The organism is Streptomyces sp. NPDC028711 (genome assembly GCF_055565415.1).
In genome coordinates this window covers 790,630-848,300 of record NZ_JBVHUJ010000002.1, presented here as the reverse complement: position 1 = coordinate 848,300, position 57,671 = coordinate 790,630, and the positions used below count along the sequence as shown (strand labels likewise).

Genomic DNA, 57,671 nt, shown 5'->3' with positions numbered 1-57,671 from the left:
GCGCCGGAGCCGGCCGGGGCGCGGACGATGTCGGCGACGCACTCGCCGATCACCAGGAAGGACATGGGTCAGAAGCTCCTTGGCGTAGGTGGGGGACCTCGACGCGGGTGCCCCGGTGCACGATCCGCAGATGGTACGTGGCGCCGTGCCCCACCAGGGCGGACGCCGGTCTCGGGGTGGGTGTCGGTGCGGTGCCATATCGTGGTCGGGTCAGGGTGCCACCGGGGTCACGGGTGGTGCCGCCGGCAGGGGTGAGGGGGTTTCCGGTGGAGACGGTCGAGGGGCTCGCGGTCATGGCGTTCGCCGACGGCAAGGAGCTGGAGGCCTGGCTGGAGCAGCACCACGGGGACACTCCCGGGATCTGGCTGCTGCTCGCCCGCAAGGGCTCGGACCTCGCCTCGCCGAACGCGGACGAGATCCTCGACGGCACGCTGATCTACGGCTGGATCACCGGCAAGCGCAAGGCACTCGACGAACGGTCCTACCTCCAGAAGATCACGCCACGGCGGCCGCGCAGCCTCTGGTCCCAGGTCAACGTGCGTCAGGTCGAGGCGCTCACCGCCGCCGGCCGGATGCGCGAGCCGGGCCTCGCCGAGGTGCGGGCGGCGCGGGCGGACGGGCGGTGGGAGGCCGCGTACCCCTCGCAGAAGGACGCGACGGTGCCGGACGACCTCGCGGCGGCCCTGGCGGCGGAGCCCCGGGCGGCCGAGGCCTTCGAGGCGCTGGGGAAGACCGACCGCTACCTGGTGATCCTGGGCCTGGTCCAGGCCCGCACGGCGAAGACCAGGGCGGCACGGCTCGAACGGGCGGTGGCGGCCCTCGCGGCGGGCGGACCGCCGCGCTGACATCGGGACGTTCCCGGCTGAGGGCGGGGAGTGGGCGCGGGCGAGAAGTCAGGTCCGGTGGCCTCGGTACAGGACCTGATGGGCGTCCCACTCCACGAAGGACTCGGCGTACTCCAGGCCGACGGCCTCCAGAAGCCGGCGGGACCGGTGGTTCTCCTCCTGGGTGACGGCGACGACGCTCGGCGTGTCCTCCAGGGTCCTCGCGAGGACGGCGCGGACCGCCTCCCGCGCGTAACCCCTCCCCCAGTGCTCGGGCAGGAACTGGTACGACAGCTCCGCCTCCCCGTCCCGCGCGCCGGGTTCCACCGAGACCAGGCCGAGCACGGCACCGTCTGCGGCCCGGACCACGGTGTGAAAGCCGGGCGCCCCCACGATCCGGCGCCGCCGGAGGCGGATGACGGACTCGATGACGGGCCCGCCGAGGTGGCGGCGTACCTCGGGGTCGGTCCACAGACGGGTCACGGCGTCCAGGTCCGAGTCCTGGACGGGCCGCAGGAGCAGACGCCCGGTGGTGAGCGGCCCGGCGGGACCGGACGGCACCGGGACACGGGCGGAGCGCGGGGGGATGGCCACGCCCCGATCATCTCAGGGTCCTGGCTCCGGGAGTTCGGTGGCCCGCCGCCGTCCGGGGAGTGGGGTGTCGCGCCACCGGCGCCGTCCCGGCCCGCGGGTTCAGACGAGGGCGGCGACCAGCAGGGTGAAGGCGGCGATGATGACGGCGACGCGGACGTAGTGCCAGCGGTCCCAGCGGTTCATCTGCTCCTTCCAGTCCTCGGGCCGGTTCTCGGGGGTCCACGTCTTGCCCCGGTTGTTGATCGGGACGAGCAGCAGGAGCGACATGACCACGCTGAGGACCAGCAGTCCGGCGGCGGTGACGACGAGGCCGGTGCCGGAGCTGTCCCACCCGGCGACGGCCCAGAGCGCGACGAGGACGAGCGAGCCGATGTACCAGACCGGCATGACGGCGCCGAGCATCCGGCCCCCATGGGCGCGGCCGAGTTGGGCGCTGTCCTCGGGGAGTGCGTTGAAGATCGGGTTGATGACGAAGGCCACGGAGAACTCCACCCCCACCATCAGGCCGACGATCACGGTGGTGACGACCTCGAGTGCGTCGAGCATGGTGACCCCTCCAGGGATCTAGCGCTGCTAGCTGATGAGGCAACGCTAGTACTACTGCCGCTCGATTGTCTAGCAGTGCTAGAATCGCATTATGTCGGTACAGGAACGCAAGGAGCGCGAACGGGCGGGCCGCGAGCGCCTCATCGTGGCCACGGCCCGTGAACTCGCCGAGCAGCAGGGCTGGGACGCGGTCACCACCCGCCGGCTCGCCGAGCGCATCGAATACAGCCAGCCCGTCCTCTACAGCCATTTCCGCGGCAAGCGCGAGATCATCGGCGCGGTCGCCCTGGAGGGTGCCGCCGAGATGGCCGTGGCGCTACGGGCCGCGACCTCCGCCGCGGACGGCCCCCGCGGCAGGGTCACCGCCCTCGCCCGCGCCTACCTCGACTTCGCCGAGCGGAACCCGGCGGTCTACGACGCCATGTTCCAGCTCGACGGCGGCCTGGCGTTCGCGCACGAGGACACTCCCGAGCCGCTGAAGGACGCCTTCGCCGCCCTCCTTGAGAACCTCGGCGAGGTCGCGGGGGACGGCGTCCACCCGGCACTGTTCACCGAGCTGTTCTGGGCGGCCCTGCACGGACTGGCCACCCTGACCCGGGCTCGACGACTCCCGCCGGAGTACACCGCACGGCGGGTGGAGCTCCTGGTGGACCGGCTCGCCAGGCTCTGACACACCGCGCGCCGGCCGGACTTTCCGGACAGGTCCTAGACCCATAGGCCGACGGAGGTCGGGCTCCGGGGCCGAGGCGCGAGCATGCCCCGTACGGCCAGGATGAGCGTCATGCGAATCGGAATTCTCGGAACTGGACATGTGGGCAAGGCACTTGCGGCGGCGTGGGCGCGGGCGGGCCATGACGTGGTCGTGGGATCACGGCGACCCGACGACCGGGAGCTGCTGACGGAACTCGGTGAACTCACGGCGGCGGGCGTACGGATCGACGGCTCCGCAGCCGCCGCCGCGCACGCCGACGTCCTGGTGAACGCCACTCCGGGCACGGCCTCCGTGGCCCTGCTCACCGCGATCGGGGCGCCCGCGCTCGCCGGGAAGGTCATCCTCGACGTCGGGGTCGGCTTCCTGGAGGACGGGACGCTCTCTCATCCGCTCGTCAGCCTCGGCGAGGAGATCCAGCAGGCCTTTCCCGAGGCGCACGTGGTCAAGACGCTCTGCACGATCGACCGGAAGGTGATGGTCGCGCCGGACTCCCTGGAGGGACCCGCCACCGTGTTCCTCTCGGGGGAGGACGCCGGGGCGAAGAAGACGGTGCGCGGCCTGGTCAACGATCTCGGCTGGTCCGACGACGCGGTGCTCGACCTGGGCGGCATCGCCACGGCGCGGGGCCAGGAGCACTTCGCCCTGCTCTTCATCGGTATCGCGGAGGCGACCGGCACCTACGAGTTCGGCATCCGTGTGGTCCTCCCCACCGGGGGCGGGAGCGGACTCGACCACTAGGAGAAGCGGGGATCGGGGCGGACGGGCGCGGCGGGTCGCGGGCCCGTCCGCCCCGTCCGCCGTTCACGGGGGCGGAACTCCCCAGGAGGGTGGGCCCTACTCCGCCTCGGCGGCCGTCAGCGCGGACACGATCGACGGCCAGTCCGGTGCCGTCGGCGCGTACGCCTGCTTCGCCGTGGCGATGTCCTTGTAGCCGCTGGAGGTGACCACGCACACCACCGGGCCGTCGTCCTCGCGCGGCCCGTGCGCGCGGAGGCCGGCGAGCCCGGCGGCCGACGAGGTCTCGCACCAGAGCCCCTGCGCGGCCAACTCGCCCCGCGCCTCCTCCATCTGAGCGTCCGTCACCGTGCGGGCCGCGCCGCCCGTGTCACGGACGGCCAGGACCCCCCGGTAGCCGTTCACCTCGCAGTCGATGGCGTACGCGGCGGTCGGCCCCACGGGCACCCGGGCGACGGGCCTGCCCGTGCGGAGCGCCTCGGTGAGGGCACCGGCGGCGGCCGGCTCGGCGGCGTACATACGGGGGACGGAATCGGTGATCCCGAGCCGTACGAGCTCCTGGAACCCCTTGGCCACGCCGAAGAGCAACTCCCCGTATCCGGTCGGGAGATGGACCGCCGCCGGGGCGCGGCCGAGGTCGAGGGCGATCTCGTACGCGAGGGTCTTGTACCCCTCCGGCCCGAAGGGGTGACCGGTGTGGGCGGTGTCCGTCACGCTGCTGACGCTCTGGAAGCCGAGCTCGTCGACGATGCGCCGCATGAGCGGACGCACCGACTCGTACGGGACGGTCAGCACCGTCGCCCCGTAGGCGCGGAGGTGGGAGGCGACGGCGGGCGGCGCGTAGGGCGAGGTGAACACGGCGCAGGGCAGTCCGGCGCGGGCCGCGTACGCGGCGGCCGCGGCGCCGTGGTTGCCGGACGAGGAGACGACGACGCCCCGGGCGCCGGAGGCGACGGCGGCGCTGACGGCGACCCGGTTGAGCCGGTCCTTGTGGCTCCACGTCGGGTTCCGTGACTCGTCCTTGACCCAGACGCCGTCGGGGAGTTCGACGAGGGGCGTGTTGCCCTCGCCGAGGCCGGGGGCGGCGAGCGGCGGAAGCAGCGGGGCCCACCGTTCGAGGCCGTGGGCGGCGGGGCGGCTGAACAGGTCGGCGGGGACCTGGTCGTAGGCGTAGTCGATGTCGAGCGGGTACGCGACCTCGTCGGTGGAGGTCACGGGGCAGCCCTGGGTGAGCGGCGGCCAGAGCGGGTGGCGCACGGAGGGGTCGGCGAGCGAGCGCTGGGCGATGGCGAGCGAGGTCACGTCGGCCTTTCGGAACTCGTGGTACGGGTGGGGGGTCAGCCGGCCATGCGTCGCGTCAGCGCCGCGAGGGCGCCGGGCTGGCGGCCGGGGACCCGTTGCCGCAGGGATACGAGGGCCGGGCCGAGGGCTCGGGCCCGCGCCGGGTCGCCGATCTGCTCCCACTGGTGGTGGGCCCGGTCCACGGCCCCCTCGACATCGGGGTCGTCCGTCCGCTGTCGCAGACCGAGCCGGGCCTCGGCGGCGGCGAGCCACAGTTCGCAGCTGCGGGCGGGTTCCCCGGCGAGGCGGGCGAGGTCGGCCCGTACCTCCATCCAGTGGACGGCCTCCCCGGACCGCGGCCCGTGGTGGCGGAGGGCCTCGCGCTCCCAGGCCGCGGCCACCGCCGCCGCCTCCCCGTGCCGTCCGGCCAGGGCGGCGGCCAGGATCGCGGGGTGCGGGTCCTGCGCGGCGACGGTGACGGGAGCGGGGGCCGGCGCCAGGAGGCGCCCCTCCGGAACGGCCGCGGCGGCGTGGGCGGCGGACTCCGCGTGGAGGGTGGCGTGCGGGAGCCGGGCACCCGAACGCCAGAGCTCCGCCCAGGAGCGCAGATAGGCGGGGACCAGGGGCTCGCCCCTGGGCGGGGCGGGGGCGACCCGCCCGTAGAGGAGGGGGCCCGGCCCGAGGTGCAGCAGGTCGGGTGTGGCGGCGAGGCGTTCCCACACGGCGGGGTCCGCCGCGAGGTCCGCGACGACGGTCGTGGTGCCGGGGGCGCGTACGGCGAGTTCGGCGGCGAGCCAGTGCCAGGGCAGCGCCGTGTAGCGGAGGGTCGCGGGGGTGGTGCGGGCGAGCGCCAGATGGGGCAGTCGTTGCCGGCGGTCGAGATGGAGCTGCCCCGCGAGGCAGACGACCAGCGGGCCGGGGCTCGCCGCGGCGGCGCGCAGTCGGGTGAGGACGGTCTGCGGGTCGAGCGGGTCGGCGAGTTCGACGACGGTGGCGGTGGCGGTGCCGGTGAAGACCCCGGGCGGTACGGCGGCGAGGGCCGGCAGCACGGACGTGGCATCCATGACGCGCCCCCGCCCGGCGGGCGCGGCCGCGAGCAGCACGGCGGTACCGGTGACGGCGACGGCTCCCGCGCTCGCACCCCTGCGGGGTGCGCCCGCAGCCGCCGCGCGCTCCACCGGCCCCACGTTCGCGCCCGCTCGCGCCTCAGGCACCCCACCCGTACCCGCTGTAACAGCTGTTCCCGTCGTGCCCGTTCCCGTTCTCGTGCCCGCCCCGCCCGTGGCCGCCGTTCGCGTGCCCACCGTGCCGATTCCGTCGTCGTTCACCACCCCAGCACCGTAACGCGTCGCGCCCCGGCTCTCCCCCGCCGGGCCTTTGGCATATGTCAGAAGCACCACCGGATCGAGTGTTGCCAAACCTCTTACGAGCTCCCCCGCGCTGTGCAACAGTCGTATCCGGGCCTGCCTTTCACATGGGCCTGGCCGTGCCGCGCCTGTATCGGAGTACGACATGCCGTCCCCTCTGTTCGCGGACCGTCCCGCCCAGCAGCCGGAGCCGGGCGCGGTGGACGCGCTGATCTCACAGACCGCCCGCCTTCGCGGCGAGCTGGTCGCCGTGCGCCAGGACGCCGTGGTGAACGACGACGACCCCCAGCAGCGCTGGCAGCGCGCCCTCTGTGACCTCGCGGTCCACCAACTGGACGACCTCGGCGCCCACTTGGGGCAGCTGCGCGCGGGCGTCCCCGAGCAGATCATCTCCGAGCCGAGCGCCGCCGAGCCCGTCATCGACACGGCTCTCCCCACCGCCCCCGGCACGGCGTACGGCGAGAGCGCCCCCGCCCGCACCGGCTCCCTGCTCTCCCGCGTCGGCAGCGCGGAGTGGAACCTGCTCACCGACGAGGCCAGCTGGTCCGAAGAGCTGTTCCATATCTTCGGGCGTGCGCGCGAGAGCGGCGCGATGTCGCTCGACGAGATGCCCACGATGGTCTTCGCCGACGATCAGCCCGTCCTCCAGGGCATGGTGACGGACTGTCTGATCGACGGGAAGCCGATCGACGGCGAGTTCCGGATCGTGCGGACCGACGGACGCGTACGCACGGTGCACATGACGGGCGAGCCCGTCCTGGACGCCGACGGCTGCACCGCCTCGATGTGGGCCGTCATCCGCGATGTCAGCGAACTGCGGCGCAGCGAGCGGGCGGTCAGGGAGAGCCGGGACAGTCTGGAGCGCAGCCGCCACATCGAGCAGACCGAGCGCCGGGTCGCCGTCGAGCTCCAGGAGGCGGTGCTCCCGCCGTGGCGCGGCTCGCTCCGCTTCGCCCACGACGGTCCCGCCCCGCTCGATGTGGCCGCCCACTATCTGCCGGCCGCGAGTACCGGGCTCATCGGCGGCGACTGGTACGACGCGCTGGCCCTGCCCGACGGGGACGCGCTGCTGACGGTCGGTGACCTGACGGGGCACGGGGTCGCCGCGACCTCCTCGATGGCCATGCTCCTCGGCGCGCTGCGGGGCATGGCGGTCGCGGGGATCCGCCCCGCCGCCCTCATGGGTCACCTCAACCAGCTTCTTGAGACCTCCGTCCAGCCCGCGCTCGGCAGTGCGATGTGCTGCCGTTACGACCCGGTCGCCCAGACGCTGACCTGGGCGCAGGCCGGACACCCCGCCCCGCTGCTGTTCCGCGACGGGACGGGGCACGTCCTCCGCCGGCCCGAGGGTGTGCTCCTCGGCGCGACGACCCGGGCCGTGTACGGGGAGGCCGAGACCCGGCTGCTCCCCGGCGACCTGCTCGTCCTGCACACCGACGGGCTGACGAGGGGCAGCGGTACGGGCGACGACACGGGCGCTCGGCGGCTGCTCGGTCTCGGCCCCCGGCTCTCCGGTGCACGGGACGCCCACGACGCCGTGCGTGCGGTGGTCGAGGAGTTCGGCGAGGAGCGGCGTGAGGACGACGCCTGTGTGATGGTGGTCCGGGTCGGCCGCTGAGCCGCCAGGGCCCTGCCCGCCGAATTCCGTGGCCTGCCCCGGTGTCTCACGGGGCCCTTCGCCCCTTCCCGGGGGGTCAGGCCTGTGAGGACCTCGGCCGGTTGACCGGGGACTGCGGCAGGGCCTCCGCGAGTTCCTCGCGCAGGTGCTCGATCCTCGTGTAGCCGGCGTACTGCCCGGTGAGCCGGTACATCTCCCGCAGCCGGTCCCAGGTGCGGTGGGACGAGGTCTCGCCCATGGACATCAGGGCGAGCCGGGCGTACCGGTCGGCCTGTTCCGGGTCGTCGGCGATGAAGCAGGCCGAGGCGAGCGAGATGTGGTCGAAGAGCTTCGAGCGGTCGTGGCCGTCGCGCCGCAGTTCGATCGCCAGCCTGGCGTGGCGCTGGGCGGGGACGGCGGCGGTCGGGTCGTGATCGGCGAGGGTCCGGTAGGCGAGGGCCTGCATGCCGTGCATGTCGGCCTCGTCGAAGTTCTGCATCCAGCTCGGCGTCTTCTCGTCGCGCCGGTCGGAGACGAACAGCTCCTCCGCCTCGCCGAGGGTGCGGCGCATGGCCTGGCCGCGGCCCATCGAGGCCTGCGCCCAGGCCTCGATCGTGTGGAACATGGCCCGGGTCCTGGGCAGCAGCCGCTCGCCGGAGCCGTCCTTGGCCAGCTTCATGAGGTCGAGGGCGTCGTCGGGCCTGCCCAGGTGCACCATCTGGCGGGCGGCGCGGGAGAGCGCCTCGCCGGCCCTGGGCCGGTCGCCGCCCTCTCGGGCCGCGTGGGCGGCGATCACGAAGTACTTCTGGGCCGTGGGTTCGAGGCCCACGTCGTGCGACATCCAGCCGGCGAGGACGGCCAGATTGGCGGCGACGCCCCAGAGGCGCCGCTGGAGGTGGTCGGCGTGGCGGTAGGCGAGCATGCCGCCCACCTCGTTGAGCTGGCCGACCACCGCCTTGCGCTGGAGACCGCCGCCCCGTGAGGCGTCCCAGCGGCGGAACACCTCCACCGAGGCCTCCAGGGCCTCGATCTCCTGCGAGCCGATGGGGGCGGCCTCGTAGCGGTCGAATCCTGCGGGGTCGGCGTGGAGGGGATCGGTGGCCCGCTGGGGGGCGGACTGGCGTGCGGGGTCGGTCTGCAGCCAGTCGTGCATGGCGTTGCTGAGTACGGAACCGGCGGCAAGCGCGGCACCCGCGCCCACCAGGCCGCGTCGGTTGAGCATGAGGTCCATTCCCGTGAATTCGGTGAGGACCGCCGCCGTACGATCGGGTGCCCAGGGCAGCCCGTCAGGGTTCTCCGTCTTCCTGACGTCCTGCCGCTTTCCGGCGCGCCCGTGTCGTACGAACCCGAGGTCCTCGATGGTCACGACACGGCCGAGTCGCTCGGTGAACAGTGCTGCCAGCACCCGGGGGACGGGATCGCGCGGGGTCTCACCGCGGTCGATCCAGCGCCGGACCCGCGAGGTGTCGGTCGCCAGCTGGGGGTGGCCCATGGCCGCCGCCTGCCGGTTGACGAGTCTCGCGAGTTCGCCCTTGGACCAGCCGGCCAGGCCGAACAGGTCTGCCAGGCGGGTGTTGGTTTCTCCGGTCACGTCTAAGCCCCCAGGTTCTCGGCTGAGTTGACAGTAACCCCCTGTCATAGGGCTGGCGACTATTCGCCAGGGTTCGCCAGGGTGCGCCCGATGTTCCGCCACCCGCGCCCGGGTGTCAGGTAGGAACGCGCCACCCCGCCCCGCCGACCGGCCCTCATTCCCCAGGGTGCGGACCCGGGGGCGGGCGGGGCGACGCACGCAACTCGTCGGCACACGAAGGGATCTGTCACCTCCATGTACACAGCATCGTCCTCCGTGTCCGCCCCGCCCCGGCCGCAGCACCGCATCGTCCCGGCCGGCGCCGGTCCGTACCTCGCTCCCGCCCCGCAGGCCGTCCGGCCGCGGCGCTGGACGGGAGGCACCGGCACCCAGCCGATCAGCGGAAGAATCGACCTGTCCGGCCCTCAGGGGGCGCAGCTGAAGCGGGCGATCTCCTCCGTCCACCGCATCTGCCCGGAGTTCAACCCCGTGCAGGTGCTGCGGCGCAGCGGTCGCTCCGTACTGATCGTGGGGACGACCGGGCGGACCACGGCGGTCGCGAAGTGTTTACTGGACCACTCCCCCGCGTGGGTCGAGCGGTTCCAGCACGAGATAGCGTCCTACCGGTCCTTCGTCCGTCACCGTCCGCCGGTGCGGGCGCCGCGGCTCATCGCCGCGGACCCGGAGAACTGCACGCTGGTGATCGAGCGGATGCCCGGACGGGCGGCGGCGCTGTCGCGCCACCCCGTCGAGGCGCCGCCCCGGGCCGACGTGCGGGCCGCGCTCGGCGCGATCGCCCGGCTCAACGCCTGGCGGCCGCCGGTCGGCACCTTCGACGCCCCGCTGGACTACGGCACCCGGATCGCGCGCTACCACGAGCTCGGGCTCTTCACCGACCGGGACCGGGACGACCTGCAGAAGCTGCTGCACGGTCTGGCGCACGCGGGCGGCCGTCAGGGCATGGGCCAGTTCTGTCACGGTGACGCCCTGCTCTCCAACATCCTCCTCTCCCCCGCCGGGCCCGTCCTCGTCGACTGGGAGCACGCGGGCTGGTACCTCCCCGGCTACGACCTGGCGACGCTGTGGGCGGTGCTCGCCGACGCACCGCTGGCCAGGAGGCAGATCAGTCAGCTCGCCCAGCAGGCGGGTCCGGCCTCCCGGGACGCCTTCCTGGTGAACCTGATGATCGTCCTGACGCGGGAGATCCGTACCTACGAGACGGCGGTGCAGCGCACGATGAAGGAGGCCCCGCCGGCCGGTTCCGTACCGGTGCCCTCGGGGGCGCTCGCCCCCGGTGAGGAACAGCGGCTGCTCCTGAGGCGGCTGCACGACGACTGCGCCATGGCACGGCGGGCCGTGCGCGCGGCGGTCGGGACGCGCTGAACGGGCGGGCCCGACCGACGGTCACGGGGGGAGGGTGCGCCGTGCGCCCGGTGCCGACACACCGGGACGCGGCGCATCGGTTCGACCCGCTCCGGATCACCTCCGCGAGCGGAGCCAATGGTCCACTCCACTGACGCGTCCCAGGCCGGGGACCCGTCCCCGCGAAACTCCGCCAGATGGCCTCCATTCCCGCTCTGACGTGGGAACTTCCGCCTGTGCGGGCGTGATTGACGGATCGTCCGGGAGCCGATACCCCTGTACGGGTTCGGTCCCGCACGCCCCCGTGTCACCCCCCGCCTCTGGAGGCTGCCTTGCTCCGTCTGCCGAGAGCGGTGGGCGCCGTCGCGTCCGCCGCCCTGCTGCTCCCCCTGTTCTCCGCCGCCCCTCCGGCCGGCGCCGACGTTCCCGACGCCGGCTCCCTGCAGGGGCAGTTCGCGCGGGCCGCCGCGCGCCACGGCGTACCGGAGAGCGTGCTGCTCGCCGTCTCGTACCTCCAGTCGCGGTGGGACGGCCACGGCGGTGCGCCGAGCGTGACCGGCGGCTACGGGCCGATGCATCTGACGGACGCGGTGACGGCGCTCGCCGACGCGGCCCCGCACCACTCGGAGGGCGAGGAGGACCCCCGCGGCGACTCCTCGCGCGCCGTGCGCTCGGGTGCCGAGGCGCCGGTCCCGGCCGCGGAGTCGCTGTCGGCGCGGCTGCGGACCCTGGAGCGGGCGTCCGCGCTGTCCGGGATTCCGGCGGAGGAGCTGCGCACCGGCACGGCGGCGAACATCGAGGGCGGGGCGGCGCTGCTCGCGGCGGCGCAGCGGGAGTCGGGACGTCCGGCGAGCCAGGACCCGGCCGACTGGTACGGGGCGGTGGCGCGGTACTCGGGGGCGGACGACTCGGCGACGGCGACGACCTACGCGAACGACGTGTTCGACGTGATCCGGAACGGGGAGACGCGGACGACGGACAGCGGCCAGGTGGTGACCCTGCCGGCCACGCCGGCGGTCGCCCCGGCGACGGAGCAGGTGGCCGACCTCGGGCTTCGCCGGCCGGCCGACGGCCCGGTGGAGTGTCCGCGCACGGTGGCGTGCGAGTGGATCCCGGCGCCGTACGAGGAGTTCGGCGACGGCGACTACGGCAACCACGACAAGGCGAACCGGCCCGTCTCCCAGGCGATCGACTACATCGTCATCCATGACACCGAGGCCGTCTGGGACGTCACCCTGAAGCTGGTGCAGGATCCGACGTACGTGTCCTGGCAGTACTCGCTGCGCTCCTCCGACGGGCACATCGCCCAGCACCTGCCGCTCAAGGACGTGGGCTGGCACGCGGGCAACTGGTTCGTGAACGCCAAGTCGGTGGGGCTCGAACACGAGGGCTTCCTCACCTCTCCCGACTCCTGGTACACGGAGGCGATGTACCGGACGTCGGCGCGGCTCGTGCGGTACCTCGCCGCGCGGTACGACATCCCCCTGGACCGGCAGCACGTCCTGGGCCACGACAACGTCCCCGGCACGGTGACGTCCACCATCAGGGGCATGCACACGGACCCCGGGCCGTACTGGGACTGGGCGCACTACTTCCGGCTCCTCGGCCGTCCGATCACCCCGAGTGCCGGTCCCGACGCGGGCGTGGTGACGATCCGGCCCTCGTACAGCGCCCATCAGCCGGTGTACACGGGCTGTACGGCGGCGGGTCAGGCGTGCGCGCCGCACGGCAGCGGGGCGGTGCGCCTGCACACCGGTCCGAGCGCCGACGCGCCGCTTGTGAAGGACATCGGGCTGCGGCCGGGCGGGCAGTCCTCGACGACCGGGGTGAACGACACCGGGGCGCGCGCCTCGACGGGGCAGAGCTACGCGGTGGCGGAGCGCCGGGGCGACTGGACGGCGGTCTGGTACCTCGGGCAGAAGGCGTGGTTACACAATCCGGGGCAGGAGCCGACCGCGGTGAACGCGCGGGGCCTTGTGCTGACCCCCCGGGAGGGGCTCGACTCGGTGCCGGTGTACGGCCGGGCGTATCCGGAGGCCTCGGCGTATCCGGCGGGCGTGCCGGTGCAGGCGGTGTCGCCGCTTCCGTACAAGCTGCTCGCCGGTCAGCGGTACGTGGTGGGCGACCGCACCCCGGGCGAGTACTACTTCGCTCCGGTGTTCGACAGCAGCGGGCATACGGTCGTCCGGGGGCAGGAGGAGTACTACCAGATTCAGTTCGGCCATCGGGTGGCCTTTGTGAAGGCCGCTGACGTGCGGGTTTCCCGAGCCTGACGGGGGCGTGGCCGAAAGGCGCGGGGTGGTGCCGGACGCGCGGTCCGACACCACCCCTTCGGCGTTCATAGGACTATTGGGAAGATCGCGTGCGCCGTACGGGCGAGGGGTAAAGGTGGGCCCGAACCAGCTCGTGCTCACCGGAAGGCCCCTCCGCACATGCCTCAGCCCTTCGTTATGCCGGATTTCTATGTTCCGTATCCGGCGCGGCTCAACCCTCATGTGGAGGCCGCCCGCACGCACACCCGGGACTGGGCGCGGCAGATGGGGATGCTGGAGGGTTCCGGGGTCTGGGAGCAGCAGGACCTCGACTCCCATGACTACGCGCTGCTCTGCGCGTACACGCATCCCGACTGCGACGAGGAGGCCCTGAACCTCGTCACGGACTGGTACACGTGGGTGTTCTTCTTCGACGACCACTTCCTCGAGGTCTTCAAGCGGACCCAGGACCGGGCGGGCAGCAAGGCGTATCTGGACCGGCTGCCGCTGTTCATGCCGGCGGATCCCGCGACGGGCATGCCCGAGCCCACGAACCCCGTCGAGGCGGGCCTCGCCGACCTGTGGCGGCGGACGGTTCCCTCGATGTCCGAGGGCTGGCGGACCCGGTTCGCGGAGGCGACGGAGCACCTGCTCCACGAGTCGCTCTGGGAGCTCGACAACATCAACGACGGGCGCGTCGCCAACCCCGTCGAGTACATCGAGATGCGCCGCAAGGTGGGCGGCGCGCCCTGGTCGGCCGGGCTCGTCGAGTACGCGGCGGGGGCGGAGGTCCCGGCCAAGGTGGCGTACTCACGGCCGTTGCGGGTGCTCAGGGACGCCTTCTCCGACGCCGTCCACCTGCGCAACGACCTCTTCTCGTACCAGCGCGAGGTGGAGGACGAGGGCGAGAACAGCAACGGCGTGCTGGTCCTCGAACGGTTCCTCGGCTGTACGACGCAGGAGGCGGCGGACGCCGTCAACGACCTGCTGACCTCGCGGCTCCAGCAGTTCGAGAACACGGCCCTGACCGAGGTGCCGCTGCTCGCCGCCGAGAAGGGGCTCGACCCGGCCGAGTGCGCGGCCGTGGCGGCGTATGCCAAGGGGCTGCAGGACTGGCAGTCCGGCGGTCACGAGTGGCACATGCGCTCCAGCCGGTACATGAACGAGGGCATGGTCGCGGCCCCCTCCCGGCTCGGCGGCGGGGGGCTCGGCACCTCGGCGTTCGACATCAGGACCGTCTTCGGCCGCCCGGCCGCCTCTCGGCTCCGGACCCTCACCCATGTGCCGCACCAGTACGTCGGCCCGTCGCTGCTGCCGGAGTTCGACCTGCCGTACGCGCTGACGCTCAGCCCGCACCATCGGGAGGCGAAGCGGCGCTCCGAGGACTGGGCCGAGCGGATGGGGCTCCTCGGGGACATCTGGGACCGCCCGATGATGGAGGGCTTCGACCTCGCGCTCTGCTCGGCGGGGCTCGATCCGGACGCCACCCCGGAGGAACTGGAGCTCAGCGCCGAGTGGCTGATCTGGGGGACGTACGGGGACGACTACTACCCGTTCGTCTTCGGAAGGTCCCGCAACCTCGCCGCCGCGAAGGAGCAGACCGACCGGTTCAAGGCCTGCCTTCCGGTGGAGGATCCGGGCGCCGGGGCCGCGCTCGCCGGGAACCCGATGGAGCGTGCGCTCGCCGACCTCTGGGCACGGACCGCCGGCCCCATGACGTCGGAGGCGCGCGCCCAGCTGCGGTTCGCGCTCGACGTGATGCTGGACAGCTGGATGTGGGAGCTGCACAACCAGGCGCAGCACCGGGTGCCCGACCCCGTGGACTACATCGAGATGCGCCGCAGCACCTTCGGCTCGGAACTCACCATGCTGATGTGCAGGCTGCGGCAGACCGAGGCGCTGCCGCCGGAGCTGTACCGCTCGGGGACGGTGCGCGCCCTGGAGAACGCGGTCATGGACTACGGGGCGCTGATCAACGACCTCTTCTCGTACCAGAAGGAGATCGAGGTCGAGGGCGAGGTGCACAACGGCGTGCTCGTGCTCCAGAAGTTCTTCGACTGCGACTACCCGACGGCCATGGCCATGGTCGACGACCTGATGCGGGGGAGGCTGCGTCAGTACGAGCACCTGAAGCAGCGCGAAGTCCCCGTGATGTTCGAGGAGTTCGGCCTTGACGCGGCCGGACGTGAGGCCTTCGGGGCGTATCTGCGGCAGCTGGAGGACTGGCTGGCGGGCATCCTCAACTGGCATCGGAACGTACGGCGTTACCGGGCCGAGGACGTCCACGCGGGCAGCGGCACCGCGCTGATCGGCCGCGGCCCGACGGGGCTCGGCACCTCGGCCGCACGGGTGGGCGCGCTGCTCGGCTCCGCCACGCGCTGACAGGCGAGAAGGCCGCCTCCGGGAGTGTCCCGGGGGCGGCCTTCTCGTACCGGCTCGCGTCAGGGGCGACGGCCGCGCAGCTCGTCCAGTTCCCTGCGGTCGCGCTTGGTGGGGCGGCCCGCACCACGGTCGCGGACGGCGGCGACGGCCACCTGCTCGCGCGGCGGCGGGGGCGGACTGTTGTCGACGTACGCCTCGACGGCGACCGGCGGCCCCACGCGCTTGGTGTGGAGCTCCTTGACCTCGACGATCCACTCACGGCCGCCGTGGAAGATCCGGACCTCGTCGCCGGGCTTGACCGGCTGGGCGGGCTTGGCCCGCTCTCCGTTGACCTTGACGTGCCCGGCCCGGCAGGCCGCCGCGGCCTGCGAGCGGGTCTTGGTGAGACGGACCGCCCAGACCCAGCTGTCGACGCGTGCGCTCATCGGCCCCCGCTTCCCCGGTCAGCCCTGCTGGAACAGCTCGGCGGGCAGTGGCTTGAGCAGCGCGTACAGGTCGTCGGTGATCGGCCGGTCCCAACTGGCGATCGTCACGAGGACGTTGTCGCTGCGGTCGAACTGCACGCAGGAGATGCGGCTCTCGGAGAGCTTGAGGCGGCGGACGATCAGGAGGTTGTCGCCCTGCATCACCGGGACGTCCTCGGCGTCGAGGACCTCGATCGGCTCGTCGTTCTCCAGGGCGGCGAGGAGCTGGGCCACCTCGAAGGGGATCTGGCCCTCCGCGAGCTCGCGCGCCGGCGAGCCCTCCGGGAGGTTGCCGATGATCATCGCGGGGCCCCGGCCGCCGAACAGGTCGTACCGGAGGAAGACGCCCTGGCAGGAGCCGTCGGGGGCGGGCAGCAGACCGGCGCCGAGGTTGCCGGGCCAGTCCCCCGGGTCCATGGCCAGGACATCGAAGTCCGGGCCCGCGGGTGTGGCGGCGCTGCGGCGGCGGAGGAAGGACATACGGCCATGGTACGTGCCCGGGCGCGCGATGCGACGCGCCGGGCGGCTCGGGGCGACGAGGCCCGTCCGGCGGCTTCCGGGAGGCCCCCTCAGGCCCTCCCGGACCGCTTTGCGGCGGCCGGCCGCGAGGGCACGGCCGGGAATCCCCGGCCGTGCCCTGGGAACCTGAAGGTGGCGTGGCGGCTCTTACGGACAGTGAGCATGCCGCCCCCCTCTGCGGCGGTCACCGCGCGCGCCCGAGCGCTCACGCGGGGCTTCCCGTGCCGGGCGGCGGCGCCGACGACGGTTCCGTGCCCTCGGCGAGCCGGATCAGGACGGCCAACGCCTCCTCGGCGCGGGCGTGTTCGACGAAGAGGTGGTCATGGTGGTATCCGGCCACCACGTTGCAGCTCATGCCGGCCGCGGCGAGCTCGCTCGCGACGGCGGCCGTGAGCCCCACGGCGTCGAGCGCCGAGTGCACCCGAAGGGTGATCCGACCCGCCACGTAGTCATAGGCGAGGCCGGCGGCGTCCGCCTCCTCCTGGCGTACGACGAGGGTGAGCCCCTCGGGCTCCGTGACGGTGACGACCGGGGCGACGCCGGCCGGTGCGGGGCCGGTCACCGTGGTGAAGACATAGCGGCCGGGGTCGAGTTCCGGCCGCATCCCGGCGAGGAGCCGGGTCAGATCACGTTCCGCGTTCATGGGGCCCAGGGTAGGCGTCCGCGCCGTGGCTCAGCCGGCGGGCGGGGTGTCCCCCACGAGCCACATGGAGAAGAACTGCGCACCGCCGCCGTAGGCGTGCCCGAGGGCCCGGTGCGCGCCGTCGACCTGGTGCTCGCCCGCCTGCCCGCGTACCTGGAGGGCGGCCTCGGCGAAGCGGATCATGCCGGAGGCTCCGATGGGGTTGGTGGAGAGCACTCCGCCGGAGGGGTTCACGGGCAGGTCGCCGTCGAGTTCGGTGACGCCGGCCTCGGTGAGCTTCCAGCCCTCGCCCTCCTCGGCGAAGCCGAGGTTCTCCAGCCACATCGGCTCGTACCAGGAGAAGGGCACGTACATCTCGACGGCGTCGATCTCCCGCCGGGGGTCGGTGATGCCGGCCTGCCGGTAGACGTCGGCGGCGCAGTCCCGTCCGGCCCGCGGCGAGACGAAGTCCTTGCCCGCGAAGAGCGTCGGTTCGCTGCGCATCGCGCCGCCGTGCACCCAGGCGGGCGGCCGGGGTGAACGGGCCGCGCCCGTACGGTCGGTGAGGACCATCGCGCAGGCGCCGTCCGAGGAGGGGCAGGTCTCGGAGTAGCGGATGGGGTCCCAGAGCATCGGGGAGGCCTGCACCTTCTCCAGGGTGAGGCCGTGCTCGTGGAGGTGGGCGTACGGGTTCAGGAGCGCGTTGCGCCGGTCCTTGTACGCGACGAGGGAGCCGATCGTGTCGGGGGCGCCGGTGCGGCGCATATAGGCCCGGACGTGCGGGGCGAAGAAGCCTCCCGCGCCGGCGAGCAGCGGCTGCTGGAAGGGGACGGGCAGCGAGAGACCCCACATGGCGTTGGACTCGGACTGCTTCTCGAACGCGAGGGTGAGGACGGTCCGGTGGACGCGCGCGGCGACCAGGTTGGCGGCGACGAGCGCGGTGGAGCCGCCGACGGAACCGGCGGTGTGCACCCGGAGCATGGGTTTGCCGACCGCGCCGAGCGCGTCGGCGAGGTACAGCTCCGGCATCATCACGCCCTCGAAGAAGTCGGGGGCCTTGCCGATGACGACGGCGTCGATGTCCGCCCAGGCCAGCTCCGCGTCGGCGAGGGCGCGGGAGGCGGCCTCACGGACGAGTCCGGCGATCGACACGTCCCTGCGGGCGGCGACGTGCCGGGTCTGGCCGATGCCGACGACGGCGACGGGTTCCTTCACTGTCGGTCCCCTTCCAGGACGGCGACCAGGTTCTGCTGGAGGCAGGGGCCCGAGGTCGCGTGGGCGAGGGCGCGGTCGGACGCGCCGCGGTGGATGCGGGCGGCGGCCTCGCCGAGCCGGATGAGGCCGGCGGCCATGACGGGGTTGGCGGCGAGGGCGCCGCCCGAGGGGTTGATCCGGACGGTGTCGTCGAGACCGAGGGCCTTGGTGAGCACGACCTCCTGGGAGGTGAAGGGCGCGTGGAGTTCGGCGGTGTCGACGGGCCGCTCGAAGGCGCCGGCGCGTTCCGCGGCGAGGCGGGTGGAGGGCGAGTCGGTGAGGTCGCGGACGCCCAGCGCGTGGGCCTCGATGCGGTGGTCCATGCCCCGGATCCAGGCGGGCCGGTCGCAGAGAGCGCGGGCCCTGTCCCCGGCGGCGAGGATCACGGCGGCGGCGCCGTCGCCGATGGGCGGGCAGTCGCCGGTGCGCAGCGGCCGGACGACGTAGTCGCCCTGGGGGCGGGTGCCGGGCAGCTGGGCGTGGGGGTTCGCCGTGGCGTCCTCCCGGCTGCGGGCGGCGATGGCGGCGAGGGCGGGTTCGTCGGTGTCGCCCGCGTCGACGAGCGCCTGTGCCTGGAGGGCGGCGAGGGCGACGGAGTCGGGCCAGAGGGGGGCGAGGTAGTAGGGGTCGAGCTGGCGGGTGAGGACGTCGCGGACGGAGCCGGGCGAGGACTTGCCGTAGGAGTAGACGAGGGCGGTGTCGGCCTCGCCGGTGAGGAGCTTCACCCAGGCTTCGTACAGCGCCCAGGCGCCGTCGGTCTCGACGTGGGACTCGGAGATCGGCGGCCAGGCACCGACGCCGTCGAGGGCCATGGTGAAGGAGAAGGCGCGGCCGGCGAGGTAGTCGGAGGAGCCGGAGCAGGTGAAGCCGATGTCCGAGGTCGTGAGCCCGGTCTGCCGGAGCACCTCGTGGAGGACGGGCATGACCATCTCGACCTCGGAGAGGTCGTCGGTGCGGCGGCGGTGGTCGCTCTGGGCGAAGGCGACGATCGCCACCTCACGGCCGGGCCGGTGCGGCGTCACAGCAGCTCCTTGTAGGTGTCGTAGTCGGCGTCGGGTTCGCCGGTGGGCCGGTAGTGGTCGGGGTAGCGGCCGTCGTCGCTCCAGACGGGTTCGACGCGCAGGCCCATGCGGACCTGGTCGTAGGGGATGCCGGCGATACGGCCGTGGAGGGCGAGGCCGGCGCCGTCGAGGGCGATGTGGGCGTAGACGTACGGGACCTCGATCTCGGCGTTCTTCGCCTTGATGTTGACGATGCAGTACGTGGTGACGGTGCCCCGGGGGCCGACCTCGACCTGGTCGGTGGTCGCGACGCCGCAGGTGGGGCAGGCGCCGCGGGGCGGGACGTACACCTTGGCGCAGGACGGGCAGCGTTCGCCGACGGTGCGGCGCTCGGCGAGCGCGTGCAGATAGCAGGTCTGGGCGCGGCCGGGGCTGTAGGTGTAGTCGAGGCGGGCGGGGGCGACGATGCCGGTGACGGGGTCGTCGAACTCGCCCGTGTGCGGGGTGGGTTCGCGGCCGGGGGTGCTGTCGCTGTCGTACGGCTCGAAGCACGCGATGTCCGTGATGGCGCCGGACCGTTCGGCGGCCCAGCGGACGCGGACCCGCAGTCCGGTGCGGACGGCTTCGGGTCCCGGCGCGTCGAGGGCGTGCAGGAGGGCGGTGTCGGCGCCGTCGAGGCGGACGAGGACCCAGGCGAAGGGGGTCGCGAGGGGCTGGCCGGGGCGGGGCGCGGGGTTCCAGGCCCAGGTGGTGATGGTGCCGGTGGCGCCGACCTCGACGAGGTCGCGGAGCTCGGCGGCGGTGGCGGGGTCGTACTCGACGGGAGGGACGAGGACGTCGCCGGCCTCGGTGCGGACGCCGAGGAGGGTGCGCTCGCGGAGGCCGGTGAGGAAGGCGGACTGGAGAGGGCTGAGGGAGCGGGTGAAGGGGAATTCGACGGTGAGGGGGGCACGGAGGGTCTCGGGCGGGGGTGCGGCGGCTGTCATGGGACGGCTCCTTTATCGGCGGGCTGAGTTTCCGCCCGGCGGCGGAAGCTTCAGCCCCGCCGGCGTGTGAGGCGCGGGGGTCCGGGGGCGGAGCCCCCGGTTTCGGGAAGGGCCGGGGTGGGGAAGAGCTCACTCCCGCCGGTAGACCGCCGCCCGTTTCTCCGCGAACGCCCTCGCCCCTTCCTTCGCGTCCGCCGTGTCGAAGATCGGCCACCCCCGTTCCAGCTCCGCGGCCAGCCCCTCCGTCTCCGTCATCTCGGCCGTCTCGTAGACGGACGCCTTGACCGCCTCGACGGCCAGCGGCCCGCACGCGTTGACACGTTCGGCGATGTCGAGGGCGGTGTCGAGCGCGGTGCCGTCGGGGACGACCCGGCCGACGAGGCCGATGCGGGCGGCTTCCTCGGCGGTGTACGGGCGGCCGGTGAGGAGCATGTCGAGGGCGTGGGTGCGGGGGATCTGGCGGGGCAGCCGGACGGTGGAGCCACCGATGGGGAAGAGGCCGCGCCGGACCTCGAAGAGGCCGAAGGTGGCGGAGGCGGCCGCGACCCGGATGTCGGTGCCCTGGAGGATCTCGGTGCCTCCGGCGACGCAGTAGCCCTCGACGGCGGCGATGACGGGTTTGCGGGGGCGGTGGTGGCGCAGCATCGCCTTCCAGTGCAGGTCGGGGTCGGCCTTGAGGCGGTCCCGGTACTGCTCGCCCGCCATGCCCTGGCCGGCCAGGGCCTTGAGGTCCATGCCGGCGCAGAAGGCGCCGCCCGCGCCGGTGAGGACGACGGAGCGGATTCCGTCGTCGGCGTCGGCCTCGAGCCAGCCGTCGTAGAGGCCGACGAGCATCGGCAGCGAGAGGGCGTTCTTGGCCTCGGGCCGGTTCAAGGTGAGTACGAGCGTGGCGCCTTCGCGCCGCACGCCGAGGTGTTCGGTGCCACCCATGGGGATCTCCCGTCTCCAGTTCTGGAACAGGTTGCAGTAGCCAGGGGCCCAGTTCAATAGTTTTCTGACACATAGTCAGATTCTTCTGCGCGACCCCTTCCCCCTGTCGGCGTACGGCGCTCTAATGACCGCCCGAGTCCGCACGTACCGGGGTCAGGAGGAACGGTGGAGTACAACCTTGCCGACCTGTTCGAATCGGTCGTCGACGTGGTTCCCGACCGCGAGGCGCTGGTGTACGTCGACCATCCGGGCACGGGCGCGGAACGGCGGCTCACCTACGCCGACCTGGACGCCGCGGCCAACCGGATCGCCCACCACCTCACCGACGCGGGCCTCCGGCCCGGTGAACACCTCGGGCTCCACCTCTACAACGGCGTCGAGTACCTGCAGACCGTCCTCGCCTGCCTCAAGGCGCGGATCGTGCCGGTCAACGTGAACTACCGGTACGTGGAGGAGGAGCTCGTCCACCTGTACCGGGACGCCGACCTCGCCGCGCTCGTCTTCGACGCCGAGTTCACCGACCGGGTCGCGGCGGCGCTGCCGCGGACGGAGAAGCTGCGCCACCTCGTGCGCGTGGGGGCCCCTCCCGAGGGGGCGGCCGCCCTCGACTGCGTGCCGTACGCCGAGGCGGAGGCCGCCGGCTCACCGGAGCGGGGTTTCGGGCCCCGCTCGGCCGACGACCTCTTCATCATCTACACCGGCGGCACGACCGGGATGCCCAAGGGCGTCCTCTGGCGCCAGGAGGACCTGTTCTTCGCGGGCCTGTTCGGCGGAGACCCCTCGGGCGAGCCCGTGAAACGCCCCGAGGAGCTGGCCGAGCGGGTCGCGGCCGGCGGCGCCGGCCTCACCTTCTTCCCCGCACCGCCGCTCATGCACGGCACGTCCACCCTGACCGCGTTCATCGCGTTCCACTACGGGCAGCGGGTCGTCCTGCACCGCAAGTACGTGCCCGAGGAAGTCCTCCGCACCCTGGAGAAGGAGAAGGTCTCCAGCATCTCCCTGGTCGGGGACGCGATGCTGCGGCCGCTTGTGGACGCGCTGCGCGGGCCGCTCAAGGGCACGGACCTCTCGGCCCTGTTCAGCCTGTCCTCATCCGGGGCGATCATGTCCGACACCGTGCGGGCCCAGCTCCAGGAGCTGATGCCGAACGTCCTGCTCCTCAACAACTTCGGCTCCACCGAATCGGGGTCCAACGGCCGCGCCACCGACGACTCCGGTCCCGCCAGGGGCTTCCGGCTCCACGTCAACGAACGCACGCAGGTCGTCGACCCGGCGACCCGCGCGCCGGTCGCTCCCGGCGAGACCGGCCGGCTCGCCCAGCGCGGTCACGTGCCGCTCGGCTACTACAACGACCCGGCCAAGACCGCCGAGACCTTCTTCGAGCGCGACGGGGTGCGGTGGGTGCTCCTCGGGGACATGGCGACCGTCGACGAGACCGGGGTGGTCACCGTCCTCGGGCGCGGCTCCCAGTGCATCAACACGGGCGGCGAGAAGGTCTACCCGGAGGAGGTGGAGCAGGCCCTGAAGTCCCACCCCGACGTGTACGACGCGCTCGTCGCCGGAGTGCCCGACGCCCGCTGGGGCAACCACGTCGCCGCGGTCGTCCAGCTACGGCCCGACGCCCCGCCGCTGGACCTGGAGGCCCTGCAGACCCACTGCCGTCCCCGCCTCGCCGGGTACAAGGTGCCCCGCCAGCTGGTACTGACCGACCGCATCCAGCGCTCTCCCAGCGGCAAGGCGGACTACCGCTGGGCCCGCACGGTGGCGGTGGACGCGGACGCGGCGGACTCCGGGAAGTCCCCCGTCCAGGGCCTGTCCGGCGGATCGGGGCCGCACAGGTTTTAGGGTCGAATCAGGCCCTGAGCCTGTCCGTCCGACCCATTGGCGTCGGATCAGGCCCTGGAGTTCCCGGCTCGAAGCCGGAATGAGCTGGGGCCGTACCTGGTCAAGAGCACTGCAACCGCATGCCCCCGAGCCTTGTCTCCATCCTCATGACACCCATTCGTCGACTGCGACCAGCCCCGAACGAACAGGAGCTACGACTGTGGAAGGTCGGCCGGGCCTTGACGGTCATCTTCGTCACCGCAGTCCTGATATCGGGCGGCGTCTTTTACGGTCTGGTCGTTCTGCTGAACGTCCAGGAGATCGACAACACTGCGAAGCTCGACGCGAAAACGCTCTTCGACCTGGTGAAACTCTCCTTCGGAGTGGTCGCCGGGGCTGGTGCGCTCGTTGCCCTGGTCGTCGCCTACCGCCGCCAGCGTGTCGACGAGGCCGGGGCCCACCGCGAAGCCACCCGGCTCCACACAGAGCGCTTCTCCCAAGCCGTCGACAAACTCGGCTCGGACTCGCCGGCCGTCCGGCTCGGCGGAGTCCACGCCCTGGCCGGCCTCGCCGACGATGCCCCTGACGACAGCCTGCGCCAGACCTGCATCGATGTCCTGTGCGCCTACCTCCAACTTCCCTTCACCCCCGACCCGGGCGACGACCCAGCCCACCAAGAGGAACACCACCGCTACCTGGCCTTCCGCAAGGTCCGGCACACCATCCTGCGTCTCATCGGCGGCCACTACAGCCTCCCGCGGGGCACTTACCGCTCCTGGCAGGGCTGCGACCTCGACCTCACCGACGTCACCATCGACTGCGACATCTCCTTCGACGGTGCGACGTTCTCCGGCGGCAGGGTGCTCTTCGACAGCGCGACGTTCTCCGGCAGCAAGGTGTCCTTCACCCACGCGACGTTCTCCGGCGGCGAGGTGCTCTTCGACGGCGCGGTGTTCTTGGGCGGCGAGGTGCTCTTCGACAGCGCGACGCTCTCCGGCGGCGATGTGTCCTTCGACACCGCGACGTTCTCCAGGGGCAAGGTCTCCTTCAACCACACGATCTTCTCCAGCGGCAGGGTCTCCTTCTGCGACGCGACGTTCTTGGGCGGCGAGATGTCCTTCGGCGCCGCGAGGTTCTCCGGCAGCGAGGTGTCCTTCGGCCGCGCGGTGTTCTGCGGCGGCGATGTGTCCTTCGGCGGCGCGAGGTTCTCCGGCAGCTGGGTGTCCTTCGGCAGAGCGACGTTCTCCGGCGGAGAGGTGTCCTTCGGCAGAGCGACGTTCTCCGGCGGAGAGGTGTCCTTCGGCAGCGCAAGGTTCTCCGGCAGCGAGGTGTCCTTCCACTACGCGACGTTCTGCGGCGGCGAGGTGTCCTTCAGCGGCGCGACGTTCTCCGGCAGCGAGGTGTCCTTCGACACCGCGACGTTCTCCGGCAGCCAGGTGTCCTTCGACCAGGCGAGTGGCCTGGCTCCCGACGGACTTCTCGCTGCCGTCGGTAGGGGTGCTCCTGGGACTGTCCGCCTGTCCCAGACCTGGTTGCCCGCCGGCCGCTAGCCAGGCGGACGGAGGCTTAGAGCATGATCTGACACCGATGTTCCTCAGACCCCGTGTTCCCGGTGTGACGGCGCCCGCCGTGCGGAGGTGGGCGTCTGCCTGTTCCGGAGGTCTGGGGGTGCACGTCGCTACTGGATGTTCCACTCCGTACCCCATTTACAGGAATCGGGCCGGATAGGCGCACGTCGGCTACTAGAGTGACGAACTACGGCACACGCTCAGTTACTTCGACTCCCGCGCGCGGAGTCGAAGTGGTTCCGCCCGGCAGCCAGCCGGGTCCGTGTTGAGCGGTAGGAGCGGAAGTGCCGTACCAGGAAGAACCGTCAGGACTGCAGCTGTTGATCCTCTTGGTCGCCTTGGCCCAGTTGCAGCTGGACCTGACCCAGTGGATCAGCGGCATGCTGACCTGACGGCCCCACATGCCAGCGTCCGACAACCAGTCGGGCGCTGGCCCCATTTTGCTGGCCAGCGCCCCAGTCGGGGCCGGCCGACCGGCCAACCTAGCGCACTGCTCAGTACGCTGGCTTGTGACCCCAATCTAGCAATCTGCGCAGATCGATGTCGTCTGCTCTACAGGATTCATTGGTAGTGATTCCGCCCTACCGATTCGCCGTACGGTTCACGTACCAATATTGGTACGAGTCCGTGCTGCTATTCCGTGTTGCTGTAAGGGGCGTTTCCCTGCTCTGGTTCCGGCGTTTTCCCTGGTCAGGGGCTTGCATGGTTCAGGGGGTGTGCCAGGTGCCGCGGAGGAGGGGGATCACGCGTCTTGGTCTCCGAGGCCGTACCTGACCTGCCCGGTGGCAGGGTGGACGGCACGCGGCCCCCGCAGCGCCACCACTGCGGCGCGGGCCGCCGGCCCTGCCTCGTATCGCCCGCAGGGGAGGTGGCCGTGTTCCTGGTGGAAAGACGCGGCCGCCGTGAGTCCTTGCGCCCAGGCGGCGTCATCTCGCGCGGCGCGTCTGTCGAGTGCCGCCTGGGAGGGCAGTGACCTTCGCTCCAGTCGTCGAGGATCCGCTGGGCCAGCGGCCGGACCTCCTCCATCAGGCGGTCCGCGGCCTCGCCGGTCAGCGCCGGGATCGCGTAACGGCGGTCGAAGCCGTAGCAGACGGAGAACGGGCGGGCGCCGCCGACCAGGGAGTTGGTGTCCGCGTACAGGCGACCGGTCTTCAGGTCGAGCTCCAGGGGGGGTAGGCGGGCTGGGGCTTGACCTGGCCCGGGAAGCGGCAGTGGAGCTCGGTGGTGCCAGTGGGGGCAATGGTCAGCTCCGCCATGGGGATTGACCTTCGTGTTGTCGGACACGGTCCTGCAAGACCTGTCCGGCCGGGTGTCGGAGGGGCGTTTCCCTCCGACACCCGGCCCCATAGTTAACCCGTGGGTGAACTTTCCAGCTCTGAGGACAGGAAACTGGCGTTCGAGCCGTGGAGCGGGTGGACGAGATCGGCGCGTACCGGCTCGGTCGGCTGAAGTTGTCGCAGATCCCACCGAACCGGATGGCGGCGCTAGCTCGGTACGCGCTGGGGTCGAAGGCGCCACTGTTGGAGCGGGCGGCGGAGCCGAAGCGCACGACGATGCTCACCGCGGTGATGCGGCACCTGGAGGCAAAGGCGCGCCCTGCTGGGCTACGGGTGCACCTGCCGCCAGCAGTCCGCCTCAGCGCGAGCCACTTCGGCGTCGTACTGACTCGCGTCGAAGTGGAGCTCCGGCGGAGGGTGGGGCATGTCGGGGTGCGACTTCCACGGAACCTCCCAGTCCGACCACTGCACGATCTCTCCGAACCGCTGCACGACCACGGTCAGGAAGCCGCAGCAGCCACCGGTGCAGTCCGGTTCGCCCAGCTCCAGGCGGTGCGCCTCGCTGGTCGCCCGGAGAGGGCTGGGGCGGCCGGCCGGCAGCGCATCGGCCGCGTACGGTCCGCGGCCGCCTTCGCCGACCGCCTCTTCGACGACGTCCTCGCCGTTGACCCAGAGCCGCAACTGGGCAGCGAACCGGGGACCCGGCGGCAACGCCCTGATCTCCACGCGATCGAACATCAGACCAGCCTACGGGGCGGCGCTGAAGTGGGTGCGCGGCCCAGCCGACGCCTACCTCCACAGTCGTGAACATCTGCCGTCGGCACTCGTGAACAGAACCACCCGGGCTTTGGCCTAGCCTGCCATCGTGTCCACGGGTACCGGGCCGTGCAACGACCAGTGGCTAGGGCGCGTCCGATGGGTCGTGTGACTCACCCTCGGGTCGATCGTTTCGGTCGACATGGGGCGGGGTGATCTTTCGGATGAGGAATGGGCTCGGCTGCAACCTCACCTGCCCAGGCGTGTGGTCCGACGTGGACGGTGGCAATGCCACCGCCGTGTGATCAACGGGATTCTGTTCCGGCAGCGGACGGGCCTGCCGTGGAGGGATCTGCCGTTCCGTTTTGGGAAGTGGAAGACGGTGCATGACCGTCATCGCAGGTGGTCAGCGGACGGCACGTGGGAGGGGATCCTGCGAGTCGTCCAGGTCGACGATACCGAGGGCCGGATCGACTGGAGCATGGTCAGCGTGGACTCCGCTCCATGCCGAGCTCACCCGCACGCGGCAGGTGCGTACTCTCGTCCGCCAAGAGTTCCTGGGAGTCGTAGCGTCCCCGTTCGGCACCAGGCCGATGAGGCCCTGGGCCGCTCGAGGGGTGGGCTGACTTGCAAAATCCATCTGTCGGGCGAGGGCGGACGTCGCCCCCTTGCTTTCGTCGTCACTCCTGGCCAGTGGGGCGATGCCCCGCAGTTGATCGCCGTGATGGAACAGCTCCGGGTCCCCCGGCCGGCTGGCGGACGCCCACGTACTCGGCCCGACCACCTTGGTGGCGACAAAGCCTATTCGTCGCGTCGAAACCGCAGCTACCTGCGGCGGCGTCAGATCAGGCACACCATCCCGGAGCCCGGAGACCAGCGTGCCAACCGTCAAAGGTGAGGCAGTCAAGGCGGCCGGCCGACCAGGCTCGACAAGAGGGCTTACGTCTTTCATGGGACGGTCACCGTCGCTTCGATCCGGCTCTGGCTTCGTGCGTGAGCGATGCCAAGTCCCTGTCGGTTTTGATGCGGCTTATCGCATGACCGGACGGTTGGCGGAGGTGTACTCGTCCGCGACGTTGAAGACGCTGGCACAGAGCGGGCATTCCGCACATCCGAATAGATGAGAAATTCCGTCGGCGAGTGCCGTCTGGCCTGCGTGGACGGCCAGCTCGAACATCCACCTGCCAGTTCCGGTTAGTTTCTCGGCGGCCACCGGCCGCAAACCCCTTCGTTCCACATCACCCAGGTTCCAGTCCTGGGCCGCTGAGTACTTTCCGTAGTTGCCGATGGCGATCCTGACCCCGACGCCACAGTGCGGACACGTCAAGGGGTAGAAGTCATCCTCGAAGTCGCCAAGGACCGCCGCCCAGTGGTACTCCTCCTCGACCGCGAGCAGGGCACGCAAGGTCACAAGGAAGTCAGCTGGCCTCGACCGCAGGTGCCGACCCAGCACCACGCGGAACTCCGCAATGGCGTCGGCGCAATCCGCCAGGAGATCATCGCAACCATGGCGCCCTGCTGCACGTTCGAGAATCTCCCCCGCCAGGTGCCGTGCCTGCGTGCTGCGCGGCGCGAGGCGCACCAGGCGCGGCAGGGCAGCGAAACTGGCCGGGGACACCAAGTCATGCTCGAGAACGAGCCGCCACCCCAGTTCCTTCCATGCTGCTGGGTCATCATCGTGCTCGACCTGCTTCAAGAGCTGCGGAACACGACCGACCTCAAACCAGCAATCATGCGTATCCGTCCACGTGACCACGTCGGTATTGAACCTTGCCCAGGTGGTCAGGGGCGAGTCCGCGTTTGCGGGTCAGTCGTGACGCATCTCCGAGCGACCCCGTCGGACAGGCCCTAGAGCCCGAACTCCCTGAGTGCCGCCAGGAATTCCTCGGGCTGGTCCGTGTGGACGAGATGCCCCGCGTCGATCGTCGTGAGGCGGGCGCCGGGGATGAGCGCCGCAAGACCGGCCGGCTGGTCCTGCGGTATGTGGCTGGACGGGCCGCCCGCGAGGACGAGGGTGGGCGCCGTGATCGCGGGCAGATCCGCGCGCCAGGCCGGGTCCGGGGCGTTCAGCTGGGCGTCGGTGGCCGGGACGATCTCCCAGTCGAAGGCGAGGGGGCCCTCGGGGCGTTCGGCCGGCGGGCGCGGCGGGTCGAGCGGGACGAACCCCGGGGGCTCCTCGAGGACGAGCCGGCCGATCAGTCCCGGCTCCCGCTGGGCGAGCAGGCAGGCGGCCCCCGCGCCCATCGAGTGGGCGACGACCGTGGCGCCGGTGAGGCCGAGGGCCTTGAGGAGGCCGCCGAGTTCGTCGCGGAAGACGTCGAAGCCGTAACGGCCCGGCCGGTCGCTGAGTCCGTGGCCGCGCAGGTCGACGGCGTACACCCGGTGGTCGGCAGAGAGCTCCGCCGCGACCCGCGACCAGGTGGTGCTGTTCTCGCCGCGCCCGTGGACCAGGACGACGGGCGGGGCGTCCTGGGAGCCGCGTACCCGGTAGGCGAGGCGGACGCCGTCCACCCTGACCGTGCGGACCTCGGGGTCGAGGAACGCGGCGACCGGGCGGCGGAAGGCGTCCGCGTCGTCCACCCACGGGAAGTGTCCGGCGCCGGGGAGCACGACGAGTTCGGCGCGGGGGAAGCAGGCGGCCGCCTCGGCCGCCTTGGCGGGGGTCGGGCCCGCGTCGTACTCCCCCGCCAGGATCAGGACCGGCGCGGTGAGCGCGGTGAGCGCGCGGCGGGTCGTCTCCGGGTCGTAGGCGCCCTCTCCGTGGTAGGCGGAGGCGGCCTCCTCGCGTATCTGGCCCGCCGCGGCCGCGGCGTGCTCCTGGGCCGCGGCGTCCCACCGGCCGTAGGCGAAGGGGGCGACGATCTCCAGGACCCGCGGGAGCGGGGTGTCCGGCCCGATCGTGGCGAGCGCGGCGCGGGCCTCCGGGTACCAGGGCCGGTCGGCGAAGATCTCGACGGCCTCGTCCCACTCCTCGTCGGTGGTGTCGACGCCGAGCGCGCGGCTCGCGGAGGTGACGAGGACGAGGGAGCGGATCCGCTCGGGGTACGCGGCCGCGTACAGGACGGCCAGGTTCCCGCCGGCCGAGTGGCCGAGGAGGTCGATCCGGTCGAGGCCGAGGTGGGCGCGGAGCGCCTCGACGTCGCCGACCTGCCGGTCGCAGCGGTACGTGGCCGGGTCGGCGGGCTCGGCACTCGCTCCGGTGCCGCGGGCGTCGAGGAGGACCAGGGCGCGGTGGGCGGCGAGCCCGCCGAGGTCGCCGAGGTAGTCGGCGTCGCGCATCGGTCCGCCCGCGAGGCACAGCAGCGGCTCTCCCTCCCCGTGGATCCGGTAGGAGAGTGCGGTCCCGTCGTACGTCGTGATCTTCGGCATGGCGACGATCCTCACCGGCGCCGGACGATCTTCGCAATCGGTTTCACCGAGAGCGCGATACGGTGGACGAAACGTCCCCGATCAGCGAAGGAACCGTTTCACCGTGCCCGAGACCGGGGAATCCGCGCTGCGCGGCGACTGTGCGAACTGCTTCGGCCTGTGCTGTGTGGCGCTGCCCTTCGCGAAGTCGGCCGACTTCGCCGCGAACAAGGCGCCCGGTGAGCCCTGCCGGAACCTCCAGGAGGACTTCCGCTGCGGCATCCACACGCGGCTGCGGCCCAGCGGTTTCCAGGGCTGCACGGTGTACGACTGCTTCGGCGCGGGTCAGCAGGTCTCCCAGGTGACCTTCGGCGGCGTGTCCTGGCGCGAGGCGCCGGAGACGGCGAGCCTCATGTACGACGTGTTCTACGTGATGCGCCAGCTCCACGAGCTGCTGCGGTACCTCACCGAGGCGCTGGACCGGCCGGCGGCCCGACCGGTCCACGCCGAGCTGCGGGGCGCGCTCGACCGTGTCGAGGCGCTGACGCGGTGTTCGGCGGAGACCCTGGAACAGCTCAGGGTGCCCGACGTCCGCGCCGACGTGAACCGGTTGCTGCTGCGGACGAGCGAGCTGGTCCGCGCGACGGCCGGCGGGAAGCCGAAGAGCAGGCGCGGGGCAGACCTGGTCGGGAATCGGATGCGCGGCGCGAAGCTGCGCGGCACCGACCTGCGGGGAGCGCTGCTGATCGCCGCCGATCTCACGGGAGCGGATCTGTCGCTCACGGATCTGATCGGCGCCGACCTGCGGGACGCCGATCTGTCGGGGGCGGATCTGACGGGCGCCCTGTTCCTGACACAGCCCCAGTTGAACGCGGCGCGCGGGGACGCCGCCACCCGCCTCCCGGAGGGTTTCGAGCGCCCCGCGCACTGGACGTCCTGACCGGCTCCGCTACGAGCTGGTCGCCGCGTTGCGCCAGACCGTCACGTCGAGCGTCAGATAGGTGCTGGGCGAGTCCTCGGGGGAGATGCCCTTGACGGTGACGAGACCCAGATGGCCGCTGCCGGTCGTGACGCAGACCTGACGGCCGGTGGCCAGCTTGTTCACGTACACCTCCTGGGTGAACCGGGTCTCCGCCCGGCACACGGCGAGGGAGCCCTGCTGTCCCGGGTCGAGGAGCACCAGGCTGCCGCCGCTGCTCTCGGCGTCGAGGTATCCGCCGGTGTCGTAGGAGAGTTCGTAGCCGCCGTCCTCACCGCTCTGAGGCCGTACGCTCTCGTCGCCGAGGGTCAGGTGATAGCCGGCGGTGAGGTTGATGCCCTTGTAGTCGGCGGGCTTCGGCTCGGTGGCGGTCGGGGGCTTCGCTCCCGCGGTGGTGCCGCCGGTGGTGCCGGGCGTCGTCGTCGCCCCTCCGCCGTTCGGCTTGCCGCCGTTCGTCGTGGTCTCCTGCCCCTTCTCCTTCAGCAGCGTGTAGGCCGTCACACCGCCCACGAGGCCGAAGGCGAGCACGGCGGCGAGCGCGACGAGGAGCCCCCGCTTACCCCGGTTCGGGGCGGGCGCGGGCGGTTGTCCGCCCGGGACGCCGTAGTGCTGGTACGGCGTGGGGACGGGCCCCTGCGGCGGCGCGTAGGCGTGGACCGGCGCCGCGTGGACCGGCGCCCCGTGCGGGCGGGGTGTTCCGTACGGCCCGGGCTGCGGCGGCTGCTGTCCGGCGGGCGGGCCGTACGCGCCGGGCGGGGCGGCCGGCGGGGCCGGGGTGGCCGCGGCGGTGGGGGCGTAGGCCGCGCCGGGGGCGGTGGGCGCGTGACCGGCCGCCGGAGCGGGCGGGCCCGAGGGGGCGGTGGGCGTGTAGCCGGCCGCGGGGGCGGTCGTCGGGGGCGGTGGGGTCTGCACGGGGGCGGGAGCCGCGGCGCGTGCCGTGATCTCGGCGGAGACCGGGCCCGGCAGCCAGTCCTCGGGGCGCCGGAGCACCGTCGCCGCGTTCGCCTCCTGGCAGAGCCGGATGACCTCGGCGAGCGTCGGCCTGGCCTCGGGGTCCTTCGCGAGGCAGCGGGTGACCAGCTCGCTCAGCCGCTCCGGCACCGCGCTGAGATCCGGCTCCTCGTGCACGATGCGGTACAGCACGCCGTGCGAGGTGCCCTCGCCGAACGCCGGGGCCCCCGTCGCCGCGTAGGCCGCGACCTGGCCGAGCGCGAAGATGTCGGTCGCCGGGGTCACCTTGCGTCCCGCGGCCTGCTCGGGCGCCATGAACGACGGGGTGCCGATGGTGACGCCGCTGCCGGTGAGCGAGGTCGCGTCGGCGGCGTGGGCGATGCCGAAGTCGATGACGCGGGGCCCGTCGGACGCGAGCAGCACGTTGGACGGCTTGAGGTCGCGGTGGACGATGCCGGCGCCGTGGATGACGTGCAGGGCCTCGGCCATCCCGGCGACGAGCAGCAGCACCGTCTCCACGGGCAGCGCTCCGTGGGCGACGACCGCGTCGGCGAGGGACGGGCCCGGGACGTAGGCCGTGGCCAGCCAGGGCTGGACGCCCTCGGGGTCGGCGTCGATCACGGGCGCGGTGAAGAGTCCCTGCACGCGCTGCGCGGAGCGCACCTCCTGGGCGAAGCGGCGGCGGAACTCCGCGTCCTCGCCGAACTCGGGGCGGATCAGCTTGATCGCCACGGGCCGGCCGCCGGGCGTGTACGAGAGGTACACCTTGCCCATGCCGCCGGCTCCCAGCTTGGCGGCCAGCCGGTAGCCGGCGACCGTGGTGGGGTCGTCCGCCGCCAGCGGTTGGAAGATCTCGCCGCTTCGACCCGGCTGCTGACCACTCATGTACTCATGTCTCCCCGTGCTGACCTGTGTTGTTGCCGGAGGGCACCCTACCGTCGCGGGGACGGTGCGGTGTACGCGTACGGAGTCGTGGTGGAGAGGGTCAGGAAGCCGAGGCGCTGGAGGATCGGGCGGCTGGTGTCGGCCGCGTCGACCTGGACGTAGCGGTGGCCGCGTTCGGCCGCGATGCGGGCGCGGTGGGCGACGAGGGCGCGGTAGAGGCCGCGGCCCCGCCAGCTCTCGACGGTGCCGCCGCCCCAGAGGCCGGCGAAGTCGGTGCCGGGGCAGAGTTCGAGGCGGGCGGCGCTGACGGGTTCGCCGGCGGCGAGGGCGACGACGGCGGTGACGGTGTCGGGGTCGGCCGCGAGGCGGTCGAGGAGCTGGCGGCCGATGTGCGTGCTGTCGGTGCCGAAGGCGCGTTCGTGGACCTCGACCACCTGGCGTACGCCGGACTCGTCGGTGACGGCGTGGAGTTCGACGCCCTCGGGGAGCCGTACGTCGAGGGGCAGCGAGGCGGCTTCGGCGGCCATCAGGGTCTCGGGGTCCTCGGCGGTGAAGCCGGCGGCGAGGAGCCGGTCGCCGAGGTCGGCGGGGGTGTCGTGGGCGTACAGCTTCCACTCGAAGGGCAGGCCGGCGGCGCGGTAGTGGTCGATCTGTCCGGCGATGGCGCGGTCGGCTCCGGGGGCGTCGAGGCGGGACCAGAGCACGCCGTTCCAGGCGTGGGCGGGGCCGGTCTGCCGGACGACGTCGCCGACGCGTTCGATCCGGCAGCCCGGCCCGTCGGGGCGGGCGTCGCGGCGGAGCTGGAGGTCGTACAGGTCACGCAGGTGCTGGGAGTCCATGGGGGTCACTCCAGCACCCGGCGTGCGGCCCGGCAACGGGATTACCGGCCCGCGACGGGCCTTCCGGCGACCGGTCTTCCGGCATCGTGCCGCAGCGGCGTGATCTGGTCGATGTCGTAGCGGATCCGGAGCCGTTCGATCGCCTGGTGGTCGACCTCGCCGCCCGAGCCGAGGATCTCCATGAGTTCCTCGAAGTACCGCTCGTGGTCGGGTGGCGGCGAGGCCTGGAAGAGCATGCGCACGGGTTCCCCGGTGGGGTTGGCGAAGGCGTGCGGGCAGCCGGGCGGCACCAGGATGAGGGTGCCGGCGGTCGCGCGGACGGCACGCTGCCCGGTGGAGGACTCCCACTCCCGCCAGCTGTCCGGGGTGCGGACGAGCGGCTCGAAGGCGAGGACGTCGAGCTCCCCCTCCAGGACGTAGAAGAGCTCCTCGCTGTGCCCGTGGGCGTGGGCGCCGACGTCGAAGCCGGGCGGTACGACGACCTCGAACGTGGAGGCGGTACGGGAGTGTTCGCCGGTCACCTTGAAGGTGACGCGCTGGGCGGCGGTGGTGAGGGTCTTTCCGTGGCCGGGCGGCACGATGAGGCCGCCGCCCGGTCCGATCGCGGTGGCTGTCACGGGGTGCGGGTTCCTCTCACCAGGTGACCGGGAGGGTCTCGGGGCCGCGGATGAGGGCGCCGCGCTGCCAGCGGAGCTCGTCCTCGGGGACGGCGAGGCGGAGGTTCGGGAAGCGGGTCCACAGGGACTCGACGAGGATCTCCGACTCGATGCGGGCCAGGGCGGAGCCGGGGCAGTAGTGGGGTCCGTGGCCGAAGGCGACGTGCGGGTTGTAGTCGCGGTCGAAGTCGAGCTTCTCCGGGTCGGGGAAGACGGCGGGGTCGCGGTTGGCGGTCAGATAGGAGACGTAGACGGGGTCGCCGGCCGGGATGGTGATCCCGCCGACCTCGACGTCCTCCATGGCGATCCGGGAGAGGCCGACGGCGTTGCGGTGCGGGATGTAGCGGAGGAGTTCGTCGACGGCCTGCGGTACCAGGGCGGGTTCGGCGCGCAGCCTGGCGAGGTGCTCGGGGTGGGTGAGCAGCGCGTACACCATGTTGGCGCTGTTGTTGCGGACGGCGTGGGCGCCGCCGATCTGGATGAGGACGGCGAGTCCGACGGCCTCGTGCTCGGTGAGGGTCTCGTCGTCGACGGCGTCGGCGAGGACGGCGGCGAGGGTCTCCTTGCCGGTGCCGTGGTTGCGGCCGACGAGTTCGGTGAAGTAGCGGCCCATGTCGGCCTTGGCCTGCTCGCTGGCCTCCCGGCCCGCGGCGGCGGAGATGATGGTGTCGGACCAGCGGGCCATCAGCGGCTGGTCGCCCTCGGGCACTCCCATGAGTTCGCTGACCATGGCGAGGGGGAAGGGCCGGTTGACGAGTTCCATGAGGTCGGCGGGTGCGCCGTGCTCCTCGACCCGGTCCAGGAGCCGGTCCATGACGTCCTGGGCGTGGTCGCGCAGGGCGCGCAGGGCGCGGGCGCTGAAGGCGCGCGCGACGACGCGGCGCATCCGGGTGTGGTCCGGCGGGTCGGCGAAGCCGACGGCGCCCTCCATGGGGATGAAGTGGGGGGCGACGCGGGTGATGGAGCGACCCCAGACGGCCTGGCGGCTGAAGCGCGGGTCGACGGAGACGAACTTGACGTCCTCGTAGCGGGTGACGAGCCAGGCGTGTCCCTCGCCGTGCGGCAGCCGGACCCGGGTGACGGGGTCCTCGTGGAGCAGCTTCGCGAGCAGCGGGTCGAAGTCGAGTCCGGTGAGGTCGGGCACGGCCCAGAAGTGGACCTGGGGGATGTCGGCGCCGGTGGCGGTGGTGGTGGTCACGGCGCCGTCCTCTCGGAGGCGGCGAGGGCGGGGCGGTGCGGGTGGGGCATGACGGTCACTTTCGTCCGGGCACGCGGGCGGGCCGCCGGCCGGAACCGGGGCGACGGGACCGAGGCCGGGCGGACCTCGGCTGTTCCACACCTTCCCGCCGGGGAGGCGCTCACCGGCTCCCCGGCGCGAAAGACACCCCAAGGTGTGACGTGTGGCCCTCGGCCGGCCGTCAGGAGCTGCGGGGAATCTCCTTCCACCCCCTTGCCAACCCCCGGGTCCCTCCGGTTTTACTGACCCGGAGCGGATCTACCGAATGATCGGTAGTCCGCTTGACGACCGTGGAGGAGTGGGCGCGATGACGGAACCGCTGGACAGCGGCGAACGGCTCGGACGCGAGGAGCTGGCGGCTCTCCAGCTGGAGCGGCTGCGTGCGACCCTCCGCCACGCGTACGAGAACGTGGACTTCCACCGCCGCTCCTTCGACGCGGCCGGGGTGACCCCGGACGACTGCCGGTCGCTCGCGGACCTGGTCCGTTTCCCCTTCACCACCAAGGCGGACCTCCGCGACCACTACCCCTTCGGCATGTTCGCCGTCGGACAGGACCGGATCCGCCGCGTCCACGCCTCCAGCGGGACCACCGGCCGGCCGACCGTCGTCGGCTACACCGAGGGCGACCTCGACATGTGGGCGGACGTGGTGGCCCGGTCCCTGCGCGCCGCCGGCGCACGCCCCGGGCACAAGGTCCATGTGGCGTACGGATACGGCCTGTTCACCGGCGGACTCGGCGCGCACTACGGGGCGGAGCGGCTCGGGTGCACGGTGATCCCGGCCTCGGGCGGCATGACGGCCCGGCAGGTGCGGCTCATCCTGGACTTCCGGCCCGAGATCATCATGGTGACCCCCTCCTACATGCTCACGCTGCTCGACGAGTTCGAGCGGCAGGGCGTGGACCCGCGGTCGACCTCCCTGAAGGTGGGCGTCTTCGGCGCCGAGCCGTGGACGGAGGCGATGCGGAAGGAGATCGAGGAGGCGTTCGCGATCGACGCGGTCGACATATACGGCCTGTCGGAGGTGATCGGGCCCGGAGTGGCGCAGGAGTGCGTGGAGACCAAGGACGGGCTGCACATCTGGGAGGACCACTTCTACCCGGAGGTCGTGGACCCGTTCACGGGCGAGGTGCTGCCGGACGGGGAGGAGGGGGAGCTGGTCTTCACCTCGCTCACGAAGGAGGCCATGCCGGTGATCCGCTACCGGACCCGTGACCTGACCCGTCTGCTGCCGGGGACCGCGCGGGTGTTCCGGCGGATGGAGAAGGTGACCGGGCGCAGCGACGACATGATCATCCTGCGCGGGGTGAACCTCTTCCCCACGCAGATCGAGGAGATCGTGCTCCGTACGCCGGGCGTGGCCCCGCACTTCCAGCTGCGGCTGACCAGGGAGGGCCGTCTCGACGCCCTGACCGTACGGGCCGAGGCGCGGGCGGGGGCGACGGGCGAGGAACGGGCGGAGGCGGCCCGGAGGATCGCGGCGGCGGTCAAGGACGGGATCGGGGTCTCGGTCGGGGTCGAGGTGGTCGACCCCGAGACGCTGGAGCGGTCGGTGGGCAAGATCAAGCGGATCGTGGATCTCAGAAAATCCTAGGACTTCCCCGAGAAGCGGTCGCGGAGTTCGCGCTTGAGGATCTTGCCGCTCGCGTTGCGGGGCAGTTCGGGCGTGAAGTGGATGCGCTTCGGGGCCTTGAAGTGGGGGAGGTTCTCGCGGGCGTGGGCGAGGAGTTCGGCCTCGGTGACCTCGCCGCGGGGGACGACGACGGCCGTGACCGCCTCGATCCAGTGGTCGTCGGGGAGGCCGATCACGGCCACCTCGGCGACGCCTGGATGGGTGTAGAGGGCGTCCTCGACCTGGCGGGAGGCGACGAGCACTCCCCCGGAGTTGATGACGTCCTTCACCCGGTCGACGATGGTGAGGTAGCCCTCCGGGTCGCGCACGGCGAGGTCGCCCGAGTGGAACCAGCCGCCCCGGAAGGCCGCCTTCGTCTCGTCGGGCTTGCGCCAGTAGCCGTCGCACAGCTGCCGGGAGCGGTAGACGATCTCGCCGGGGGTGCCGTCGGGGACGTCGTCGCCGTTCTCGTCGACGACGCGGGCCTCGACGTGGCGGACCGGACGGCCGCACGAGTCCATCCGGCCCTCGTGCTCGTCGGGGCCGAGGACCGTGGCGAGCGGACCGATCTCGGACTGGCCGAAGCAGTTGTAGAAGGCGAGGCCCGGAAGCCGGGCGCGCAGCCGCTCCAGGACGGGTACGGGCATGATCGAGGCCCCGTAGTAGGCCTTGCGCAGGGCCGAGAGGTCGCGGCTTTCGAACTCCGGGTGGTTGGCGAGGCCGATCCAGACGGTGGGCGGGGCGAAGAGGCTGTCGGCGCGGCCCGCCTCGATCAGGTCGAAGAGGACGGCGGGGTCGGGTCCGTCGACGATCGTGTTCTCGGCGCCGACGGCGAGGTAGGGCAGCAGGAAGACGTGCGTCTGGGCCGAGTGGTAGAGCGGCAGCGCGTGCACGGGCCGGTCGTCCTCGGTCAGGTCGAGGGCCTCGATGGCGCTGGCGTACTCGTGGACGAGCGCGTGGTGGGTCATCATGGCGCCCTTGGGTTGGGCGGTGGTGCCCGAGGTGTAGAGCAGCTGGACGTACTCGCGGGCGTCGCGGTCGGTGTCGTACGTCTCCGGTGCGGCGAGCGCGTCGAGGAGTGAACCGGGAGCGTCCCGCAGCGGCTTGACGGCGAAGCCGTCGGGGACGCGGTCCGCGAGGGCGGGGTCGGCGAGGACGAGCGAGCTGTCCGACTGCTCCAGGATGTACGTGAGGTCGTCGCCGGTCAGGTGGTGGTTGACCGGCACGTGGATCAGGCCGGCCCGGGAGCAGGCGAGGAACGCGATGAGGTAGGCGTCCGAGTTGTGGCCGTACGTCGCCACCTGGGCGGCGTCGGGCAGGGCGAGGCCGTGGTGCGGCTCCCGCAGGACGGCCGCGGCGGTGGTGACGGCCTCGTCCAGCTCGGCGTACGTCCAGGTCCGGTCGGCGTAGCGGACGGCGATCCGGTCGGGGACGCGCTGGGCGCTCATGCGCAGGACACCGTCGACGGCGCGGCTGAGGAGTCGATCCATGCCGTGATCCTCGGCGCGGAGCGGGCGGCAGGTCAAGTACCGGGAGGCGTGCCGTACCGGCCCGGACCTCGGATACCGAACGGGATGTTGACACGGGGGTCCCGCAGCTGGGTGCATGGTCCAACCCACAGTGCTCATCCGTCCGTTGGGAGTCACGTTGCACCTCCGCACCCGTCTGAAACACCTGGCGCTCGCCGGCGCGACGCTCGCCGTCGTCACCGCCTCGCTGCCCGGCCCGGCGGCCGCCGACTCCGGGGACCGGGGCCACCGACCCTCCGACCGGGGCCTGTCGGCCGTCATCCGGTACACCGAGTACGGCGTCCCGCACATCGTCGGCAAGGACTACGCGAACCTCGGCTTCGGGACGGGGTGGGCGCAGGCGGCCGACCAGGTCTGCGTCCTCGCGGACGGCTTCCTGACCGTCAACGGGGAGCGTTCCCGGTACTTCGGCCCGGACGCCGCCCCGGACGGCTCGCTGTCCTCCGCCGCCACGAACCTCTCCAGCGACCTGTTCTTCCGGGGGGTGAAGGACGCCGGGACGGTCGAGAGGCTGCTCGCGACCCCGGCGCCGGCCGGGCCGAGCGGCGACCTCAAGGAGCTCATGCGCGGCTGGGCCGCCGGTTACAACGCCTGGCTGCGGAAGAACCGCATAGCGGACCCCGCCTGCGCGGGGGCCGGCTGGGTCCGCCCGGTGACCGCGCTCGACGTGGCGCGGCGCGGCTTCGCCGTGTCGGTGCTCGGCGGGCAGGGCCGGGCCGTCGACGGCATCACCGCCGCCCAGCCGCCGGCCGCTCCCCCCTCGGAGCCCACGCTCAGCGGCGTCCCCGATCCGGACGAGGCCGCCGCGGCGGCCAGGGAGCTGTTCGCCGCCGAGAACGCCACCATGGGGTCGAACGCCGTCGCGTTCTCGGGCGCCACCACGGCGAACGGGCGCGGACTGCTCCTGGGCAACCCCCACTACCCGTGGCAGGGCGGCCGTCGCTTCTGGCAGTCGCAGCAGACCATCCCCGGCGAGCTGAACGTCTCCGGCGCCTCCCTCCTCGGCACGACCGTCGTGAACATCGGCTTCAACGACAAGGTCGCCTGGAGCCACACCGTCGCCACCGGAGTGCCGCTCAACCTCCACCAGTTGACGCTCTCGCCCGGCGACCCGACCACGTACCTGCTGGACGGGAAGCCGGAGCGGATGACCCCGCGCACGGTGACCGTGCCGGTCAAGGACGGCGCGCCCGTCACCCGTACCCAGTGGTGGACCCGGTACGGCCCGGTCGTCGGCGGTCTCGGCGCGCAGCTGCCGCTGCCGTGGACCGCGACCACGGCGTACGCGCTCCACGACCCCAACGCGGCCAATCTGCGCGGCTCCGACACCGCGCTCGGCTTCGGGAAGGCGCGCTCGACGCGGGACGTCGCCGACACCCTGCGCCGTACGCAGGGGCTGCCCTGGGTCAACACGATCGCGGCCGACTCGGCGGGGCACTCGTACTTCAGCCAGTCGCAGGTGCTCCCCCGGATCACCGACGAGCTCGCCGAGCGCTGCTCCACCCCGCTCGGCCGGGCCACCTATCCGTCCTCGGGCGTCGCCGTGCTCGACGGCTCGCGCGCGGAGTGCGCGCTCGGCTCCGACCCCGACGCGGTGCAGCCGGGGGTCTTCGGCCCGTCGAGGATGCCGGAGCTGCGGGACACGCCGTACGTCGAGAACTCCAACGACAGCGCCTGGCTGACCAACGCCGACCGGCCTCTGACCGGCTACGAACGGGTCTTCGGCACGATCGCGACCCCGCGCTCGCTGCGCACCCGGGGCGGTGTCGAGGACGTGGCGGCGATGGCGGAGCGCGGCCGGCTCACGGTGACCGACCTCCAGCGCCAGCAGTTCGCCAACCGGGCGCCCGCCGGTGACATGGCGGCGGCCGACGCGGCCAAGGCCTGCGCGACGGCGCTGCCCGGGGACCCGGAGGTCTGCCGGGTGATCGGGGGGTGGGACCGGACGGTGAACACCGACAGTCGGGGCGCCCTGCTCTTCGACCGGTTCTGGCGGAAGTTCACCGGCACGGTGAAGCCGGCCGACCAGTGGAAGGTGCCGTTCTCGCCGGCCGACCCGGTCCGCACCCCGCACACCCTGAACACGGCGACACCCGGATTCGCGAAGGCACTGACCGACGCGGCGGCGGAGCTGCGGGCGGCCGGGATCCCGCTGGACGCGCCGCTCGGGGCCCATCAGTTCGTCGTACGGAACGGGGAGCGGATCCCCGTGAGCGGCGGCACCGAGTCGCTCGGCATCTGGAACAAGACGGAGTCCGTGTGGAGCGCGACGGGCGGCGGCTACGTCGAGGTCGCGCACGGGACGAGCCACGTCCAGGCGGTGGGCTGGGACGGCGGCCGGTGCCCGGTGGCCCGCACCCTGCTCGCGTACTCCCAGTCGTCGAACCCGCGGTCGCCGCACTTCAGCGACCAGACCCGGCTGTACGCGGGCGAGCGCTGGGTGACCTCCCGGTTCTGCGAGAAGGACATCCTGCGCTCGCCGGCGCTGCGGGTGGTGGTCGTCAGGGACTGAACGGTTCTTCCCGGCTCCGTCGTCAGGGGCTGAACGGTTCGCCTCGTCGTCAGGGGCTGAACGACAGGAAGACGAAGGCGGCGAAGATCGCGAGATGGACGCCGCCCTGGAGGAGGGTGGCCCGTCCGGGCACCACGGTCAGGGCGCTCACCACACCGGTCAGGACGAGCAGGACCATGTGGAGCGGGCCCAGGCCGAGCAGGAGGGGCCCGGACAGCCAGATGGAGGCGAGCGCGATCGCCGGGATCGTCAGGCCGATGCTGGCGATCGCGGAGCCGTACGCGAGGTTGAGGCTGGTCTGCACCCGGTCCCGGCGGGCCGCGCGGACGGCGGCGAGGGTCTCGGGCAGCAGCACCATCAGGGCGATGACGACACCGACGACCGCCTTGGGCAGGCCCGCCGACTCGACGCCGTTCTCGATGGTCGGCGAGATCAGCTTGGCGTTGCCGACGACGGCGACGAGGGCGAGGAGGAGCAGGCCGAGACTGCCCAGGGCGGCGCGCTCGGTCGGCGGCTCGGCGTGCTCCTCCTCCGATTCGTGCCCCGGGCGCGGCACCGGGAGGAAGTAGTCCCGGTGCCGCACGGTCTGGACGCCGACGAACACCCCGTACAGGCAGAGGGAGGCGACGGCGGCGAAGGCGAGCTGGGCGGACGAGAACTCGGGGCCCGGCTGGCTGGTGGTGAAGGTGGGAAGGACCAGCGTCATCGTGGCCAGGGTGCAGACGGTGGCGAGTGCGCCGCCCGACCCCTCGGCGTTGAAGACGGCGACGCGGTTGCGGAGGGCGGAGACGAGGAGCGACAGGCCGACGATGCCGTTGCAGGTGATCATGACGGCGGCGAAGACGGTGTCGCGCGCGTAGGTCGAGGTCTTCTCGCCGCCGCCCGCCATCAGTGTGACGATGAGTCCGACCTCGATGACGGTGACCGCCACGGCGAGGACGAGCGAGCCGAAGGGTTCGCCGACGCGGTGGGCGATCACCTCGGCGTGGTGGACCGCCGCGAGGACGGCGGCGAAGAGGCAGAGCGTGATGAGGGCGACGGCGAAACCCGGGAGATCCCTCCCCCAGGCCGCCCCGAGCGCGAGCGCGGCCACCACCGGCCCCCAGGTGGTCCACTGCCGTGCCATTGCCGCCGCACTCGAACTCATGATCCGCATCCTGCCACAAAGGGGCCTTTCCGCCCCTTTCGTCCGGGCACCCTAGACCGGACGCGCTCTGCCCTCCCAGTACGGGTCCCGGAGGCGGCGTTTGTAGAGCTTGCCGTTGGGGTCGCGGGGCATGGTGGGGACGAAGTCGACCGACTTCGGGCGTTTGAAGCCGGCGAGGCGGTCCGCGCAGTGGGACAGGATCTCGGTGGCGAGCTCCGGTCCCGGCTCGTGTCCCTCGGCCGCCTCGACGACGGCCTTGACCTCCTCGCCCCAGTCGGCGTGGGGGATCCCGAAGGCGGCGGCGTCCGCGACGGCGGGGTGGGCGAGCAGCGCGGCCTCGATCTCGGCCGGGTAGATGTTGACCCCGCCGGAGATGATCATGTCGATCTTGCGGTCGCGGAGGAAGAGATAGCCGTCCTCGTCGAGGAGGCCGAGGTCGCCGACGGTGAAGAAGTCGCCGATGCGGTTCTTCGCGGTCTTCGCCTCGTCCCTGTGGTACTGGAAGCCGCCGGTGTTCATCTTGAGGTAGACGGTGCCGAGTTCGCCGGGCGGCAGCCGGGCGCCGTCGTCGTCGAAGACGGCGATTTCGCTGATGGGCCAGGCCCTGCCGACCGTGCCGGGCCTCTTCAGCCACTCCTCGGCGGTCGCGAAGGCGCCGCCGCCCTCGCTGGCGGCGTAGTACTCCTCGACGCAGCGGCCCCACCAGTCGATCATCGCCCGCTTGACGTGCTCGGGGCAGGGGGCGGCGCCGTGGATGGCGTGGCGCATCGAGGAGACGTCGTACCGCTCGCGTACCTCCGGAGGGAGGGAGAGGAGCCGGTGGAACTGGGTCGGGACCATATGGGTGTGGGTGCAGGCGTACCGGTCGATCAGGCGGAGCATCTCCTCGGGCGTCCACCGGTCCATGAGGACGAGGGGGTGTCCGATGTGCAGGGCCGCGGCGGCGAACTGGAGCACGGCCGTGTGGTAGAGCGGCGAGCAGACGAGGTGCACGTTTCCGTCGCCGGGCCGGATGCCGAAGATGCCGAGGAAGCCGCCGAGATGGGTCTCCTCGGGGAGCTTTCCGGGGAGCGGGCGGCGGATGCCGCGGGGCCGTCCCGTGGTGCCGGAGGTGTAGTTCATGACCCAGCCGAGGGTGCGGTCGGCGGGCGGTGACCCGTCCTGCCCTTCGAGCAGTTCGGCGTACGGGCGGAAGCCGGGCACCGTACCGACGGCGTACCGGTGGGTGGCGGCGAGACCGGCCTCGTCGGCGGCGGGGGTCACCGCCTCGGCGAACCTCTCGTGGGCGAGGAGGACCTTGGCACCGGAGTCGGCGACGAGCCAGGCGATCTCGGGGCCGACGAAGTGGTGGTTGACGGGGACGAGGTAGAACCCGGCCTGGGTGGCGGCGAGATGGGCGGCGAAGAACTCGGGGCCGTTGGGGAGGACGACGGCGAAGGCGTCGCCGCGTTCGAGGCCGGCGGCGCGCAGGCCGTGGACGAGACGGTTGGCCTCGGTGTGCAGCCGGCCGGCGGTCCACTCCTCGCCGTCGGGCGCGACCAGGACGGTACGGCCGGGGTCGGCGGCGGCCTGGGCCCAGAAGCCCGCGGGACTCTGCGTCACTGTGTGCTCCGTCCGGCGATGCGGTTGATGCGGTCGACGGCCTTCTCGAAGCCCCGCGTGAGCTCGTCGACGACCTGCTTGACGCTGCGCTCGGAGTTCATCCGGCCGACGATCTGCCCGACGGGGGTGCCGAGGAGCGGGTCGACCTCGTACTTCTGAATGCGGGAGACGGCCTCGGCGACGAGGAGTCCCTGGAGCGGCATGGGGAGCGTGCCGGGCCCCGACGGGTCGTCCCAGGCGTCGGTCCACTCGGTACGGAGCTGCCGCGCGGGCTTGCCGGTCAGGGCGCGGGAGCGGACCGTGTCCCCGGAACCGGCGGCGAGGAGCTTGGCCGTGAGGGCGCGGGAGTGCAGGTCGGCCTCGGTGGTGGTGAGCCAGATCGAGCCGAGCCAGACGCCCTGGGCGCCGAGGGCGAGTCCGGCGGCGATCTGTTCGCCGCTGCCGATGCCGCCGGCGGCGAGCACGGGCAGCGGGGACACCGCGTCGACGACCTCGGGGGTGAGGACCATGGAGGCGATCTCGCCGGTGTGGCCGCCCGCCTCGTACCCCTGGGCGACGACGACGTCGATGCCGGCCTCGGCGTGGTGGCGGGCGTGGCGGGCGCTGCCGGCGAGGGCGGCGACGAGGACGCCGTGGTCGTGGGCGCGGGCGACGACGTCGGGGGGCGGCGATCCGAGGGCGTTGGCGAGGAGTCTGATCGGGTAGTCGAAGGCCACGTCGAGCTGGTTGCGGGCGACCTGTTCCATCCAGCCGGTGATGCGCCAGCCGGAGGCCTCGCCCTCCGCGAGTTCGGGCACGCCGTGCTTGGCGAGGGTCGCCCGGACGAACGCCCGGTGCTCCTCCGGGATCATCGCCTCGACCTCGGCCTCGCTGACCCCTTCGACCTTCTTGGCGGGCATCACGACGTCGAGGCCGTACGGCAGGCCTTCCGTGTGCTCCTGCATCCAGTCGAGGTCGCGGGCGAGGTCGTCGGGGGCGGTGTAGCGGACCGCCCCGAGGACGCCGAACCCGCCGGCTCTGGTGAGTGCGGCGGCCACCGCGGGGAAGGGCGTGAAGCCGAAGATGGCGTGCTCGATCCCCAGGGTGCGACTCAGCTCCGTCTTCATGGGCGGCAGGATGCCGCAGCGGCGTGCCGGAGGGAAGAGCTTTTCTGATGCTCCGTCAGATTCTTTGCGGCGCGGGGGAACGGCACGTCGACGTTTCGCCGCGGCTCCCGGTGGGAGAGGGTGGGCATGACAGAGGACGGGACGAGAGGTCCGGGCGGGCTGAGCCGCCGCGCGTTCGGTGGCGGGCTACTGGCCCTCGGAGGTGCGGTGATGATCGGTACGGTGCCGGGGGCGGCGGCCTCGCCGGATCCGGGGGCCCGAGGCGGGGGCGGCGCCGGGTCCGGGGGCGGGGCCGCCGGTGGAGGCGGCGCCGGGTCCGGGAGCGGGGCCGCGGCCCGGCGGACCACGCTGCGGCGCGGCTCGCCCGAGCGGGCCGGGCTGCTCTCCGCGCCCCTGGACCGGCTGGTCACGGAGGCCGAGAGCTTCCTCGCCCCCTCCCCCGCCCACCCCTGGTACGCGGGGGCCGTGCTGCTCGCCGGGCGCGGCGGGACCGTGGCCCTGCACCGGGCGATCGGCTCGGCCGTGCGGTACGCGGCGTACGACGAGAAGACGGACACCGGGATCGAACTGCCGCCGGAGCGGCGGATTCCCATGACCGAGGAAACCGTCTTCGACCTGGCGTCGGTCTCCAAGCTCTTCACCTCGATCCTGGCGGTGCAGCAGATCGAGCGCGGGACCCTTGACCTGGAGGGCAGAGTCACCGCGTATCTGCCGGGGTTCGGCGGGGGCGGGAAGCAGGACGTCACGGTCCGTCAGCTGCTCACCCACACCTCCGGGTTCCGGTCCTGGATCCCGCTGTACCGGGAGCCGACGCGGGAGGGGAAGCTGCGGCTGCTCTGGGCGGAGACGCTCGCGAACCCGCCGGGGTCCGCGTACCTCTACTCCGATCTGAACCTGATCGCGCTCCAGCTGATCCTGGAGGAGATCACCGGTCGCGGTCTGGACATCCTGCTCCACGACGAGATCACCGCTCCGCTCGGGATGCACCGCACTCGTTTCAATCCCCCGCTCTCCTGGCGGCCGGACATCGCCGCCACCGAGGACGCCCGGCCGCCGTGGTCCGGCCTGGACCGGGGCATGGTGTGGGGCGAGGTCCACGACGAGAACGCCCACAGCATGGGCGGGGTCGCCGGCCATGCCGGGATCTTCTCCCGTGCCTGGGACCTCGCGATCCTCGCCCGGACCCTCCTCAACGGCGGGGCGTACGGCCGGGCCCGCATCCTCGCCCCCGCCTCGGTGGAGCTGATGTTCACCGACTTCAACACCGCCTTCCCCGGCGACGAGCACGGGCTCGGCTTCGAGCTCTACCAGCACTGGTACATGGGCGCCATGGCCACGCCCCGGACGGCCGGACACACCGGCTTCACCGGCACCAGCCTCGTCCTCGACCCGACGACCGACGCGTTCCTGATCGTCCTCGGCAACTCCGTGCACCCGGTGCGCAGCTGGCGCTCCGGCTCCGCGCCTCGTGTCGCCACCGCGAACCAGCTGGCCAGGGCCGTACCCGTCCGGCCGGCCCGGGGCCGTACATCCCCCAAGCTCTCGGCTGCGCTCGAGCAGGGGGCACCCCCATGGTTCTCCGGCATGGAGAGCGGCACGACCGTCACGCTGACGCTCCCTCTTGTGGCGGGCGCCGCGGGCCTGGAGTGCGCACTGTGGTGGGACACCGAGCCGGGCGCCGACGTGGCCGCCCTGGAGTCCTCGGCCGACGGCGGCACGACCTGGCAACCGGTGTCCTTCACCACCGACGGGCACACCGCGCACCCGACGGGCGCGGTCAGCGGCTGGTCCGGCCGCGTCTGGCACGCCGTGTCCGCACCGGTGCCCGGGGACGTGCTCCTGCGCTGGCGGTACACCACGGACCGGCGGTACGTGGGGCGGGGCGTGTACGTGGACGGACTGCGGCTTCTCGACCGGGCGGGGCGCGTGGTGTTCGACGAGGCGCGTCCGGCGGACAGGACGCGGATCGAGGCGAACGGCTGGAGCAGATCGGCCGACTGAGCGGCCGGCCGACCGAACACGCCGCCGACCACCGGTGCGGACCGCGCACATGTGATCACATGAGGTACCGTCCCTGGCGGGAAGATCTCACCGGGGGGATGAGACGAACGCGTGGGCGAGCGTCTGTCGTGTCGCCCGTCAGCGGTGCTCTTCCAGCCCGCGGGGGCCGCCGCCACCGGCCCGCCGACGAACGGCACGACCGCTTCGAGGCCCAGCCGCGCCACCGTCCTTCCCCGTCGCCTTCTCCACGAGGTGTCCCTTCATGCTGCCCCTGTCCGAGCGCCGTCCACCGGACGCGCGCCGCTTCGCACTGTCCGCATGGCTGTGCGCGCTCTCCCTCGCCGTCCTGGCCGCGGTCGTCCTCGCGGTCACGCCGCCGTCGCGCGCGTCCGCGTCGGCGACCGCCTCGACGTCCTCGACGTCCTCGACGGCGTCGCTCACCACCCAGGTCTCCAACACGCCGTTCAAGGCGCGGGAGAACTACTACTGCACGCGCATCCCCGCCCTCGTCACCAGCACGAAGGGGGTCCTCCTCGCCTTCGCCGAGGGCCGCACCCGGCTGACCACGACCGGCTGCCACGACGTCGGCGACAACGATCTCGTACTCAAGAGGTCCCTCGACGGAGGTGCGACCTGGCAGCCCCTCCAGGTCGTCGTCGGCGGCTCCGACCAGCTCGCGCACGGCAACCCCGCGCCGGTCGTCGACGCCGTCACCGGGCGGATCACCCTGCTGTACTCCAGCAGCGACTGGAACCGTGACGCGGCCGCCCCCAAGCGCAGCGGCTTCCCCCGCACCGTTCACGCCGTCCACAGCATGGACGGCGGCGTGACCTGGTCCCCGAGCGTGCCGCAGCCGCAGCTCAAGGCCACCGGCTGGGGCTGGGTCTCCACCGGCCCGGGGCACGGCATCCAGCTCAGCCGCGGACCGCACCACGGCCGACTGATCGTCCCTGGCGACCACACGGCCGGCGGCGACACGACCGCCGGTGGCCAGCTGTACCTCAGCGACGACGGCGGCCTCACCTGGAAGCTCGGCGCCGGCTCGGAGGCACCCAAGTCGGGTGCCTACCCGGGCGAGTTGACGGTCGCCCAGACCGTCGACGGTGACGTCTACGTCAACGCCCGCAACTCCGAGCCCACCCGCTGCCTGACCAACGAGCACCGGCTGAAGACCGTCAGCACCGACGGCGGCGGCTCCTTCGCGGCCCCGTTCACCCCGGTGAGCAACCTGGACACCTCCCCGGTGTTCGGGTCACTGCTGCGGCTGCACGCCGGGGACCAGGACGAGAAGCCCGACCGGCTGCTGTACTCGGGTGCCTCCCGGCTGGGCCCCAGCCCGCTGGAGGACCGGCGCGAACTGGCCATCCGCTCCTCGTACGACGAGGGGAAGACCTGGGAGACCGTCGGCACCCTGGTCTCGGCCGCCCGCACCGGGTACTCCGATCTGACGGTCCTGGCGAACGGCTCCATCGGCGTCCTGTACGAGACGGCCGGGAACATCCCGCACGGCAACGTCGTCTTCACGGCCTTCACCGAGCAGGACATGGACGCCGCCACGACCGAGCTGCGCCGCCCGCGCACGGCCGACACCCGCGAACGGCCTTCCGGCGAGGCCGGCAACCACGCCGTCATCCACGGCGGGGCCCGGCTCGGAACGCGTCTCGACGGCATGGCCATGGAGTTCGACGGCCAGGACGACTACCTGCGCCTCGTCTGCTCGCCGTCCCTGCGGGTCGACGACAGGGACTTCACCGTCACGGCCTGGTTCCGGCACTCGGCCACCACCGGCACGTTGCCGATCGTGTGGGCGTACGGGATGCCGGGCACCGACCCCTTGAAGAAGGGCCGGCACTTCTCGGTCCGGGCCGAACCCGGCGCGGGCGACGTCCTGCGCGCCACCGTCGGCACGGACATCGGCTCCACCGAGGTGACGCTCCCGTCCTCGTACAACGACGGGGCGTGGCACCACGTCGTGTTCATCCGCCAGGGCCTCACCCTCAGCCTCGCGGTGGACGGGGCCGCTCCGGCCACCGCGACCATGCCGGCGGGAGCCTCGGCGGCGGAACGGAACCTCACCCCCGGCGCCGAGTTCAACATCCACATCGGTGCCCGGCCGGACTTCCCGAACCAGCCGGCCGGGGTCGCGCAGCTCTTCCGCGGCACCCTGGACGACGTACGACTCTTCGGGACGGCGCTGACCGAGACCGAAGCGGCCGCGGTGAAGTCCGGTTCCCTCGCCGTGGCGACCGACAAGGAGAAGCTCCGCCTCGGCTTCACCACCATCTGGTAGACGGAGCGACCCCCTCGGCCGACGGACGCACCGCCCGTCGGCCGGGGGCCGGGGGTGCGGCCGTCGGCGTGCTGCTCTCAGGCGCCGGTTTCCGACGCCGTGCGCAGGGCGGTCAGTACGGGGCTGATCAGGGGGTGCTCCTCCGCCCCGCGCCTGACGGCGGCGAAGACCCTGCGCGTCGGGGCGACGCCGTCGATCGGGCGGACCTCCACGCCCGAGAGCTCCATGCCGCGCAGGGCCGAACGCGGCACGAGCGCCACGCCCGCGGCCGCCGCCGCGAGGGCGACGACGGCGCGGAAGTCGTCGGACGAGTGCTCGAGACGCAACGCGAACCCCGCGTACTCACAGGCGAGGACGGTCACGTCATGGCAGGGGTTGCCGGTGGACTGGCCGATCCAGGTGTCCTTGGCGAGGTCGGCGAGCGCGACCCGTTCCTGGTGCGCGAGCGGGTGGCCCGGCGGCAGGACCGCGTCGAAGGGCTCCGCGTACAGCGGGACACGGGTGAGGCGGGCGTCGTCCTCGCCGGGAGCGCCCCGGTACTCGACCGCGACGGCCACGTCGACCTGCCGGTCGAGGACCATGAGCAGGCTCTCGTCTCCCTCGGCGTCCCGCACCCGGACCCGGATGCCGGGCGCGGTGCGGGCCAGGGCCCTGAGGGCGGGGGCCACCACGAGCCCGATGCCGGTGGCGAAGGCGGCGACCGTGACCGTACCGGCCTCGCCGGAGCTGTAGGCGGCGAGTTCGGACTCGGCGCGCTCCAACTGGGCGAGGACGGCGTTGGCGTGGTTGAGCAGGATCTCGCCGGCCGGGGTGAGACGGGCGCCGCGGGCGTTGCGGTCCACCAGCCGGTGGCCGGTCTCCTGCTCCAGGGCGGCGAGCTGCTGGGAGACGGCGGAGGGAGTGAGATAGAGCGCGGCGGCCGCCGCCGTGACCGTGCGGTGGTCGGCCACCGCACGGAGGATGTGCAACCGCCGCGCTTCGATCATGTCCCTAGTCTCGCAGGACCGGACCCCCGCCTCAGCCGCGCAGGGCGGCGCGGGCCTCGACGAAGGCGTCGACGGCCCGGTTCACGTCGTCCGTGGAGTGGGCGGCGGAGAGCTGCACGCGGATCCGTGCCTGGCCCTGCGGGACGACCGGGTACGAGAAGCCGATCACGTACACGCCGCGCTCCAGGAGCAGCTCGGCCATGCGGCCCGCCTCGGACGCGTCGCCGATCATGACGGGGGCGATGGCGTGGTCGCCGGGGAGGATGTCGAAGCCCTCCGCCGTCATACGGGTGCGGAACAGCTCCGTGTTGGCGCGCAGCCGCTCGCGGAGGTCGCCGGCGGACTCCAGGAGGTCGAGGACCTTGAGGGAGGCGGCGGCGATCACCGGGGCGAGGGTGTTCGAGAAGAGGTACGGGCGGGAGCGCTGACGCAGCAGGGCGACGATCTCGGCGCGGGCGGCGACGTAGCCGCCGGAGGCGCCGCCGAGGGCCTTGCCGAGGGTGCCGGTGATGATGTCGACGCGGTCCATGACGCCGTGCAGCTCGGGGGTGCCGCGGCCGCCGGGGCCGACGAAGCCGACGGCGTGCGAGTCGTCGACCATGACCATGGCGTCGTACTGCTCGGCAAGGTCGCAGATCTCGTCGAGCGGGGCGACGTAACCGTCCATGGAGAACACGCCGTCGGTGACGATCAGCTTGCGCCGGGCGCCGCCCTCCGTGGCCTCCTTGAGCTGCTGCTCCAGGTCGGCCATGTCGCGGTTGGCGTAGCGGAAGCGGCGGGCCTTGGAGAGGCGGATGCCGTCGATGATCGAGGCGTGGTTGAGGGCGTCGGAGATGACGGCGTCCTCGGGGCCGAGGACCGTCTCGAAGACTCCGCCGTTGGCGTCGAAGCAGGAGGAGTAGAGGATCGTGTCCTCCTGGCCGAGGAAGGAGGAGAGGCGCGCCTCCAGCTCCTTGTGCACCTCCTGCGTGCCGCAGATGAAGCGGACGGACGCCATGCCGTAGCCCCAGCGGTCGAGCGCCTCGTGGGCGGCGGCGATCACCTCGGGGTGGTCGGCGAGGCCCAGGTAGTTGTTGGCGCAGAAGTTGAGCACCTCGCCGGGACGGCCTCCCGCGGTGACGGCGACGGTGGCCGACTGGGGGGTGCCGATGACCCGCTCGGGCTTGTGGAGCCCGGCCTGCCGGATCTCGTCGAGGGTGGCGCGGATGTCGTCGCGTACAGAATCGAACATGGGTCAGGCTCCCGCAGTCCAGTCGAGGATGATCTTGCCGCTCTTGCCGGAGGCCGCGTCGTCGAAGGCGGCCTCGAAGTCGGTGTACGCGTAACGCCCGGTGATGACGGGGGCGAGGTCGAGGCCGCCCTCGAGGAGCACCGACATCGCGTACCAGGTCTCGAACATCTCGCGGCCGTAGATGCCCTTGACGGTGATCATGGAGGTGACGATCTTCGCCCAGTCGACGGCGAAGTCCTCGCTGGGCAGGCCCAGCATGGCGATCCTGCCGCCGTTGGTCATGTTGGCGACCATGTCCCGCATCGCGTGCGCGTTGCCGGACATCTCCAGGCCGACGTCGAAGCCCTCCTTGAGCCCGAGGGTGCGCTGGCCGTCGGCGATGGTCTGCTCGGCGACGTTGAGGGCGAGGGTGACGCCGGCCTTCCGCGCGAGGGCGAGGCGCTCCTCGCTGACGTCGGTGATCATGACGTTGCGGGCGCCGGCGTGCTTGGCGACCGCGGCGGCCATGATGCCGATCGGGCCCGCGCCGGTGACGAGGACGTCCTCGCCGACGAGCGGGAAGGAGAGCGCCGTGTGCACGGCGTTGCCGAAGGGGTCGAAGATCGCGGCGACGTCGAGGTCCACGGCGACGCGGTGCACCCACACGTTGGAGGCGGGCAGCGCCACGTACTCGGCGAAGGCTCCGTCCCGGCCGACGCCGAGGCCGACGGTGGCGCGGCAGAGGTGACGGCGCCCGGCCAGACAGTTGCGGCACTTGCCGCAGACGAGGTGGCCCTCGCCGCTGACCAGGTCGCCGACGGCGATGTCGGCGACGTCACGGCCGACGGAGACGACCTCGCCGACGAACTCGTGGCCGATCGTCAGCGGCGTGGCGATCGTCTTCCGCGCCCAGCCGTCCCAGGAGCGGATGTGCAGGTCGGTCCCGCAGATACCGGTCCGCTTGACCTTGATCAGTACGTCTCCGGGGCCGGTCTCCGGCTCGGGCACGTCCGTGAGCCAGAGTCCCGGCTCCGCCTTCAGCTTGACCAGCGCCTTCAATGCAACGGCTCCCGACGTGCGTGTCCTGTGATGTGGGGGTGCGGGCACGGCTGCGCGCCCAAGATCCCTGGAGGAGAATCTTCCGTACGGAGCGCTCGCGGTCCATCGAGGATTTCTTAAGCGCGCTCGCAGGTCAGCTTCACACCACGGGCGGGGGCGGGGCGCGGTCGACACGGCCGAACGGAGCGGCCTCGTCCGAAGGCGCCTGTGGTCACCGGCCGAGGGCCGCCATAGCCGCGTTGTGGCCCGGGATGCCGCTCACTCCCCCGCCCCGGATCGCGCCCGCCCCGCACAGCAGCACGTTGGCGTGCCGGGTCTCGACGCCCCAGCGGCCGCCGTCCTCCGCGTACGGGAAGGAGAGGTCGCGGTGGAAGATGTGGCCGCCGGGCAGGCGCAGTTCGCGTTCGAGGTCGAGCGGGGTCTTCGCCTCGACGCAGGGGCGGCCGTCCGCGTCGAGGGCGAGGCAGTCCCTGATCGGCTCGTCCAGGTGGGCGTCGAGCTGGTCGAGGGTCGCCGCGAGGAGCGCGGCCCTGGTGCCCTCGTTGTCCTCGGCGAACAGCCGGGCGGGGGTGTGGAGCCCGAAGAGGGTGAGCGTCTGGTGGCCCGTGGCGGCGAGTTCGCGGCCCAGGATCGTCGGGTCGGTGAGGGAGTGGCAGTAGATCTCGGAGGGCGGTGCGGAGGGGAGCCGGCCGGCGGCGGCCTCGGCGTGGGCGGTGGCGAGCTGCTCGTACCCCTCGGCGATGTGGAAGGTGCCGGCGAAGGCCTCGTGCGGGTCGACGGAGCGGTCGCGGAGCTTCGGCAGCCGGGTGAGCAGCATGTTCACCTTGAGCTGGGCGCCTTCGGGGGAGGGCGGGGGCGTCTCGCCGAGGAGGGCGGCGAGGGCGTGGGGCGAGGCGTTGACGAGGACGTGGCCCGCCTCGACGGTGCCCTCGGCGTCGGCGGTGCGGTAGGTGAGCGTGGCGCGCTGCCCGTCGGTCTCGATCCGGGTGACCTCGTGGCCGGTGAGGATGTGGGCGCCGGCGGCGCGGGCCGCCGCGGCGAGGGCGTCGGTGAGCGCGCCCATGCCGCCGACGGGCACGTCCCAGTCGCCGGTGCCGCCGCCGATGACGTGGTAGAGGAAGCAGCGGTTCTGGAGGAGCGTCGGATCGTGGGCGTCGGCGAAGGTGCCGATGAGGGCGTCGGTGAGCACGACACCGCGGACGAGGTCGTCGGTGAAGGTCCGCTCGACGGTGACGCCGAGGGGCTCCTCGAAGAGCATCCGCCAGGTGTCGGCGTCGTCCACGCGGGCGCGGAGCTCGGCGCGGGTCGGAAGGGGCTCGGTGAGGGTGGGGAAGATGAGGCGGGCGGCCCGGCCGGTGCGGGCGTAGAAGGCCTGCCAGGCGTCGTACTCGCGGTCGGAGCCGGTGAGCGCGGCGAAGGAGGCGCGGGTGCGGTCGGGGCCGCCGCCGACGAGGAGGCCCCCGTCGCCCTTCGGGGTGTACGAGGAGACGGACCGTTTCCGCACGGCGAAGCGCAGGCCGAGCTCGCGCACGATCTTCTCGGGGAGCAGCGAGACCAGGTACGAGTACCGGGAGAGCCGCGCGTCGACCCCGGCGAAGGGCCGGGTGGACACGGCGGCGCCACCGGTGGCGCCGAGCCGCTCGAGAACGAGAACGGAACGTCCGGCACGGGCCAGATAGGCGGCGGCGACCAGACCGTTGTGACCGCCTCCGACGACGACGGCGTCGTAGGAACGGGCGGGGACCGGGGCGCCGGGCAGCGGGGCGGGGAGGGTCATGGCTCATGCTCACATGGGGGCGACGGCGGAGGAAGAGGGCCGAGGGAGGGCCGCAGGCCCGGGGGTCGCTGCGGGCCCGGGGGTCGCTGCCGGCCCCGGGCGGACTGCCGTCAAGACACGGCCGAAGGCCGGCAGCCGACTGCGGGGCCCGGTCAGTGGGTCGACCGGATGACCGCGCGTCAGGGGCGGTCGCCCCGTGCCGGTGCGTCTCAGTGCGACGGCGGGTTGGCCGCTCTCAACAGGAGGGCCGCTGCTTCCGCGTGGCGGCCCAGGCGCTCCAGGCAGTGGGCCTCGTCGTCCAGGGCCGCGAGGGTGTCCGGGTGGGCGGGGCCCAGGAGCCGGGTGCGGGCCGCGGCGGTCGCGCGGTGCGCTTCGAGGGCCTCTGCCCAGCGGCCGAGCCGTCCGAGGGCGACGGCGGTCTCGCGGCCGCTGAGGAGGGTGTCCGGGTGGTCCGGACCGAGGACCCGCTCCCGGTCGGCGTGGACGCTCTCGGACTCGGCGAGCGCCTCCTGCCAGCGGCCGAGCCGGCCGAGGTTGACGGCGAGGGCATGGCGGGCGCGCAGGGTCTCGGGGCCGTCGGCACCCTGGGCGCGGGTGCGGGCGGCGACGAGGTCGCGGCAGACCTCCAGGGCGTCCGCGGCCTGGCCGAGCCGGCCGAGACAGACCCCGGTCTCGTAGCGGGCGGCGAGGGTGTCGGGGTGGTCGGGGCCGAGCGCGGCGGCGCGTGCCTCGGCGACCGCGCGGTACTGGGCGAGCGACTCCTCTCCCCGGCCGAGGCGCCCGAGGGTGAACGCCACCTCGTGCCGGGTCACGAGGGTGTCGGGGTGGTCCTCGCCGAGCAGCCGGGCCCGTGCCTCGGCGACCTCCCGCGCCGTACGGTACGACTCCTCCAGGCGGCCGAGGCGGCCGAGGGTGAACGCCAGGTTGTGCCGGCAGCGCAGGGTGTCGGGGTGGTCGGGGCCGACGGTGCGCTCGCGTGCCGCGAGGACGCCGACGTACACCTCGTACGCCTCGGGGTGCCGTCCGAGGCGCCCCAGCGCGTACGCCCGCTCCTGCCGGGCCGCCAGGGTGTCGGGGTGGTCCTCGCCGAGGACGCGGGCGCGGGTGGCGGCGACCCGCTCGAAGACGCGGAGGGCGTCGGCGGGGCGGTCGAGCCGGGCGAGGGCGAAGCCGACCTCGTAGTGGCTGGCCAGGGTGTCGGGGTGGTCCTCGCCGAGGGCCGCGGCGCGGTGCTCGGCGACGGACCGGTGCACGGACTCCGCCTCGCCCCAGCGGCCGAGGCGGCCGAGGCCCATCCCGGCCCGGTACCGGCCGGCGAGCACGGCGACGAGCTCCGCCGAGGGAGCGGCGGGCGCGGACGCGGGGGCGGAGGGGTCCGGGGCGGGGCCCGCGGTCGTCCACTCGGTGGTGAGCACGGCGGCGGCGGGGTCGTGGGCGACGGGCCGCGGCGCCGGGCCGGCGTCGGCCGGCCGGTGCCCGCCGGTGATGCCCAGGAGCCACGCGGGCGCGGGGGGCGCGACGGCCGGTGGCGCGGGCACGGGAACCGGGGCGGTCACGGCGAGGGACGGCCCCACACGCCCCGAGACGATCCGGCGGCGCAGGTCGCCCGCGTCGGCCGGCCGCTCCTCGGGCACCTTGGCGAGCAGGTCGAGGACGATCCGGTCGAAGTAGTCGGGCAGCTCGGCGCGGTGCGCGCGCGGCGGGCGCGGCGCCGTGTCCCGGTGTCCGATGAGGATCGCCCAGGAGTCGCCGAGGTCGAACGGCGGGGCGCCGGTGGCCAGTTCGTACAGCACGCACCCCAGCGAGTAGAGGTCGCTGCGGTGGTCGATCTCGCCGCCGCCGATCTGCTCCGGGGACATGTAGTGGGGGGTGCCCATGGCGATGCCGGTGCCGGTGAGGCGGGAGGTGAAGCCCATGTCGGCGCCGAGGCGCGCTATTCCGAAGTCGCAGATCTTCACCGTCCCGTCCCGCAGCCTCATGATGTTGGCGGGTTTCAGGTCGCGGTGCACGATCCCGTGGCCGTGGGTGTACGCGAGGGCGTCGGCGACCTGGTCGGCGATCTCGACGACGTCCTGGACGGGCAGCGGGTGCTGGGCGTTGGCCGCGAGGAGCTGGCTGAGGTTGCGGCCCTCCAGGAGCTCCATGACGAGGAAGAGCACGCCGTCGTACTCGCCGAAGTCGTGCACGACGGTGATGCCCCGGTGCTGGAGCGCGGCGGCGACCCGGGCCTCGCGCCGGAACCGCTCGCGGATGATCGTGAGGACCTGCGGGTCCTGCTGCGGTCCGAGCGGCTTGAGGCACTTCACGGCGACCCCGCGCCCGAGCGCCTCGTCGGTGGCGCGCCACACCTCGCCCATACCGCCGCGGCCGATGACCTCGTGCAGGCGGTACCGGCCCTGGATCAGTCTTGGTTCCCCCATCGTGTGCTGCCGCCCCCGTCGATCTCCCGCGCCTTCCCCGGCTTCTCCAGTATGGCCGCCGGTTCGGACAGTGGGTACGGGGTGGGGTACGCGTAAGGGTCGGGTCGCGTCTCCGGGCCGAGCCGGTCCATCGCGCGGAGGATGTGCCGGGGCGGGAGCCTCCACCGCAGGTGGGCGGGGACGCAGCGGAGGAGGTTGGCGGTGGCGACGAGCCGGTGGGTGACGGTCTCCGGCGGTGGGGCGGGGCGGCCGTAGAGCGCGTGGGCGTAGGGGGGCAGAGTGTCGTACGCCAGCGCCGTGACGCGCCGCCAGATCGCTTCGCGCGCCGGTACGAGGGCGGGTTTCACCGGCGGTCTGCGGAGGAAGTCCTCGACGGTGCGGGCGTCCGGTCCCGCGGCGAGCCGGGGGCGTACGGCGTCGAAGTAGGCGGCGAGTTCGGCGGTGGTTCCCGGGACGGCGGCCGGGTCGAGCCCGACGAGGCGGGCGGAGGTGCGGTGCTCGTCGACGTAGCGGTCGGCCAGGGCGTCGGTGAGCGGGAGGCCGGAGCGCCGTGCGACCGAGAGGTACGAGTCGGTCTCGGCGCAGTGCACCCAGAGGAGCAGCTCGGGGTCGTCCACGCCGAGCAGCCGGTGGATCCGGCGGACGCGGGCACCGGCCGCCTCGGCTGCCCCGGCCGTCCCGTAGCTCAGGGTCCCGACGAAGTTCGCGGTCCGCATGAGCCGGCCCCAGGGGCCCTCACGGAAACCGCTGTTGATCATGACGCCGCGCACGGCGACGGGGTGCAGCGCCTGGAGCCAGAGGGCGCGGACGCCCGCGAGCCACATGACCGGGTCGCTGTGCAGCTGCCAGGTCACGGAACGGGGACCGAAGAGCCCGGGGTCGGCGTCCTGCGTCATGGCGCTCAGGCTACGCCCGAACGCGCCGGAGGGGACCGGGGGCGGAGCGTTCAACTCGCCCCCGGTTCACGGCTGTCGGGATCGGGTTCCGGTCCTCGCGGGGTCAGCAGCCGCCGGTCGCGGCGGGCGCGCCGACGCCGATCGTGAGGGTGGCGGGGGCCGCGCAGCAGCCGCCACCGGAGCCGTTGGTCGCGGCGCCGGTCCCC

At 72.7% G+C, this 57,671-nt stretch carries 45 protein-coding genes and 2 pseudogenes (2 of these 47 only partly in view); 16 read left to right on the top strand and 31 right to left on the bottom strand.

Going from position 1 to position 57,671, the window contains the following annotated elements; translation table 11 throughout:
* A protein-coding gene (locus ACZ4VK_RS09555; protein WP_468350227.1) for a carbohydrate kinase family protein crosses the window boundary here: on the bottom strand, positions 1–65 show its start. It extends 871 nt beyond the left edge of the window; 65 of the gene's 936 nt are visible here — the first part of the coding sequence; it begins with the start codon at positions 63–65; its stop codon lies beyond the left edge, outside the window.
* Between the two features lie 228 nt (positions 66–293).
* Between ACZ4VK_RS09555 and ACZ4VK_RS09550 the strand changes: the two genes are divergently transcribed.
* Positions 294–845, top strand: coding sequence for a YdeI/OmpD-associated family protein (locus tag ACZ4VK_RS09550; protein WP_468350814.1), 552 nt, complete (start codon positions 294–296; stop codon positions 843–845).
* Positions 846–893: 48 nt separating this feature from the next.
* Here ACZ4VK_RS09550 and ACZ4VK_RS09545 read toward each other — a convergent pair whose 3' ends face one another.
* Together ACZ4VK_RS09545 and ACZ4VK_RS09540 are read right to left on the bottom strand one after the other, a co-directional pair.
* Entirely contained in the window at positions 894–1,418 is a 525-nt protein-coding gene (locus ACZ4VK_RS09545) for a GNAT family N-acetyltransferase (RefSeq protein ID WP_468350225.1), read from the bottom strand.
* Positions 1,419–1,517: 99 nt separating this feature from the next.
* On the bottom strand, positions 1,518–1,964 hold the full coding sequence (locus ACZ4VK_RS09540; RefSeq protein ID WP_468350223.1) for an anthrone oxygenase family protein: 447 nt from the start codon (positions 1,962–1,964) through the stop codon (positions 1,518–1,520).
* Between the two features lie 91 nt (positions 1,965–2,055).
* On the opposite strand from ACZ4VK_RS09540, the gene ACZ4VK_RS09535 reads away from it, so the two are divergent.
* The gene (locus ACZ4VK_RS09535) at positions 2,056–2,634 is read left to right on the top strand and encodes a TetR/AcrR family transcriptional regulator (protein ID WP_468350221.1); all 579 of its coding nucleotides are present in this window, start codon (positions 2,056–2,058) and stop codon (positions 2,632–2,634) included.
* Positions 2,635–2,718: 84 nt separating this feature from the next.
* Positions 2,719–3,414 (top strand): NADPH-dependent F420 reductase, encoded by a 696-nt coding sequence (locus ACZ4VK_RS09530; protein WP_468350218.1) that lies wholly within the window; start codon positions 2,719–2,721, stop codon positions 3,412–3,414.
* 96 nt (positions 3,415–3,510) lie between these two features.
* Here ACZ4VK_RS09530 and ACZ4VK_RS09525 read toward each other — a convergent pair whose 3' ends face one another.
* Positions 3,511–4,713, bottom strand: a complete 1,203-nt coding sequence (locus tag ACZ4VK_RS09525) for a threonine synthase (RefSeq protein WP_468350216.1) — start codon at positions 4,711–4,713, stop codon at positions 3,511–3,513.
* A gap of 35 nt (positions 4,714–4,748) precedes the next feature.
* Positions 4,749–5,756 carry a hypothetical protein gene (locus ACZ4VK_RS09520; protein ID WP_468350812.1) on the bottom strand — a complete coding sequence of 336 codons (1,008 nt, stop codon included), beginning with the start codon at positions 5,754–5,756 and terminating at the stop codon, positions 4,749–4,751.
* A gap of 448 nt (positions 5,757–6,204) precedes the next feature.
* Between ACZ4VK_RS09520 and ACZ4VK_RS09515 the strand changes: the two genes are divergently transcribed.
* Positions 6,205–7,677: a PP2C family protein-serine/threonine phosphatase gene (locus ACZ4VK_RS09515; protein WP_468350214.1), complete on the top strand. Its 1,473-nt coding sequence runs from the start codon at positions 6,205–6,207 to the stop codon at positions 7,675–7,677.
* A 76-nt stretch (positions 7,678–7,753) separates the two neighbouring features.
* On the opposite strand, the gene ACZ4VK_RS09510 is transcribed toward ACZ4VK_RS09515, so the two are convergent.
* Complete coding sequence (locus ACZ4VK_RS09510) at positions 7,754–9,247, bottom strand: DNA-binding protein NsdB (RefSeq protein ID WP_468350213.1); 1,494 nt, start codon at positions 9,245–9,247, stop codon at positions 7,754–7,756.
* 234 nt (positions 9,248–9,481) lie between these two features.
* Between ACZ4VK_RS09510 and ACZ4VK_RS09505 the strand changes: the two genes are divergently transcribed.
* The 3 genes from ACZ4VK_RS09505 to ACZ4VK_RS09495 all read left to right on the top strand — a co-directional run bounded on the left by ACZ4VK_RS09505 (position 9,482) and on the right by ACZ4VK_RS09495 (position 15,222).
* Positions 9,482–10,609, top strand: a complete 1,128-nt coding sequence (locus tag ACZ4VK_RS09505; protein ID WP_468350210.1) for an aminoglycoside phosphotransferase family protein — start codon at positions 9,482–9,484, stop codon at positions 10,607–10,609.
* A gap of 311 nt (positions 10,610–10,920) precedes the next feature.
* The gene (locus tag ACZ4VK_RS09500) at positions 10,921–12,861 is read left to right on the top strand and encodes an N-acetylmuramoyl-L-alanine amidase (RefSeq protein WP_468350208.1); all 1,941 of its coding nucleotides are present in this window, start codon (positions 10,921–10,923) and stop codon (positions 12,859–12,861) included.
* A 159-nt stretch (positions 12,862–13,020) separates the two neighbouring features.
* On the top strand, positions 13,021–15,222 hold the full coding sequence (locus tag ACZ4VK_RS09495; RefSeq protein ID WP_468350206.1) for a terpene synthase family protein: 2,202 nt from the start codon (positions 13,021–13,023) through the stop codon (positions 15,220–15,222).
* A gap of 59 nt (positions 15,223–15,281) precedes the next feature.
* On the opposite strand, the gene ACZ4VK_RS09490 is transcribed toward ACZ4VK_RS09495, so the two are convergent.
* From ACZ4VK_RS09490 to ACZ4VK_RS09460, 7 genes are all read right to left on the bottom strand, one after another.
* Positions 15,282–15,647 carry an RNA-binding S4 domain-containing protein gene (locus tag ACZ4VK_RS09490; protein ID WP_468350204.1) on the bottom strand — a complete coding sequence of 122 codons (366 nt, stop codon included), beginning with the start codon at positions 15,645–15,647 and terminating at the stop codon, positions 15,282–15,284.
* Between the two features lie 18 nt (positions 15,648–15,665).
* Positions 15,666–16,166: a hypothetical protein gene (locus ACZ4VK_RS09485; protein WP_468350202.1), complete on the bottom strand. Its 501-nt coding sequence runs from the start codon at positions 16,164–16,166 to the stop codon at positions 15,666–15,668.
* Positions 16,167–16,410: 244 nt separating this feature from the next.
* Entirely contained in the window at positions 16,411–16,848 is a 438-nt protein-coding gene (locus tag ACZ4VK_RS09480; protein ID WP_468350200.1) for an ACT domain-containing protein, read from the bottom strand.
* A 30-nt stretch (positions 16,849–16,878) separates the two neighbouring features.
* Complete coding sequence (locus ACZ4VK_RS09475; protein WP_468350198.1) at positions 16,879–18,042, bottom strand: thiolase domain-containing protein; 1,164 nt, start codon at positions 18,040–18,042, stop codon at positions 16,879–16,881.
* A complete protein-coding gene (locus ACZ4VK_RS09470; protein ID WP_468350196.1) occupies positions 18,039–19,103 on the bottom strand; it encodes a thiolase domain-containing protein in 1,065 nt (354 codons plus the stop codon). The genes ACZ4VK_RS09475 and ACZ4VK_RS09470 overlap by 4 nt, the downstream gene beginning before the upstream one ends.
* Positions 19,100–20,068, bottom strand: a complete 969-nt coding sequence (locus ACZ4VK_RS09465; RefSeq protein WP_468350195.1) for a Zn-ribbon domain-containing OB-fold protein — start codon at positions 20,066–20,068, stop codon at positions 19,100–19,102. Before ACZ4VK_RS09465 ends, ACZ4VK_RS09470 begins: the two co-directional genes overlap by 4 nt.
* Positions 20,069–20,197: 129 nt before the next feature.
* Positions 20,198–20,998, bottom strand: a complete 801-nt coding sequence (locus ACZ4VK_RS09460) for a crotonase/enoyl-CoA hydratase family protein (RefSeq protein WP_468350193.1) — start codon at positions 20,996–20,998, stop codon at positions 20,198–20,200.
* A gap of 165 nt (positions 20,999–21,163) precedes the next feature.
* On the opposite strand from ACZ4VK_RS09460, the gene ACZ4VK_RS09455 reads away from it, so the two are divergent.
* From ACZ4VK_RS09455 to ACZ4VK_RS09445, 3 genes and pseudogenes are all read left to right on the top strand, one after another.
* A complete protein-coding gene (locus ACZ4VK_RS09455; RefSeq protein WP_468350191.1) occupies positions 21,164–22,843 on the top strand; it encodes an acyl-CoA synthetase in 1,680 nt (559 codons plus the stop codon).
* A 218-nt stretch (positions 22,844–23,061) separates the two neighbouring features.
* Entirely contained in the window at positions 23,062–24,372 is a 1,311-nt protein-coding gene (locus tag ACZ4VK_RS09450) for a pentapeptide repeat-containing protein (RefSeq protein WP_468350189.1), read from the top strand.
* 1,415 nt (positions 24,373–25,787) lie between these two features.
* Positions 25,788–25,982, top strand: a pseudogene (locus ACZ4VK_RS09445) (hypothetical protein); the annotation flags it as partial.
* Positions 25,983–25,994: 12 nt separating this feature from the next.
* Here the strand turns inward: ACZ4VK_RS09445 and ACZ4VK_RS09440 are convergent.
* Entirely contained in the window at positions 25,995–26,405 is a 411-nt protein-coding gene (locus ACZ4VK_RS09440; RefSeq protein ID WP_468350187.1) for a hypothetical protein, read from the bottom strand.
* Between the two features lie 220 nt (positions 26,406–26,625).
* Between ACZ4VK_RS09440 and ACZ4VK_RS09435 the strand changes: the two are divergent.
* Positions 26,626–27,420, top strand: a pseudogene (locus ACZ4VK_RS09435) (IS5 family transposase).
* 33 nt (positions 27,421–27,453) lie between these two features.
* Here the strand turns inward: ACZ4VK_RS09435 and ACZ4VK_RS09430 are convergent.
* Positions 27,454–28,179, bottom strand: coding sequence for a hypothetical protein (locus ACZ4VK_RS09430; RefSeq protein ID WP_468350185.1), 726 nt, complete (start codon positions 28,177–28,179; stop codon positions 27,454–27,456).
* A gap of 92 nt (positions 28,180–28,271) precedes the next feature.
* Entirely contained in the window at positions 28,272–29,792 is a 1,521-nt protein-coding gene (locus ACZ4VK_RS09425) for an alpha/beta fold hydrolase (RefSeq protein ID WP_468350183.1), read from the bottom strand.
* Between the two features lie 103 nt (positions 29,793–29,895).
* On the opposite strand from ACZ4VK_RS09425, the gene ACZ4VK_RS09420 reads away from it, so the two are divergent.
* On the top strand, positions 29,896–30,711 hold the full coding sequence (locus tag ACZ4VK_RS09420) for a pentapeptide repeat-containing protein (protein WP_468350181.1): 816 nt from the start codon (positions 29,896–29,898) through the stop codon (positions 30,709–30,711).
* A 9-nt stretch (positions 30,712–30,720) separates the two neighbouring features.
* Here ACZ4VK_RS09420 and ACZ4VK_RS09415 read toward each other — a convergent pair whose 3' ends face one another.
* The 4 genes from ACZ4VK_RS09415 to ACZ4VK_RS09400 are packed head-to-tail and all read right to left on the bottom strand — an operon-like array spanning position 30,721 to position 35,279.
* Positions 30,721–32,586, bottom strand: a complete 1,866-nt coding sequence (locus tag ACZ4VK_RS09415) for a serine/threonine-protein kinase (RefSeq protein WP_468350179.1) — start codon at positions 32,584–32,586, stop codon at positions 30,721–30,723.
* 47 nt (positions 32,587–32,633) lie between these two features.
* Positions 32,634–33,425, bottom strand: coding sequence for a GNAT family N-acetyltransferase (locus ACZ4VK_RS09410; RefSeq protein WP_468350177.1), 792 nt, complete (start codon positions 33,423–33,425; stop codon positions 32,634–32,636).
* A 41-nt stretch (positions 33,426–33,466) separates the two neighbouring features.
* On the bottom strand, positions 33,467–34,042 hold the full coding sequence (locus tag ACZ4VK_RS09405) for a cupin domain-containing protein (RefSeq protein WP_468350176.1): 576 nt from the start codon (positions 34,040–34,042) through the stop codon (positions 33,467–33,469).
* A gap of 16 nt (positions 34,043–34,058) precedes the next feature.
* Positions 34,059–35,279, bottom strand: coding sequence for a cytochrome P450 (locus ACZ4VK_RS09400; RefSeq protein WP_468350175.1), 1,221 nt, complete (start codon positions 35,277–35,279; stop codon positions 34,059–34,061).
* A gap of 346 nt (positions 35,280–35,625) precedes the next feature.
* On the opposite strand from ACZ4VK_RS09400, the gene paaK reads away from it, so the two are divergent.
* Positions 35,626–36,912: a phenylacetate--CoA ligase PaaK gene (paaK, locus tag ACZ4VK_RS09395; RefSeq protein WP_468350173.1), complete on the top strand. Its 1,287-nt coding sequence runs from the start codon at positions 35,626–35,628 to the stop codon at positions 36,910–36,912.
* Here paaK and ACZ4VK_RS09390 read toward each other — a convergent pair.
* Positions 36,909–38,420, bottom strand: a complete 1,512-nt coding sequence (locus tag ACZ4VK_RS09390) for a fatty acyl-CoA synthetase (RefSeq protein WP_468350171.1) — start codon at positions 38,418–38,420, stop codon at positions 36,909–36,911. The genes paaK and ACZ4VK_RS09390 overlap by 4 nt on opposite strands.
* A gap of 157 nt (positions 38,421–38,577) precedes the next feature.
* On the opposite strand from ACZ4VK_RS09390, the gene ACZ4VK_RS09385 reads away from it, so the two are divergent.
* A complete protein-coding gene (locus ACZ4VK_RS09385; protein ID WP_468350170.1) occupies positions 38,578–40,971 on the top strand; it encodes a penicillin acylase family protein in 2,394 nt (797 codons plus the stop codon).
* Positions 40,972–41,020: 49 nt separating this feature from the next.
* Here the strand turns inward: ACZ4VK_RS09385 and ACZ4VK_RS09380 are convergent, their stop codons facing one another.
* From ACZ4VK_RS09380 to ACZ4VK_RS09370, 3 genes are read right to left on the bottom strand one after another with little or no spacing between them, the layout of a single operon-like run.
* The gene (locus ACZ4VK_RS09380; protein WP_468350168.1) at positions 41,021–42,118 is read right to left on the bottom strand and encodes a calcium:cation antiporter; all 1,098 of its coding nucleotides are present in this window, start codon (positions 42,116–42,118) and stop codon (positions 41,021–41,023) included.
* Between the two features lie 51 nt (positions 42,119–42,169).
* Entirely contained in the window at positions 42,170–43,720 is a 1,551-nt protein-coding gene (locus ACZ4VK_RS09375) for an acyl-CoA synthetase (RefSeq protein WP_468350166.1), read from the bottom strand.
* Positions 43,717–44,826, bottom strand: a complete 1,110-nt coding sequence (locus ACZ4VK_RS09370; RefSeq protein ID WP_468350164.1) for an NAD(P)H-dependent flavin oxidoreductase — start codon at positions 44,824–44,826, stop codon at positions 43,717–43,719. Before ACZ4VK_RS09370 ends, ACZ4VK_RS09375 begins: the two co-directional genes overlap by 4 nt.
* Positions 44,827–44,952: 126 nt before the next feature.
* Between ACZ4VK_RS09370 and ACZ4VK_RS09365 the strand changes: the two genes are divergently transcribed.
* Both ACZ4VK_RS09365 and ACZ4VK_RS09360 read left to right on the top strand, forming a co-directional pair.
* Complete coding sequence (locus ACZ4VK_RS09365) at positions 44,953–46,827, top strand: serine hydrolase domain-containing protein (RefSeq protein WP_468350162.1); 1,875 nt, start codon at positions 44,953–44,955, stop codon at positions 46,825–46,827.
* Positions 46,828–47,089: 262 nt separating this feature from the next.
* Positions 47,090–49,117, top strand: a complete 2,028-nt coding sequence (locus ACZ4VK_RS09360; RefSeq protein ID WP_468350161.1) for an exo-alpha-sialidase — start codon at positions 47,090–47,092, stop codon at positions 49,115–49,117.
* 77 nt (positions 49,118–49,194) lie between these two features.
* On the opposite strand, the gene ACZ4VK_RS09355 is transcribed toward ACZ4VK_RS09360, so the two are convergent.
* The 7 genes from ACZ4VK_RS09355 to ACZ4VK_RS09325 all read right to left on the bottom strand — a co-directional run.
* Complete coding sequence (locus ACZ4VK_RS09355; RefSeq protein WP_468350159.1) at positions 49,195–50,103, bottom strand: LysR family transcriptional regulator; 909 nt, start codon at positions 50,101–50,103, stop codon at positions 49,195–49,197.
* A 31-nt stretch (positions 50,104–50,134) separates the two neighbouring features.
* A complete protein-coding gene (locus ACZ4VK_RS09350) occupies positions 50,135–51,334 on the bottom strand; it encodes a glycine C-acetyltransferase (RefSeq protein ID WP_468350157.1) in 1,200 nt (399 codons plus the stop codon).
* Positions 51,335–51,337: 3 nt separating this feature from the next.
* Positions 51,338–52,372, bottom strand: a complete 1,035-nt coding sequence (gene tdh / locus ACZ4VK_RS09345; RefSeq protein ID WP_468350155.1) for an L-threonine 3-dehydrogenase — start codon at positions 52,370–52,372, stop codon at positions 51,338–51,340.
* A 211-nt stretch (positions 52,373–52,583) separates the two neighbouring features.
* On the bottom strand, positions 52,584–54,149 hold the full coding sequence (locus ACZ4VK_RS09340; protein WP_468350154.1) for a phytoene desaturase family protein: 1,566 nt from the start codon (positions 54,147–54,149) through the stop codon (positions 52,584–52,586).
* Positions 54,150–54,358: 209 nt separating this feature from the next.
* Positions 54,359–56,569 carry a serine/threonine-protein kinase gene (locus ACZ4VK_RS09335; protein WP_468350153.1) on the bottom strand — a complete coding sequence of 737 codons (2,211 nt, stop codon included), beginning with the start codon at positions 56,567–56,569 and terminating at the stop codon, positions 54,359–54,361.
* Positions 56,551–57,465: an oxygenase MpaB family protein gene (locus tag ACZ4VK_RS09330; protein ID WP_468350152.1), complete on the bottom strand. Its 915-nt coding sequence runs from the start codon at positions 57,463–57,465 to the stop codon at positions 56,551–56,553. The genes ACZ4VK_RS09335 and ACZ4VK_RS09330 overlap by 19 nt, the downstream gene beginning before the upstream one ends.
* Positions 57,466–57,568: 103 nt before the next feature.
* Positions 57,569–57,671: the 3' end of an NAD(P)-binding domain-containing protein gene (locus ACZ4VK_RS09325; protein WP_468350150.1), read on the bottom strand. 1,310 nt of this gene lie beyond the right edge of the window; 103 of the gene's 1,413 nt are visible here — the last part of the coding sequence; its start codon lies off the right edge, out of view — the gene reads right to left on this strand; it ends in the stop codon at positions 57,569–57,571.

Bases quoted from the DNA above. Each gene is read 5' to 3' on its own strand.
- ACZ4VK_RS09550 (WP_468350814.1), top strand. From the start codon at position 294: ATGGCGTTCGCCGACGGCAAGGAGCTGGAGGCCTGGCTGGAGCAGCAC.
- ACZ4VK_RS09540 (WP_468350223.1), bottom strand. From the start codon at position 1,964: ATGCTCGACGCACTCGAGGTCGTCACCACCGTGATCGTCGGCCTGATG.
- ACZ4VK_RS09535 (WP_468350221.1), top strand. From the start codon at position 2,056: ATGTCGGTACAGGAACGCAAGGAGCGCGAACGGGCGGGCCGCGAGCGC.
- ACZ4VK_RS09530 (WP_468350218.1), top strand. From the start codon at position 2,719: ATGCCCCGTACGGCCAGGATGAGCGTCATGCGAATCGGAATTCTCGGA.
- ACZ4VK_RS09520 (WP_468350812.1), bottom strand. From the start codon at position 5,756: ATGGATGCCACGTCCGTGCTGCCGGCCCTCGCCGCCGTACCGCCCGGG.
- ACZ4VK_RS09515 (WP_468350214.1), top strand. From the start codon at position 6,205: ATGCCGTCCCCTCTGTTCGCGGACCGTCCCGCCCAGCAGCCGGAGCCG.
- ACZ4VK_RS09505 (WP_468350210.1), top strand. From the start codon at position 9,482: ATGTACACAGCATCGTCCTCCGTGTCCGCCCCGCCCCGGCCGCAGCAC.
- ACZ4VK_RS09495 (WP_468350206.1), top strand. From the start codon at position 13,021: ATGCCTCAGCCCTTCGTTATGCCGGATTTCTATGTTCCGTATCCGGCG.
- ACZ4VK_RS09490 (WP_468350204.1), bottom strand. From the start codon at position 15,647: ATGAGCGCACGCGTCGACAGCTGGGTCTGGGCGGTCCGTCTCACCAAG.
- ACZ4VK_RS09485 (WP_468350202.1), bottom strand. From the start codon at position 16,166: ATGTCCTTCCTCCGCCGCCGCAGCGCCGCCACACCCGCGGGCCCGGAC.
- ACZ4VK_RS09480 (WP_468350200.1), bottom strand. From the start codon at position 16,848: ATGAACGCGGAACGTGATCTGACCCGGCTCCTCGCCGGGATGCGGCCG.
- ACZ4VK_RS09465 (WP_468350195.1), bottom strand. From the start codon at position 20,068: ATGACAGCCGCCGCACCCCCGCCCGAGACCCTCCGTGCCCCCCTCACC.
- ACZ4VK_RS09460 (WP_468350193.1), bottom strand. From the start codon at position 20,998: ATGGGTGGCACCGAACACCTCGGCGTGCGGCGCGAAGGCGCCACGCTC.
- ACZ4VK_RS09440 (WP_468350187.1), bottom strand. From the start codon at position 26,405: ATGTTCGATCGCGTGGAGATCAGGGCGTTGCCGCCGGGTCCCCGGTTC.
- ACZ4VK_RS09425 (WP_468350183.1), bottom strand. From the start codon at position 29,792: ATGCCGAAGATCACGACGTACGACGGGACCGCACTCTCCTACCGGATC.
- ACZ4VK_RS09415 (WP_468350179.1), bottom strand. From the start codon at position 32,586: ATGAGTGGTCAGCAGCCGGGTCGAAGCGGCGAGATCTTCCAACCGCTG.
- ACZ4VK_RS09410 (WP_468350177.1), bottom strand. From the start codon at position 33,425: ATGGACTCCCAGCACCTGCGTGACCTGTACGACCTCCAGCTCCGCCGC.
- paaK (WP_468350173.1), top strand. From the start codon at position 35,626: ATGACGGAACCGCTGGACAGCGGCGAACGGCTCGGACGCGAGGAGCTG.
- ACZ4VK_RS09390 (WP_468350171.1), bottom strand. From the start codon at position 38,420: ATGGATCGACTCCTCAGCCGCGCCGTCGACGGTGTCCTGCGCATGAGC.
- ACZ4VK_RS09380 (WP_468350168.1), bottom strand. From the start codon at position 42,118: ATGAGTTCGAGTGCGGCGGCAATGGCACGGCAGTGGACCACCTGGGGG.
- ACZ4VK_RS09370 (WP_468350164.1), bottom strand. From the start codon at position 44,826: ATGAAGACGGAGCTGAGTCGCACCCTGGGGATCGAGCACGCCATCTTC.
- ACZ4VK_RS09365 (WP_468350162.1), top strand. From the start codon at position 44,953: ATGACAGAGGACGGGACGAGAGGTCCGGGCGGGCTGAGCCGCCGCGCG.
- ACZ4VK_RS09360 (WP_468350161.1), top strand. From the start codon at position 47,090: ATGCTGCCCCTGTCCGAGCGCCGTCCACCGGACGCGCGCCGCTTCGCA.
- ACZ4VK_RS09355 (WP_468350159.1), bottom strand. From the start codon at position 50,103: ATGATCGAAGCGCGGCGGTTGCACATCCTCCGTGCGGTGGCCGACCAC.
- ACZ4VK_RS09350 (WP_468350157.1), bottom strand. From the start codon at position 51,334: ATGTTCGATTCTGTACGCGACGACATCCGCGCCACCCTCGACGAGATC.
- ACZ4VK_RS09340 (WP_468350154.1), bottom strand. From the start codon at position 54,149: ATGACCCTCCCCGCCCCGCTGCCCGGCGCCCCGGTCCCCGCCCGTTCC.
- ACZ4VK_RS09335 (WP_468350153.1), bottom strand. From the start codon at position 56,569: ATGGGGGAACCAAGACTGATCCAGGGCCGGTACCGCCTGCACGAGGTC.
- ACZ4VK_RS09330 (WP_468350152.1), bottom strand. From the start codon at position 57,465: ATGACGCAGGACGCCGACCCCGGGCTCTTCGGTCCCCGTTCCGTGACC.